The following is a 57671-nucleotide window of genomic DNA, read 5'->3' as shown; positions in this document are numbered from 1 at the left end:
GCCAGTTCGAACGTGGCGGCACCGCCGTGGTTCCTGGCCTCGCCACCAGCTGGGACGTATCCCCGGATGGCCTGACCTACACCTTCCACCTGCGCGAAGGCGTCAAGTTCCACACCACCCCGTACTTCAAGCCGACTCGTGAATTCTCGGCTGACGACGTGCTGTTCACCTTCAACCGGATGATCAATAAAGACGATCCTTTCCGTAAGGCCTACCCCACTGAGTTCCCGTACTTCACGGACATGGGGATGGACACCAACATCAAGAACATCGAGAAAGTCGATGCCCACACCGTCAAGTTCACCCTTGGCACCGTGGACGCCGCTTTCATCCAGAACCTGGCGATGAGCTTCGCGTCGATCCAGTCGGCCGAATATGCCGCCCAGTTGCTGAAAAACGGTACGCCCCAGGACATCAACCAGAAGCCGGTCGGCACTGGCCCGTTCGTGTTCAAGAGCTACCAGAAAGATTCGAACATTCGCTACACCGGCAACAAGGACTACTGGAAACCTGAAGACGTGAAGATCGACAACCTGATCTTCGCCATCACCACCGACCCGTCGGTGCGTATCCAGAAGCTCAAGAAAAATGAATGCCAGATCACCCTGTTCCCTCGTCCGGCCGACCTCAAGGCGCTGGGCGAAGACAAGGACCTGAAACTGCCGAACCAGGCCGGTTTCAACCTGGGTTATGTGGCCTACAACGTCATGGACAAGGTCAAGGGCAGCGACCAGCCCAACCCGCTGGCTGACCTGCGCGTGCGCCAGGCGCTGGACATGTCGGTGAACAAGCAGCAGATCATCGACTCCGTTTACCAGGGCGCCGGCCAACTGGCCGTCAACGCCATGCCGCCGACCCAATGGTCCTACGACACCACCATCAAGGACGCCGCCTACAACCCCGAGAAAGCCAAGGCGCTGCTCAAGGAAGCGGGCGTCAAGGAAGGCACCGAGATCGTGCTGTGGGCCATGCCGGTTCAGCGTCCGTACAACCCGAACGCCAAACTGATGGCTGAGATGCTGCAGAACGACTGGTCCAAGATCGGCCTGAAGGTCAAGATCACCAGCTACGAGTGGGGCGAGTACATCAAGCGTTCCAAAGGCGGCGAGAACCAGGCCATGATCATTGGCTGGAGCGGCGACAATGGTGACCCGGACAACTGGCTGAACGTGCTGTTCGGCTGCGATTCCCTGTCCGGCAACAACTTCTCCAAGTGGTGCGACAAGAAATTCGACGGCGTCGTGAAAGAAGCCAAGGCCACATCGGATGTCGCCAAACGCACCGAGCTGTACAAGCAGGCGCAACATATCCTCAAAGATGCAGTCCCGATGACACCTATCGCGCACTCGACGGTGTATCAACCCATGCGCAACACCGTGCAGGACTTCAAGATCAGCCCGTTTGGCTTGAACTCCTTCTACGGCGTGAGCGTCAGCGGCAAGTAAGGACCATTGACGGCGACGTTTCATAACGTCGCCGTTATTGCATCCGCCTGGCCCTTAGGAAAATGAGCACGTTCGCAGTCGATGCTTCCTACAGCAAAAAACCGCGACACCTGACTCCGTTGCCTACAGGGTCAATCCGATTTGGCGCATTTACTCTGAAGTCCGCGGCTCATAACGTCGTAGGACAGCAGAGGCTCCAACTCGGGAAAGGCACTTGCTGTGTGTGGGATCAGCGTTGTCCCCCAGGCCTTGCGCTTGGGTGATTGTTCGCTGATGACAACTACAAACAAGGATCGGGATCGTCATGCGCCATACCACCGTTCTATCCGCCATTTTTGGCACCAGCCTGCTGGCCATGGCCACCATGGGTCACGCCGCCGACAAGAAGAGCCTGGTGTTCTGCTCCGAAGGCAGCCCGGCAGGTTTTGACACCGCGCAATACACCACCGCCACCGACAACGACGCAGCCGAGCCGCTGTACAACCGACTTGTCGAGTTTGAAAAAGGCGCAACCAACGTAGTGCCTGGCTTGGCCACCAAGTGGGATATTTCCGAAGACGGCCTGACCTACACCTTCCACCTGCGTGAAGGGGTGAAATTCCACAGCAACAAGGAGTTCAAGCCGACACGCGACTTCAACGCCGACGACGTGCTGTTCACCTTCAACCGCATGCTGGACCCTGATCACCCGTTCCGTAAGGCCTACCCCACCGAGTTTCCGTACTTCAACGGGATGAGCCTGAACAAGAACATCGCCAAGGTCGAGAAAACCGACGAACACACCGTAGTGATGACCCTGAACACGGTCGACGCCGCGTTCGTGCAAAACATCGCCATGAGCTTCGCCGCGATCCTGTCGGCCGAATACGCCGAGCAGTTGCTCAAGAGCGGCAAGCCCAGCGACATCAACCAGAAGCCGATCGGCACCGGCCCGTTCGTGTTCCAGCGCTACCAGAAAGACTCGCAGATCCGTTACGTGGGCAACAAACAGTACTGGGACCCGAGCCGCGTTCAGCTCGATCAACTGATCTTCGCCATCAACACCGACGCCTCGGTGCGGGTGCAGAAGCTCAAGGCCGGCGAATGCCAGGTGACCCTGCATCCGCGTCCGGCTGACGTCGATGCGCTCAAGGCCGACCCGAATCTGCAACTGCTGACCAAGCCTGGCTTCAACCTCGGCTACATCGCCTACAACGTGCGCCACAAGCCCTTCGATCAGCTCGAAGTGCGTCAGGCGCTGGACATGGCGGTGAACAAGCAGAGCATCCTGAACGCCGTGTACCAGGGTGCGGGGCAACTGGCGGTCAACGCCATGCCGCCGACCCAATGGTCCTACGACGACACCATCAAGGACGCCGCCTACAACCCGGAAAAAGCCAAGGAACTGCTCAAGGCTGCCGGCGTCAAGGAAGGCACCGAGATCACCCTGTGGGCGATGCCGGTGCAACGGCCGTACAACCCCAACGCCAAGCTGATGGCTGAAATGCTGCAGAGCGATTGGGCCAAGATCGGCCTGAAAGTGAAGATCGTCAGCTACGAATGGGGCGAGTACATCAAGCGCACCAAGAACGGTGAGCACGATATCAGCCTGATCGGCTGGACCGGCGACAACGGTGACCCGGACAACTGGCTGGGCACTCTCTACAGCTGCGACGCCATCGGCGGGAACAACTACTCCATGTGGTGTGACCCGGCGTATGACAAGCTGATCAAGCAAGCCAAGGTCGTCACCGACCGCGAACAACGGACTGTTCTCTACAAACAGGCGCAGCAGTTGCTCAAGCAGCAAGTGCCGATCACGCCTGTCGCCCACTCGACGGTCAACCAGCCGTTAAGCACCAAAGTCGAAGGTTTCAAAGTGAGCCCCTTCGGCCGCAACGTGTTCTCGGGCGTCAGTATTACCCCATAAGAAAATAACCGGATTGCAGGAGAGCGAAGTCAGCTCTCCGGCAAACGTGCAGCCATTTATTGGGAAATTTCCTACGGCAAACGTTTGCAAGTGCCTGAACGAGTTACACACCAATAGTCGGTTCACCTAAAAAGACCGGCATAAAAAAGAGAACCAAAGGAGCTTCACCCATGAAACTGAGCAGCAAAGCGCTTCTGGCCCTGGCCATCAGCAGCATCACGGCTACCGCCTATGCTGAGCCCGTCAGCCAGGACTTCGTTCCGACCACACTGGCCGGCGCCAGCGCCCAAAGCGAGGCCAAAGGTTTTATCGAAGATTTCAGCCTGGGCGGCACCACGCGTAACTGGTACTCCCACGAAAGCAAATACCGTGGCGGCACCTTTTCCTACACAAAACACGGTAAAACTGAAACCGACCGTAACCGCACCAACTGGGTACAAGGCACAATCCTCAACGCCAGCTCGGGTTTCACCCAGGGCACCGTGGGCGTGAAGACCGAAGTGGCGCTGTACAACGCCCTCGTTTTGGATCGTAGCAAGCGTGACATCAAGGGCGGCTCCAACCGCACACTGGCCGACTCGGATGGCAACGCCGTAGACCAGTGGAGCAAACTCGGCCTGGCCAACATGCAGTTCCGCGTGTCCAACACCACCCTGACCGCCGGCCGCCAGAACTTCAGCAGCGGCATCGTCGACACCATCGGCAACCGTGCTTTGCCTTCCAGCTTCCAGGGTGTGAGCTTCAACAGCGAAGAGTTCAGCAACCTGTCGTTCCAGGGCGGTATCTTCGATCGCGTTTCGCCACGGACCGAGCAAAGCCTGACGAAATTCGTCTCCGAATACGGCAATGGCCAGAAAACCGACAAGGTCAAGACCCTGGGCTTCAACTACCAGCCGTTCAAGAGCCTGAAAACCAGCCTGTTCGCGGCTAACGTCGAAGACTTCTGGAACCAGTACTACTTCGGTGCCACCCACGAATTGGGTGACGCACAGACCCTGGCGCTGACCACCGGCCTGAACTACTACAAAACCACCGACACCGGCAGCAAGAAGATGGGCAACATCGACAACGATACCTACTCGTTGTCCCTGGGACTGACTCACCAGGCCCACACCCTGACCTTCGCGTATCAGGAAGTGAACGGTGACGAGTACTTCGACTACCTGCACGAAACCAACGGCATCTACCTGGCCAACTCCCTGACGTCCGACTTCAACAGCCCGAACGAGAAGTCCTTCCAGGTGGCCTATGCCATCAACATGGCCGAATACGGCGTGCCTGGCCTGAAGTTCAATGTCTACTCGGCACGCGGCTGGGGCATCGACGGTACTCACTACAACGGCACCGCCTATGGCGAAGCTGGCAAGTCACGCAGCGACTTGCGCTTGATGGATGGCGAGAAACACCAGGAATACGGTGTAGGCGCGGCTTACGCCGTGCAGAGCGGGCCACTCAAGGCTACCGCGATTCGTGCGACTTACGTCGAACACCGTGGCAGCGCTCAACAGGCTGACGGCAACATCAAAGAGTTCCGCCTGGTCACCACCATTCCATTCAACATTCTTTAACTAGCGCCAGGTAGACGGCGGGCTCAGGACGAGCCCGCCGTCTACGCTTGTCTGGTCCATCGATTGCAGAGGGCTCTGAATGAAAATGCTACCGCTACAAGCCGCCATGGCTGCCGCGCTGTTGAGCGTGGCTGTCGGCATTTCAGCCAAACCGCTGGTGGTCTGCACCGAAGCCAGCCCGGAGGGTTTTGACCCGGTCCTGTACACCACCGCCGTCACCGCCGATGCCGCCGCTGAAACCATGTTCAACCGTTTGGTGGACTTCAAGCCCGGCACCACCGAGATCGTGCCAGCGCTCGCCACTTCCTGGGAAATCAGTGACGACGGCCTGACCTATACATTCCACCTGCGCGACGACGTCAAGTTCCACACCACCGACTACTTCAAACCCACGCGCAACATGAATGCCGACGACGTGCTCTGGAGCTTCCAGCGCCAACTGGACCCAAAACACCCATGGCACAACAAGTCCAACGTGGGCTACCCGTACTTTGAAAGCATGGGTTTCAAGGAACTGCTCAAGAGCGTAGAGAAGACCGATGACCATACCGTGGTCTTCACCCTGACCCGCCCTGAGGCACCGTTCCTGGCCGATGTCGCGATGCCGTTTACCGCCATCCACTCCGCCGAGTACGCCGACAAGCTACTCGCCGCCGGCAAGACCGAAGAGCTCAACAGCAAGCCGATCGGCACCGGCCCGTTCATTTTTACGCGCTACCAGAAGGACGCTCAGGTGCGCTTCAAGGCCAACCCGGAGTACTTCCGCGGCAAGCCTCCGGCCGATCCGTTGATCCTGGCCATTGCAGTCGACAACAACGTGCGCCTGCAGAAGCTCAAGGCCAACGAATGCCAGATCGCGCTGTATCCCAAGCCCGATGACCTGCCCAGCATCAAGAAAGACCCGAACCTGAAGGTCGCCGAACTGGCGGCGATGACCACCGCCTACACCGCCCTGAACACCACCCACAAGTACATGAGCGACGCGCGGGTGCGCCATGCGATCAATATCGCGTTCGACAAGAAAGGCTACAACGAATCCCTGTATGGCAAAGGCAACGCCGTCGATGCCACCGGCCCGTATCCACCGACGCTGCTTGGCTTCAACGACAAGCTGAAAAACCCTGAGCGCGACTTGGAAAAAGCCCGCGCCCTGCTCAAGGAAGCCGGTGTACCGGAAGGCACCGAATTCACCCTGTTCACCCGTAACGGCGGCGGCCCGACCAACCCTAACCCAATGCTCGGCGCCCAGCGCATGCAGGCGGACCTGGCGCAAATCGGCCTGAAAGTGAACATCAAGGTCATGGAATGGGGCGAGATGCTCAAGCGCGCCAAAGCCGGCGAGCACGACATGGTATCTGCCGGCTGGGCCGGTGATAACGGCGACCCGGATAACTTCCTCACGCCGAACCTGAGTTGCGATGCAGCGAAAAACGGCGAAAACTACGCGCGCTGGTGTAACAAAGAGTTTCAGGACTTGATCGATAAGGCCCGCGCCGACGCTGAACCCCAGCAACGGGCCGCACTCTATCAACAAGCACTGGACGTTTTCGATCAGGACCAACCGTGGATTCCCATGGCTTACCCGAAAATGTTCACCGCCATGCGCAAGAACGTCGAGGGTTATACCCAAAGCCCTCTGACGAACAATAACTTCGCCACCACCCAGGTGAAGTAAATAAGAGAAACGCTCGGCACCGCCCACTGGGACGGTGCCGAACCTGCCTAACCGGCTGATTGAGGTACACAACAAGATGTTTAGTTTTATTGCCCGCCGACTGGGGTTATTGATCCCCACGTTTTTCGGCATCACGTTGCTCACGTTTGCGTTGATTCGCATGATCCCTGGCGACCCCGTCGAAGTCATGATGGGCGAGCGGCGCGTCGACCCCGAGATGCACGCACAGGCAATGGAGCGCCTTGGCCTTAACAAGCCGTTGTATGCGCAATACCTGGACTATGTCGGCAAGCTCGCCCAGGGCGACCTTGGCGAATCGCTGCGTACCCGTACCAGCGTGTGGACCGAATTCACCGCCCTTTTCCCGGCGACCCTGGAACTGTCCATGGCCGCCCTTTTGTTCGCCGGTATCCTGGGCCTGTTGGCCGGGGTGATCGCGGCACTCAAGCGAGGATCCCTGTTCGACCACGGGGTGATGGGCATCTCCCTCGCGGGCTATTCGATGCCGATCTTCTGGTGGGGCCTGATCCTGATCATGTTTTTCTCGGTGAGCCTGGGCTGGACCCCGGTTTCCGGGCGCATCGACCTGCTCTACGACATCGAGCCGCGCACCGGCTTCATGCTGATCGATACCCTGCTGGCTGACGAGCCGGATGCATTCTGGGATGCGCTGCACCACTTGATCCTGCCGGCCATCGTGCTCGGCACCATTCCGCTGGCGGTGATCGCACGGATGACCCGTTCATCCATGCTCGAAGTGCTGCGTGAAGACTACATCCGTACTGCCAAGGCCAAAGGCCTGTCGCCGGCGCGCGTGGTATTCGTACATGGCCTGCGTAACGCGCTGATTCCGGTGCTCACGGTGGTCGGCCTGCAAGTCGGCACCCTGCTGGCCGGTGCGGTCCTGACCGAAACCATCTTCTCGTGGCCCGGCATCGGCAAATGGCTGATCGAAGCCATTGGCGCGCGGGACTACCCGGTGGTGCAAAACGGCATCCTGTTGATCGCCTGCCTGGTGATCCTGGTGAACTTCGTGGTGGATATCCTCTACGGCTTCGCCAACCCACGTATCCGTCACCAGCGCTGAGATCATGACCATGACCACACCTACTCAAGTGTCAGCAGTCGATCAAAGCCTGCTGTACCCGTCCCCGTACAAAGAATTCTGGCAAGCCTTCTCCAAGAACAAAGGCGCGGTTGCCGGCCTGCTGTTCATGTTGCTGATCGTGTTCTGCGCGATCTTCGCGCCGTGGGTGGCCCCGCATAACCCGAGCGAGCAATACCGCGACTTCCTGCTCACCCCGCCGGCCTGGCTGGAAGGCGGGCAGATGCAGTTCCTGCTCGGCACCGACGAGTTGGGCCGTGACCTGCTCTCGCGCCTGATCCAGGGCTCGCGCCTGTCGCTGCTGATCGGTTTGTCGTCGGTGGTGATGTCGCTGATCCCGGGCATCCTGTTGGGTCTGTTCGCCGGGTTCTTCCCGCGCCTGCTTGGCCCAACCATCATGCGCCTGATGGACATCATGCTGGCCCTGCCCTCGTTGCTGCTGGCCGTTGCCATCGTCGCAATCCTCGGCCCTGGCCTGATCAACACCGTGATCGCCATCGCTATCGTGTCGTTGCCGTCCTATGTGCGTCTGACCCGCGCGGCGGTGATGGGCGAACTCAACCGTGACTACGTGACTGCCGCCCGCCTCGCCGGCGCCGGCCTGCCACGCCTGATGTTCATCACTGTGCTGCCCAACTGCATGGCGCCGCTGATCGTACAGGCCACCTTGAGTTTCTCTTCGGCGATTCTCGATGCCGCCGCGTTGGGCTTCCTCGGTCTGGGTGTTCAACCGCCAACCCCTGAGTGGGGCACCATGCTGGCTTCGGCCCGTGACTACATCGAACGCGCCTGGTGGGTAGTGAGCTTGCCTGGTTTGACCATTTTGCTCAGCGTGCTGGCAATCAACTTGATGGGTGACGGCCTGCGCGATGCGCTGGACCCGAAACTCAAGAACGCCGCCTGAGGAGATTCCCATGTCACTGTTAGAAATCAAGAATCTCAACGTCCGCTTCGGCGACAAGACCGCCGTGCCGGTGGTCGATGGCCTCGACATTTCGGTCGACAAGGGCGAAGTCCTGGCGATCGTTGGCGAGTCCGGCTCGGGTAAATCCGTGACCATGATGGCGCTGATGGGCCTGATCGAGCACCCCGGCATCGTCACCGCCGACGCCCTGAACTTCGACGGCAAGGACATGCTCAAACTGAGCAACCGCCAGCGCCGCAAGATTGTCGGCAAAGACCTGGCGATGGTGTTCCAGGACCCGATGACCGCACTGAACCCCAGCTACACCGTGGGTTTCCAGATCGAAGAAGTGCTGCGCCTGCACCTGAAAATGTCCGGCAAGCAAGCGCGTAAACGCGCCATCGAACTGCTCGAAAAAGTAGAAATCCCAGGTGCGGCCAGCCGTATGGACGCCTACCCGCACCAACTGTCCGGTGGCATGAGCCAGCGCGTGGCAATCGCCATGGCCATTGCCGGCGAGCCGAAACTGCTGATCGCGGATGAGCCGACCACTGCACTGGACGTGACCATCCAGGCGCAAATCATGGAGCTGCTGCTGGCCCTGCAAAAAGAACAGAACATGGGCCTGGTGCTGATCACCCACGACCTTGCCGTCGTGGCGGAAACCGCCCAGCGCGTGTGCGTGATGTACGCAGGCCAAGCAGTGGAAGTCGGCCAGGTGCCGCAACTGTTCGATATTCCGGCGCACCCTTACAGCGAAGCATTGCTCAAGGCGATCCCGGAACACAGCCTCGGCGCCACGCGCCTGGCCACGCTGCCAGGTATCGTGCCCGGCCGCTATGACCGCCCACAGGGCTGCCTGCTATCGCCGCGTTGCCCGTATGTGCAGGAATCCTGCCGCGCCCAGCGTCCCGGCCTTGATCCGAAAAGCAACAGCCTTGCGCGCTGCTTCTACCCCTTGAACCAGGAGGTGGCGTAATGGCCGTCGTTCTTACCGCCCGCGACCTCACCCGTCACTACGAAGTGTCCCGTGGACTGTTCAAGGGCCACGCCCTGGTGCGCGCGCTCAATGGTGTGTCGTTCGAACTGGAAGCCGGCAAGACCCTCGCCGTTGTGGGCGAGTCGGGTTGCGGCAAATCCACCCTGGCCCGAGCGCTGACACTGATTGAAGAGCCGTCGTCCGGCTCGCTGAAAATCGCCGGCCAGGAAGTCGCCGGCGCCGACAAGGCCCAGCGCAAGCAACTGCGCAAAGACGTGCAGATGGTGTTCCAGAGCCCGTACGCTTCGTTGAACCCACGCCAGAAAGTCGGCGATCAACTTGGCGAGCCGCTGTTGATCAACACCAACCTGTCCGCCGCCGAACGCCGCGAAAAAGTGCAGGCGATGATGAAGCAAGTGGGCCTGCGCCCTGAGCATTATCAGCGCTACCCGCACATGTTCTCCGGTGGTCAGCGCCAGCGCATCGCCCTGGCCCGCGCCATGATGCTGCAACCCAAAGTGCTGGTGGCGGACGAACCGACCTCGGCGCTGGACGTGTCGATCCAGGCGCAGGTGCTGAACCTGTTCATGGATCTGCAGCAGGAATTCAACACGGCCTACGTGTTCATTTCCCACAACCTGGCGGTGGTGCAGCACGTTGCCGATGACGTGATGGTGATGTACCTCGGCCGCCCGGTGGAAGTGGGCCCGAAGGAAGACATCTACGCCCGGCCTTTGCACCCGTACACCCAGGCGCTGCTGTCGGCCACCCCGACCATTCATCCGGATCCGAACAAACCGAAGATCAAAATCGTCGGCGAGTTGCCCAATCCACTGAACCCGCCGTCGGGTTGCGCATTCCACAAGCGCTGCCCGTATGCGACGGCACGCTGCAGCACTGAGGAGCCGCAGTTGCGCGCCTTGGATAACCGGCAGGTGGCGTGCCACTACGCGGAGCAGTTCGTCGCTTGAGTAACCCCCCCCGCGGATCCGCGGGGGCGCCAACGCAGCCTCGCTTGCGCTCGGCAGCTGCTACCGGGGCATTACATTGGAGTAATAACGCGTTCTACAGCCCTTCCCGCCAGGTTGCGCATCAGCCTGGCAGGAGGGGTTTTCTTTTTGGCGACTCAGGTGTCACCGTCGTCGTAGGTGTCGCTGGCTTCGCCCTCGTTGAGGGGGTTTTCCGGATCTTGCTCGTCCGTGGGCTGCGGTTGCGGCTGCCAACTGCCGGAGTTGACCTCGTTCTGTTTTTTCTTGGTGACCGGGCCGGTGTCCTTCCATTGGGGGGAGCCTGAGCCCGCCATTACCGGAAGAGCCGTCAGTCCCAAGGCTACGAGCAACACCAGGGGGATGGCGCGTTGAGCGTTTCGCACGGTGGTCTCCTTCTATAGTCGGTGCGTAAACGCTAGACCCGATGCAGGGTTCTCGCCAATTCCCCAGCCTTATGCAAAAAAAAGTGTGGGAGGGGGCAAGCCCCTCCCACACTTTTTCTGCGACGCTCAGGAATTAATGGTGCTCGCGCGTCGCACGGAATTTCACATCCGGCCAACGTTCTTCCATCAGCGCCAGGTTCACCCGTGTCGGCGCCAGGTAGGTCAGGTGACCGCCGCCGTCGACTGCCAGGTTTTCCACAGCCTTGTTGGAGAACTCTTCCAACTTCTTCTTATCGCTGCAATCGATCCAGCGCGCGGAGTACACGGTGATCGGCTCATACGAGCATTCGACCTTGTATTCCTCTTTCAGGCGGCTGGCCACCACATCGAACTGCAGCACACCGACGGCACCGAGGATGATGTCGTTGCTGCGCTCGGGGAAGAACACCTGGGTGGCGCCCTCTTCCGCCAACTGCTGCAAGCCCTGGCGCAGTTGCTTGGATTTGAGCGGGTCGCGCAGGCGTACGCGGCGGAACAGTTCCGGGGCGAAGTGCGGGATGCCGGTGAAGCCCAGCACTTCGCCTTCGGTGAAGGTGTCGCCGATCTGGATGGTGCCGTGGTTGTGCAGGCCGATGATGTCGCCGGCGTAGGCTTCTTCGAGCTGTTCACGCTCGGAGGAGAAGAACGTCAGGGCGTCGCCGATGCGCACGTCCTTGCCGGTGCGCACGTGGCGCATCTTCATGCCTTTTTCGTATTTGCCGGAGCAGATACGCATGAAGGCGATACGGTCGCGGTGCTTGGGGTCCATGTTCGCCTGGATCTTGAACACGAAACCGGTGAATTTCTCTTCGACCGGCTCAACCGTACGCTCGTTGGCCACACGGGCCAGGGGCTTTGGCGCCCAGTTCACGACGGCATCAAGTACGTGGTCGACACCGAAGTTGCCCAGCGCGGTCCCGAAGAACACCGGGGTCAGTTGGCCGTCGAGGAATTCCTGCTGGTTGAACTCATGGCAGGCGCCCTGCACCAGTTCAAGCTGATCGACAAAACGGTCGTACTCGTCACCCAAGTGGGCGCGGGCTTCGTCCGAGTCGAGCTTCTCGATGATTTTCACGTCGGTGCGTTCGTGACCGTGGCCGGCGGTGTAGACAATGATGTAGTCGTCGGCCAGGTGGTACACGCCCTTGAAATCGCGATAGCAACCAATCGGCCAGGTGATCGGCGCGGCCTTGATCTTCAGGACCGCTTCGATTTCATCCAGCAACTCGATGGGGTCGCGGATGTCACGGTCGAGTTTGTTGATGAAGCTCACGATCGGCGTGTCACGCAGGCGGCACACGTCCATCAGCGCGATGGTCCGTGGCTCGACGCCTTTACCGCCGTCGAGGACCATCAAGGCCGAGTCCACCGCCGTCAGGGTGCGATAGGTGTCTTCGGAGAAGTCTTCGTGGCCCGGGGTGTCGAGCAGGTTGACCATATGGTCGCGATACGGGAACTGCATGACCGACGTGGTAATGGAAATACCCCGTTGCTTTTCCATCTCCATCCAGTCGGATGTGGCATGGCGGTCGGATTTGCGGGATTTCACCGTGCCCGCCACCGCGATTGCCTTGCCCATCAGCAGGAGCTTCTCGGTGATGGTGGTTTTACCGGCATCGGGGTGGGAAATAATGGCGAAAGTGCGGCGTTTCGCGACTTCGGCGGCCTGGTGGGTCATGGGAAATCGCCTGGCAGGTGAGTCAAAAAAGGGCGGCGAGTATAGCGCAAACCCCGGGGGCCGGACCACCGTTCACCCGATTGGGGGTGGCTAAATGCTGCCAAGTATGGAACCTTTTAAAAGGTAGAGACGTCCACTCCCCTGCTACCGCACTCGGAACAGGGGCTGATAAATCAGCAAGTTAGCCTGACGAGGCTGCGCTCATGGCTCGATTTGATACCGCGTTGCCGGTATTGGCGAGCTGCTTTTCGCGACCACATTTGCCGACAGCCAGGAATGGCATTGCCGCTCGGAAATGTGTTCGCCGACAAAAGAAAAAAGGAGTCCGCCTGTGGCTATTCGCTATGGCAAAGGGCTGATAGGAGGCGTGGTTGTCGTCGCGCTCCTGGCCCTGCTGGTCCACTGGATCGGCATCAACACGATCGAACTGTACCGCGACGATTTGTTGTTTTACCTGCAAGCACACCTGATCCTCGTTCTAGTCTCCATGCTGGCGGCCCTCGTTGTGGGCATCCCCGCCGGTATCCTGCTCAGCCGACCAAACATGGTCGGGCGCGCAGAACGCTTCATGCAGATCTTCAACATCGGCAACACCGTCCCGCCCCTGGCCGTACTGGCCATCGCCCTCGGCGTCCTCGGCATCGGCAGCGGCCCGGCCATCTTCGCGCTGTTCCTCGCCTCCCTCCTGCCCATCGTGCGCAACACCTACGAGGGCCTCAAAAACGTTCAAGGCTCACTCAAGGAAGCCGCCACCGGCATCGGCATGACGCCGCGCCAGGTGCTGTTTCGTGTGGAATTGCCCAACGCCGTGCCAATCATCATCGGCGGTGTGCGCGTGGCCCTGGCGATCAACGTGGGTACTGCACCGCTGGCGTTCCTGATCGGCGCCAATAGCCTGGGCAGCCTGATCTTCCCCGGCATCGCCCTGAACAATCAGCCGCAATTGCTGCTCGGCGCCGCGTGCACCGCGTTGCTGGCATTGCTGCTCGACGGTCTGGTGACCATGGCCAGCCGCCTCTGGCTGGAACGCGGGTTGCGTCCGTCTTAAGGCCTGGCAAAGGAATTCACATGAAAAAACTGACATTGATATTGAGCTGCGTCCTGCTGTTCGCAGGTTTTGCGCAAGCCGCCGAGAAACCGGTGATCCGCATCGGCGCCCGAGTGTTCACCGAGCAGACCCTGCTCGCCGAAATCACGTCCCAGTACCTGCGCGCCAAGGGCTACGACACCCAGGTGACCGGCGGCCTGGGCAGCAACCTGGCGCGCAGTGCCCAGGAAAGCGGGCAACTGGATCTGATCTGGGAGTACACCGGCGTGTCCCTGGTGGCTTACAACCATGTGGACGAGAAGCTCGACAGCGAACAGTCCTACGCACGGGTGAAAGAACTCGACGCTAAAAAAGGCCTGGTCTGGCTCTCGCCGTCGCGCTTCAGCAACACCTATGCCCTGGCATTGCCGGAGAAGGTCGCCGAGGAACATCCCGAGATCAACAGCATCAGCGACCTCACCAAAGCCATGGCCCAGGAGACCAAAGAGCATCGCCTGGTCGCCCTGGACACCGAGTTCGCCAACCGCTCCGACGGCCTGGCCGGCATGGTCAAGCTGTACGACATGAACCTCACGCGCAAAAACACTCGGCAGATGGACGCGGGCCTGGTCTACACCGCCTTGCGCAATGGCCAGGTGTTTGCCGGCCTGGTCTACACCACCGACGGTCGCCTCAACGCCTTCAAGCTCAAGCTGCTGGCGGATGACATGCACTACTTCCCGGACTACACCGCAGCACCCGTGGTGCGTCAGGAATACCTCGACAAGCATCCGCAACTGGCTGCCGAACTCAAGCCACTGGCCACGCTGTTCGACGACGAAACCATGCGCCAGCTGAATGCGCGGGTCGACGTCGACCATGAAAGCCCGTCCGCTGTTGCCGCCGATTTCCTGCGCCAACATCCGATCAACTAAAGAAGGAGAAGACATGGAATTCCTGAACGCCTTTTCCCATCTTGATTGGGCACAAGTCCTGCACCTGACCTGGCAGCACATCACCCTGGTTGGCATTGCCGTGATCCTGGCGATTGTCGTGGGCGTGCCCCTCGGCGTGCTGATGACGCGCTTTCCGACCTTGGCCGGCCCGCTGCAAGCCAGCGCCACGGTGCTGCTGACCGTGCCGTCCATCGCCCTGTTCGGCCTGCTGCTGCCGTTCTACTCCAAATTCGGCCAGGGCCTGGGCCCGATGCCGGCGATCACCGCCGTGTTCCTCTACTCCCTGTTGCCGATCATGCGTAACACCTACCTCGCCCTGACCGGCGTTGAACCGGGCATTCGCGAGGCCGCCAAAGGCATCGGTATGACTTTCGGCCAGCGCCTGCGCATGGTCGAACTGCCGATTGCGGTGCCGGTGATCCTCGCCGGTGTGCGCACCGCCGTGGTGATGAACATTGGTGTGATGACCATCGCCGCCACCATCGGTGCCGGTGGCCTGGGTGTACTTATTCTGGCTTCCATCAGCCGCAGCGACATGTCGATGCTGATTGTTGGCGCCGTGCTGGTCAGTCTCCTGGCCATCTTCGCCGACCTGCTTCTGCAATGGCTGCAACGCTCGCTGACTCCAAAAGGATTGCTCAAATGATCGAACTTCAAAACCTGTCCAAGACCTTTCAAAGCAACGGCAAGACCATTACTGCCGTCAACGATGTCAGCCTGACCGTCAATGAAGGCGAGATTTGCGTGTTCCTCGGCCCGTCGGGCTGCGGCAAAAGCACCACCCTGAAGATGATCAACCGCCTGATCAAGCCCTCCTCGGGCAAGATCCTGATCAACGGCGAAGACACCACCGACCTGGATGAAGTGACCCTGCGTCGCAACATCGGCTACGTGATCCAGCAGATCGGCCTGTTCCCCAACATGACCATCGAGGAAAACATCGTGGTCGTGCCCAAGCTGCTGGGCTGGGACAAACAGAAATGCCACGACCGCGCCCGCGAGTTGATGAGCATGATCAAGCTGGAACCCAAGCAGTACCTGCATCGCTACCCCCGTGAGTTGTCCGGTGGCCAGCAGCAGCGGATCGGCGTGATCCGCGCACTGGCGGCCGATGCGCCGTTGCTGCTGATGGATGAGCCGTTCGGCGCGGTCGACCCGATCAACCGCGAGATGATCCAGAACGAGTTCTTCGAGATGCAGCGCGCGCTGAACAAGACCGTGATCATGGTCAGCCACGACATCGACGAAGCCATCAAGCTGGGTGACAAAATCGCGATCTTCCGCGCCGGCAAGCTGCTGCAGATCGACCATCCAGACACGCTTTTGGCGCACCCGGCTGACGAGTTCGTCAGCAACTTCGTGGGCCAGGACAGTACCCTCAAGCGCCTGCTGCTGGTGAAGGCCGAAGACGCGGCAGACAACGCCCCGTCGGTGAGCCCGGAAACCCCGGTGGCCGATGCCCTGGAACTGATGGACGAAACCGACCGTCGCTATGTGGTGGTCACCTGTGCCGAGAACAAGGCACTGGGTTATGTACGACGTCGCGACCTGCACCGTCAGACCGGTACGTGCGGCCAATACCTGCGCGAGTTCAACGCCACGGCGGCGTATGACGAGCATTTGCGCATCCTGTTGTCGCGCATGTACGAATTCAACCGCTCGTGGCTGCCGGTGATGGATGCGGAGCGGGTGTTCCTGGGGGAAGTGACGCAGGAGTCGATTGCCGAATACCTGAGCTCCGGCAAGTCGCGTGGGGGCAAGACCAGTATTGTTTCGCCTGCCGAGACGGCACTGGCCTGATCTTATGTGGGAGGGGGCTTGCCCCCGATGGCGGTGTGTCAGTCACTGAAGTATTGGCTGACACACCGCTATCGGGGGCAAGCCCCCTCCCACATTTGCTCCGTGGTGCGTCAGGTAAATACCGTCGATTTGCCCGATCCGGGGAACATCATTCCGTCACACCTGTCGGTTACATAAGTAGCTGCACGCCATCGTGCGACGAACGCGTGCAAAAACGCGACATTTTTAGTTGATCTCAAGCCCCTCACGCCCTAAAGTTCGCGCCGAACGTCCATGCTGGAAACGATCCATCCGGCTCAAGTACTGACGACGAGACAGCAAGGCCAAGGGAAGCGTCTATTCCCATGGCCTTTTTGCTTTCGGCGACATGCCTTGGGAAGTAGGCGAACCAAAGTGGGGATACGGAGGACGTTCATTTGCACCCATTGCTAATTTCAGTTTGCCCTTAGGAGTCCCCAGCATGTCGATCAACGTCGAAGATTATTTCGCGCGCGCCACTTTTGACAAAATGAAGGCGTTCGCCGACAAGCAAGAAACCCCGTTCGTGGTGATCGACACCGCGATGATCAGCCAGGCCTACGACGACCTGCGCGCCGGTTTCGAATTCGCCAAGGTGTATTACGCCGTCAAGGCCAACCCAGCCGTCGAGATCATCGACCTGTTGAAAGACAAGGGTTCAAGCTTCGACATCGCGTCGATCTACGAGCTGGACAAGGTCATGGACCGTGGCGTCAGCGCCGACCGTATCAGCTACGGCAACACCATCAAGAAATCCAAGGACATCCGCTACTTCTACGAGAAGGGCGTGCGTCTGTTCTCAACCGACTCCGAAGCCGACCTGCGCAACATCGCCAAGGCTGCGCCGGGTTCGAAAGTGTATGTGCGTATCCTCACCGAAGGCTCGACCACGGCTGACTGGCCTTTGTCGCGCAAATTCGGCTGCCAGACCGACATGGCCATGGACCTGCTGATCCTGGCGCGCGACCTGGGCCTGGTGCCTTACGGCATCTCGTTCCACGTGGGTTCGCAGCAGCGCGACATCAGCGTGTGGGACGCGGCGATCGCCAAGGTCAAAGTGATCTTCGAACGCCTGAAAGAAGAGGACAACATCCACCTCAAGCTGATCAACATGGGTGGCGGCTTCCCGGCCAACTACATCACCCGCACCAACAGCCTGGAAACCTACGCTGAAGAAATCATCCGTTTCCTCAAGGAAGACTTCGGCGACGACCTGCCGGAAATCATCCTGGAGCCGGGCCGTTCGTTGATCGCCAACGCCGGTATCCTGGTCAGTGAAGTGGTGTTGGTCGCACGTAAATCCCGTACCGCCGTCGAGCGTTGGGTGTACACGGATGTGGGCAAATTCTCTGGCCTGATCGAAACCATGGACGAAGCCATCAAGTTCCCGATCTGGACCGAAAAGAAAGGCGAGATGGAAGAAGTGGTCATCGCCGGCCCAACCTGCGACAGCGCCGACATCATGTACGAGAACTACAAGTACGGCCTGCCGCTGAACCTGGCCATCGGTGACCGTTTGTACTGGCTGTCGACCGGTGCCTACACCACCAGCTACAGCGCGGTTGAGTTCAATGGCTTCCCGCCGTTGAAGTCGTTTTATGTTTAACAGCAGCCGCAAGTTTTAAGCTGCAAACCGCAAGAAAAACCCATGACGTGTCATGGGTTTTTTTATGCCTCCGGAAGGCTGGCGGCGCGTTGTCGGTAGGCCTCGGCCATCGCGCGAATCGGCGGGTCGTTGGCCGCCGCCAGCGCCTTGTGGGCCACCCGCAAAAACTTCAGATTGCCGCCGGCAAGCGCTTTGTGCAGCCACTCCAGCGCCGTCTCGACCTGGCCTCTATCCGCCAGCACCGCCGCATAACTGAACTGCCCACGGAAATCCCCGCCTTCGGCTGAGCGGCGATACCAGTCCACAGCGGCCTGCGGGTCCCTCGGGCAATACTGACCGTCTTCCAGGTAGCGCCCCAGCAGGTTCATCGACTTGGCGTGGCCCTGCTCCGCCGCCCGACGATAGAAGGACAATGCTTGCGGCTGATCCTCAGCGACACCGCGACCGGTCGCCAGCAGGTTTGCGTAGTTGTATTGCCCCCAATCCAGCCCCGCCTCGGCGGCCAGACGGTATTGCTGCGCCGCCGCGGCCGCATCCGCCGGGCAGCCCCAGCCATGCTCCAGGCAACGCCCGGCCATATTGCGCGCCATCAGATGACCGCCCTGCGCCGCGATGCGGAACCAGCGCAACGCCAGCGCTTCATCGCGGGCAATGCCGCGCCCTTCCAGCAGGATTTGCCCGAGCAGGGCCTGGGCATCCACCACGCCCTCCTTGGCCGCGATCAGGATCGCTTGGGCGGCGCGCACCGGCGCGTCGTCGAGCATGTTCTGCAATTGTTCGACATTGAGCACTTCCTGGCGGCGTAACAAAAAGCCCATCTCAGACCTCGACCCAGCGACGCAACAGGTTGTGGTAAGTGCCGGTGAGCTGGATCAACGCGGGGTGGTCGGGTACATCCGCGGTCAGTTGCCGGATCGCGCCGTCCATCTCGAACAGCAACGTGCGCTGGCTGTCTTCGCGCACCAGGCTTTGGGTCCAGAAGAATGAGGCATAACGCGCGCCACGGGTCACGGCGTTGACTTTGTGCAGGCTGGAGCCGGGGTACAGCACCATGTCGCCGGCGGGCAATTTGACCCGTTGCACGCCAAAGGTGTCCTGGATCTCCAGTTCGCCGCCGTCGTACTCATCCGGATCGCTGAAGAACAGGGTGGACGACAGGTCAGTACGCACCCGTTCGTGGCTGCCTTTGGGCTGGCGCACGGCGTTGTCGATATGGAAGTCGAAACTGCCGCCTGCGGTATAGCAGTTGAGCAACGGCGGGAACACCTTGTGGGGTAACGCCGCTGACATAAACAGCGGGTTCTGCCACAAGCGTTCGAGCATCGCCGCACCGATTTCCTTGGCCAACGGGTGGCCTTCGGGCAATTGCAGATTGTGTTTGGCTTTGGCGGATTGATGCCCGGCGGTGATTTTGCCGTCGGCCCAATCGGCGTCTTCCAGGGCTTGGCGGATGCGCTGCACTTCCTCGCGAGAGAACAGGCCGGGAATGTGCAGCAACATGAGGCAATACCTGTAGGCAAGGAGGCGCTAATGGTATTGATTCTTATCCGACCTGTAAAACGCCGTGACGGACGAGTTCGTAAAAACCGTAAGCAAAAAGTGTAAAGAATGTAAATTCAGTGCAATTAGCAATGTATCGCAATTGATATGAAGTCTTGTTCACCCTATATTCCGCGGCCTCACATCCTTGGGGAAAGGACACGTCATGTCGCGCACCATTATAAAAACATCTGCCAGTTCACCGCGTTTGCTGGCCTCGGCCATCGGCGTGGCCCTCGGTGCCAGCTCCGTCGCCCATCTGGCGCAAGCGGCCGAAGACACCGAACAGAAAGGCCAGCGCGACAGCATCTCCCTGGGTGCCACCAGCATCACTGGGGAAGAACAGGACGCCACGTCCTACCAAGTCGAAAAAGCCTCTTCGCAGAAATACACCGCGCCGCTGGTGGACACGCCGCGCTCGGTCACCGTCGTGCCGCAACAAGTGCTCAAAGACACCGCCGCTACCTCGTTGCAGGATGCCCTGCGCACCGTACCGGGGATTACCTTCGGCGCCGGCGAAGGCGGCAACCCCCAGGGCGACCGACCGTTCATCCGGGGTTTCGACGCCCAGGGCGACACTTACCTGGACGGCGTGCGCGACACTGGCGGCCAGAGTCGTGAGATTTTCGACATCGAGTCCATCGAAGTCAGCAAAGGCCCGAACTCCTCGTTCGGCGGTCGCGGTTCGGCCGGTGGCAGCCTCAACTTGGTGAGCAAGACGCCGCAAGCCCGAGACTTCACCAACGGCGGCTTCACCTACGGTTCCGACCAGACCCGTCGCTACGTGCTCGACGTGAACCGCCAGTTCCTCGACGACAGCGCCGCGTTCCGCCTGAACCTCATGACCCACGAGCAGAACGTGGCCGGCCGTGACGCCGTCAATTACGACCGTTGGGGCGTGGCACCATCGCTGACCTTTGGCCTGGGCACCCCGACCCGCGTCAACCTCAGCTACTACCACATGGAAAGCAACGACCTGCCGGACTCGGGCATTCCCTACGGCTACAGCTCGTCGACCGCCACCACCCACGGGCACGACAAACCCAATGACGGCGGCGACAGCAACAACTTCTACGGCCTTAAAGATCGGGATTTCCGCAAGACCCGCGCCGATATCAGCACCGTATCCATCGAGCACGACCTGAACGACAGCATGACGCTGAAAAACACCCTGCGTCATGGCAGCACCGGACAGGACTACATCCTGACCCAGCCGGATGACAGCAAGCTCAACGTCAACCGTTTCGGCACCGTATGGCGTCGCGCCAACAGCCGCGTCTCCACAACGACGACGACCACCAACCAGACCGATCTGTTTGGCAGTTTCCAGGCACTGGGCTTCAAGCACAGCTACTCCACCGGCCTGGAATTCACGGGTGAAGAAACCCGCGTGAGCAGCTACACCATCAGCCCGAACGCCAACCCCACCGGCGGCTGCACCGTGGCCGGCGGCAGCCAAGGCGGCCAGTGCACCTCGCTGAGCAACCCGAACCCGGATGACGCCTGGAACGGCAGCATCGCGCGCAACTACAACGGCACCAACACCAAGGCCACCAGCCGCGCCGCCTATGTGTTCGACACCATCGAACTGGACCCGAAATGGCTGCTGAACGTCGGCCTGCGCTACGACACCTTTGACACCGAAGCCAACACCAACGCCGTCCCTAGCGCGACCGTGAAGGCGCGGAGCAAGATCAAGGAAGACAGTCAGTTCTTCAACTGGCAGGCCGGCCTGGTCTGGAAGCCGGTGGAAAACGCCAGCGTCTATGCCTCGTACGCCACCTCGGCAACCCCCGCCGGCGGCCTGGTCGGCGAAGGCTCCGATGGCAACCCGCTGTCCGCTGGCGCGGCCAGCAGCGATCTGCAACCGGAAGAAACCGTCAACTACGAACTGGGCACCAAGTGGGATCTGTTCCACGACCGCCTCTCGCTGACCGCTGCAGTGTTCCGTACCGAGAAGAAAAACACGCGCATCCTGGTGGACGCCCTCACCTACCAGAACGCCGGTGAATCCCAAGTAGACGGTATCGAGTTGTCCGCCAGCGGCAAAATCACTGATCAGTGGCAAGTGTTCGCGGGCTACAGCTACCTGGACAGCGAGCTGGTCAAAGCGGGCCGTAACGGGCGCAACGGTGTCATCAGCGCAGGTTCCAACGAAGGCAACCAGATGCCCAACACGCCGAAGAACAGCTTCAGCCTGTGGACCACCTACGCCATCACACCCAAGCTGACCATCGGCGGCGGCGCGTTCTACGTCGATGACGTCTACGGCGATGTGGGTAACACGGTCTACGTGCCGTCCTATACCCGCTACGACGCCATGGCCAGCTACAAGCTGACCAAAAACATCGACCTGCAATTGAACGTGCAAAACCTCACGGACAAGACCTACTACGACAAAGCGTTCTCAACGCACTTCGCCAACCAGGCGGCTGGGCGCACGGCGCTGGTGTCCACCAGCTTCCACTTCTAGACACCGCTTCACGTAGCACAAAGCCCCACGCATCGGATGCGTGGGGCTTTTGCGTGTAAAACAGAATGTTTCTCGAAAAGCCACGGCATAATGCGCGCCGTGCCCTACATACCCAGATAGACGAGGCGGTCAGACGTGTTGAAGAAAACCCTGTTCCAGTTGCACTGGTTCTTCGGCATCACTGCCGGGCTGGTGCTGGCCTTGATGGGGATCACCGGGGCTGCGGTCTCGTTCCAGGATGAACTACTGCGGGCCCTCAACCCCACGGTATTGACCGTCGAAAAACGCGAAGCCGGTGTGCTGCCCCCCGCCGAACTGGTGCGCAAGCTCGAAGCCACCGAAGGCAAGACCGTCGCCATGCTGTTCGTGGAAAACGAAAGCGGCAATGCCGCACGTGTGTTCTTCACCCCGCCGCCGGGTGAGCGACGCGGCCAACTGCGCTACTTCGATCCCTACACCGGCGATTACATGGGCGATGTGGTCGGCCAGGACTTTTTCGGCTTTATCCTGCAACTGCACCGCTTCCTCGCCATGGGCGAAACCGGGCGCAACATCACCGGCGCGTGCACGCTGATCCTGGTGTTTTTCTGCCTCTCCGGTTTGTACCTGCGCTGGCCGCGCCAGGTGGCAAGTTGGCGTGTGTGGCTGACCCTGGACTGGCGCAAAAAGGGCCGCAGTTTCAACTGGGACCTGCACTCGGTGTTTGGCACCTGGTGCCTGCTGGCTTACTTGTTGGCGGCGCTGACCGGGCTGTCCTGGTCATACGACTGGTACAGTCAGGGCTTGACCAAACTGCTGTCCGACGCGCCGCAAAATGAACGCATGCGCAAGCGCGGCCCGCCGCCGGCAGGCCCGGCGCTGGTGGCCAACTATGACGCGATCTGGAGCAGCATCTACAGCAACGCAGGCCCGGGGTTGAGCGCCTACAACATCCGCATGCCGGCCGTCGCCGGGCAACCGGCGACCGTCTACTACCTGTTGAAAGACTCACCCCATGACCGCGCCCTGAACCAGATCAACCTGGACCCGGCCACCGGCGAGGTCAAATCCCATGATCAATACGCGAGCAAAAGCTTCAAGGCGCAGCTACTGACCAGCCTCTACGCGCTGCACACCGGCAGTTACTTCGGCCTCGCCGGGCGGATCATCCTCACCGTCAGCTCATTGCTGATGCCGCTGTTCTTCATCACTGGCTGGTTGCTGTACCTGGACCGTCGCCGCAAAAAACGCCAGGTGCGCGACGCCCGTAAAAGCCTCGGCGCCAACCACAGCAATGCCCCGGCCTGGCTGATCGGCTTTGCCAGCCAGAGCGGTTTTGCCGAGCAACTGGCCTGGCAGACCGCCGGGCAATTGCAGGCGGCCGGCCTGCCGGTGAAGGTGCAGTCCTTGGGTAGCGTCAGCCAGGACGATTTGCTCCAGTCAGAAAATGCGCTGTTTGTGGTCAGCACTTTCGGCGACGGCGAAGCCCCCGACAGCGCCCGTGGCTTTGAACGCGCAGTGCTCGGCCAGGACCTGTCCCTCAAAGGCCTGAATTACTCGGTGCTGGCCCTGGGCGATCGTCAATACGAACACTTCTGCGGCTTTGCCCGGCGCCTGCATTTCTGGCTGACCAACCAGGGCGGCAACCCACTGTTTGCTCCGGTGGAAGTGGACAGCGGCGACACGGCCGCGCTGCTGCATTGGCAACAACAGCTTGGGCAGTTGACCGGTCAGGCACCGGCCGCGGCATGGCCTACCGCCCAGTACGAAACCTGGACGCTCAGCCAGCGCCACCTGCTCAACCGCAACAGCGCGGGCTCGAACGTTTACCTGCTCGGCCTCACCCCGGCTTCGCCACACACCTGGCAAGCCGGCGACTTGGCGGAAGTGTTGCCCCGCAATTGCCCATGGGCCATCGAGCACTTCCTGAGCGGCCTGGGCCTGACCGGCACCGACGGCGTGTTGATCGACGGTTTGGCCACGCCCCTCAACCAAGCCCTGGCGACTCGCCAACTGCCGGAAAACCGCGCCCATCTGGTGGGCATGCATGCCCAGGCATTGGTGGACGCACTGGCGCCCTTGGGCATGCGCGAATACTCCATCGCCTCGGTTGCCAGCGACGGCGTGCTGGAATTGATCGTGCGCCAGGAACGCCACCCCGATGGCAGCCTGGGCCTGGGCTCGGGTTGGCTCACCGAACACGCGGCCTTGGGCGCAGGCATCAGCCTGCGGCTGCGTCGCAACAGCGCCTTCCACCTGCCGCAAGCGCCTGTGCCATTGATCCTGCTGGGCAACGGCACCGGCCTCGCGGGCCTGCGCAGCTTGCTCAAAGCGCGGATTGCCGATGGCCAGCAGCGCAATTGGCTGTTGTTCGGCGAACGCAATATCGCCCACGACTACCTGTGCCAGGACGAGCTGCAAGGTTGGCTCGCCAGCGGTGATCTGGCCTTGCTGGACCTGGCATTTTCGCGGGATCAGGAAGAGAAGATCTACGTGCAGGACCGCCTGCGTGAATCGGCCGATGTGCTGCGTAAATGGCTCGCAGACGGCGCGGCGATTTATGTGTGTGGGAGCTTGCAGGGGATGGCGGCGGGAGTGGATCAGGCGCTGCACGACGTGCTGGGCAGCGAGGCGGTGGAGCGCTTGATCGAACAAGGCCGCTATCGCCGGGATGTCTACTGAGGCGACCTATGTGAGAGAGGGCTTGCCCCCGATGAGCATGGGTCTCAACACAACTCTCAAAGGCTTATACATAACTCTGTGGTGAGCGGGCTTTTGTGGTGAGCGGGCTTGTCCCGCGCTGGGCTGCGAAGCGGCCCCAAAACGTCCACCTCGATTGATTCTGGCACTCTGCGGTGACCTTATTGGGGCTGCTTCGCAGCCCAGCGCGGGGCAAGCCCGCTCACCACAACAGCCCAGTTGCCATACATTCAATACCTATGCCCCGATGAGGGGGTGTCAGCTAATACATCTGTGACTGCCCCACCGCTATCGGGGGCAAGCCCCCCCACACATTTGGACCGCATGCCAAATGATTAGACAGGTTGTAGTTTTTGCTCGAACACCGAGACGCCATCCAGGTCGCGCAATATCACCGTCAACTCTGCCGTTTGCCCATCGATATTCACCTCGCCAAAAAACTGAAACCCGGCAAACGGCGAGGTGTTCTGCGCCGGCGGCGCCTTCTCGAAGACCACCTCTGGCCCAAAGGTTTTATCCAGCGGATTAGGCCCGAAACTCCCCGCATTCAGCGGCCCGGCAACGAACTCCCAGAACGGCTCAAAATCCTGGAACGCCGCCCGATCCGGGTGGTAGTGATGCGCTGCGCAGTAGTGCACATCCGCCGTCAGCCATACGTGGTTACGCACCTTCTGCGCACGCAGGAATGCCAACAGTTCGGCGATTTCCAGCTCGCGCCCTTGCGCCGGGCCGGGGTCGCCATTGGCGATCGCTTCCCAGCGCGGCACGCCGGGGCTGACTTCACCGTCGGGCACACCCAGGCCAATCGGCATGTCGGCGGCGATCACTTTCCATTGCGCCTTCGAGGCCTTGAGTTCGCGCTTGAGCCAGTCCAGTTGCTCACGGCCGAGGAAGGGCTTGGCGCCGCCCAGATTGTCATCGTTGCCGCTGCGATAGCTGCGCATATCCAGCACAAACACATCCAGCAGCGGGCCGTAGCTGAGCTTGCGATAAATCCGCCCGCCGCCGTCTGCGCTTTGGCGGCGCATCGGTGAATATTCGAGCCAGGCCTGGCGCGCACGACCCACCAGCGTGTTGATGTCCTTGGTCTGGTAACGCTCATCGAGCTGCTTGCTGGGCGACCAGTTGTTCACCACCTCGTGGTCGTCCCACTGCCAGATCTGCGGCACTTCGGCATTGAAGCGGCGCACGTTTTCGTCCAGCAGGTTGTAGCGGTAATTGCCGCGATACTCATCGAGGGTTTCGGCGACTTTGCTCTTGGCTTCGGTGATGATATTGCGCCAGATGCGCCCGCCTTCAGTCGCCAGTTGCGCCGGCACCGGGCCGTCAGCGTAGATGGTGTCGCCGCTGTGGATAAAAAAGTCCGGCAGGCGCAGGCGCATGGCCTCGTAGATGCGCATGCCGCCGATGTCCGGGTTGATGCCGAAGCCTTGGCCGACGGTGTCGCCGCTCCACACAAAGCGAATGTCACGACGCTGCTGCGGCACGCTGCGCAGGTGGCCGAACCACGGCTCACTGGCGATGCCGGTCTGGGCGTCTTCGAAGTGCACACGGTAGAAAACCGCCTGGTCGGCGGGCAGCCCGGTGAGTTCGACGCGGGCGGTGAAGTCGCTACGGTTGTCGGCCAAAGGCGAGACGAATCGGCGTGGGTTGCTGAACACGCTGCGGGTGTCCCACTCCACCACCATCCGCGCCGGGCGGTCGCTGCGGCTCCAGATCATGGCGCGATCGCCGAGCAGGTCGCCGGACTGCACGCCGTCGGTGAGTTGCGGCCGGTCCTTGACCGAAGCAATCACCGCCGGCGCCAGGCCCGGCAGCAAAAGGCCGGCGCCGACGACTTGCATCACACGGCGACGGCCCAGATCGAAATGGCTCATGCAGGTGCCCTCTTGAGTATCAAAAGGGCCACTTAAGCACGCGCTTATGACACCGGTGCGACAGCCAGCTCCACGGTTTCGGGACGCTTGATCACGGCATATACCAGACCGGTCAACAGGCTACCGGCGACGATGGCCAACAGGTACAACAGCGCGTGGTTGATCGCACCCGGAATCACCAGCACGAACAGCCCGCCATGGGGCGCGGCGAGTTTGCAGCCGAAGTACATGGACAGGGCGCCCGTCAACGCGCCACCGGCGATAGCGGCCGGGATCACCCGCAGTGGGTCTTTGGCCGCGAACGGGATCGCGCCTTCAGAGATAAAGCACAGGCCGAGGATCATCGCAGCCTTGCCGGCTTCGCGCTCGGTCTGGGCAAATTTGCGCCGCGCCAGGAACGTTGCGATGCCCATGCCAATCGGCGGCACCATGCCGGCGGCCATGGTCGCCGCCATCGGCGCCCCGCTGGACGCAGCCAGCAAACCCACCGAAAACGCATAGGCCGCCTTGTTGATCGGCCCGCCCAGATCCACACACATCATGCCGCCCAGCAGGATGCCCAGCAGCACCGCGTTGGTGGTGCCCATGGTGCTGAGGAAGTCGGTCAGGCTGGTCAGCATGCGCGCGACAGGCGGGCCGACCAGGTAGATCATCGCCAGGCCGGTAATCAGGCTGGCCAGCAACGGGATGATCAGGATCGGCTTGAGCGCCTCCATGCTTTGCGGCAATTGCACGGCACGGGTGATCAGTTTGACGCAGTAGCCCGCCAGGAAACCGGCCAGGATGCCGCCGATAAAACCCGCCCCCAAGGTGCCGGCCAACAGGCCGCCGATCATGCCCGGCGCAATGCCGGGGCGGTCGGCAATCGAGTACGCGATGTAACCTGCCAGCAGCGGCACCATCAACATAAAGGCGCTGTTGCCGACGGTTTTAAGCGCGGCCGCCAAGGTGCCTTCCTGTTCGAACGCGTGAATGCCGAAGGCAAACGACAAAGCAATCAACAACCCGCCCGCCACCACCATCGGCAACATGAACGACACGCCGGTGAGCAGGTGTTTGTAGACGCCGGTTTTTTCTTTCTTGGCCACCGTCGCGGTGCCTGTGCTTTCGACGGCGCCTTCGGCCAAGGCCTTGTTGAGGGTCGCTTCGGATTGCTTGAGGGCAATGCCGGTGCCGCAACGGTAGATCTTCTTGCCGGCGAAGCGCTCGGTGGCGACTTCAATGTCTGCCGCGAGCAACACCACGTCGGCGTTGGCGATGGCCTCCGGGCTCAATGGCGTACGTGCGCCAACTGAACCTTGAGTCTCGACCTGCAAGTCATAACCCAGGCGCTTGGCCGTCTGCTGCAAGGCTTCGGCGGCCATGAAGGTGTGGGCCACGCCCGTGGGGCACGCGGTCACCGCGACGATACGCGGGGCCTGTTTCGACACCGCTGGCGCTTGGCTGGCGATCTGCACCTCGGCCTCTTCAGCGCCACGGCGCAACACCGCTTCGACATCCGCCAGCGCTTGGGCCGGGGTGCTCTGGAACACGCGCTTGCCGACAAAGCGTTGCATATCCACCGGGGTGCTGCTGACCAGCAACACCCATTCGGCGGCGTCGATTGTCGCTTGGGACAGTGCGCGTTCCGGATGCTGCACGTCGACGACTTCGACGCTGGTGCTCCAACCTTGGCGTTGCGCGGCGGCGTCCAGCAAGCGGGCGCACAGCACACTGGTGACCATGCCGTTCGGGCAGGCAGTAACAATGGCTAACTTCATCACAAACCCTCTTATTGTTCTGTCAGCGGGCGCACAACAACGCCGCTTTCGAGGTGCGCCAACTGCGCGTCATCGCTGATGCCAAAACCGATTTGCGTCACCGCCATCGCGGCAATTGCAGTGGCACGGCGCAAGGTCTGCTCGGGCGCTTCGCCGCTGAGCAGACCGTGGAGCATGCCGGCCAGCAGCGAATCGCCGGCGCCGACGGTGCTGGCCACGGTGACCTTGGGCGGCGTCGCATGCAGTGTCACGCCCGAGCTGTACCAACTCACGCCCGCGGCGCCGTCGGAGACCACCACATGTTCCACACCCTGTTGATGCAGTTGGCTGACGGCATCCGTGGCATTCGCCAGGGCGTCGGCCAGCTCTTCGGTGTTGGGTTTGACCAACCACGGGCCCGCCTGCAATCCGGCACGCAACGCTTCGCCGCTGGTGTCCAGGGCGACTTTCAAACCGAGCTTCTTCAGTTGCACCAACAAATCCTGCAACCACTGCGGGCTGACGCCACGGGGCAAGCTGCCAGCGACCACCACCGCGTCATGCCCGGGGGCGATCTGCGCGAGTTGATTGAGGAGCGCCTGTTGCGCCTGTTCACTGACCCACGGCCCCGGCGCGTTGATGTCGGTGACCCGGCCGTCCTGCTCGGCAATCTTGATATTGCTGCGGGTTTCGCCAGGCACGCGGATAAACGCGTCGGCAAAACCACGGCGCACGATCAGCGCCTCAAATGCCTGAGGATTGCCCTCCCCCAGGAATCCGCCAACGGTCACCTGATGCCCAAGATCCGCCAACACCTGCGCCACATTCACGCCCTTGCCGGCGGCATGGGCGAGCATGGCGTCGCTGCGATTGACTTCACCCGGTTCCAGGCGCGCCAGGCGCACCGTAAGGTCCAACGCCGGGTTGAGCGTCAGGCTTAGAATTCTTGCCATTTACACGGCCTCCACTAGGGCACGCACTTCGGCGGGAGACCCCACCGCCAGTGCCTTTTGCGCCAGGCCCTGGGCCTCGCTCAGACTGAATTCACGCACCCGCGCCTTCACTTCGGGAATGCTGCGGGCCGACACGCTCAACTCATCCACACCCAGCCCGATCAGCACCGGCACCGCCAGCGGGTCTGCCGCCAGTTCGCCGCACACGCCGACCCATTTGCCATGGGCGTGGGCCGCACGCACGGTGATGTCGATCAGTTGCAACACTGCCGGGTGCAGGCCATCGGCCTGGGCCGACAAGGTCGGGTGGCCACGGTCGATGGCCAGGGTGTACTGGGTCAGGTCGTTGGTGCCGACGCTGAAGAAGTCGACTTCCTTGGCCAGCACCGGCGCCAACAGCGCAGCCGACGGCACTTCGATCATGATGCCCAGTTGCAGGTCGGCCACCGGGATTTCCAGGCGCAGGCGCTCGGTCATGTCACGGGCGGCGCGCCATTCATCCACACTGCCGACCATGGGAAACATGATGCGCAGCGGACGGTTATCCGCCGAGCGCAACAGGGCGCGCAATTGCGCTTCCATGATCTGCGGGCGTTGCAGGGTGAGGCGAATGCCGCGCACACCGAGGAAAGGGTTTTCTTCCTCGGCAATCGGCCAGTAAGGCAACGGTTTGTCGCCGCCCACGTCGAGGGTGCGCACCACCAGCGGGCGCCCGTCGAGGCCGTCGAGGACGCGGCGGTATTCGGCTTCCTGGGTGGCTTCGTCCGGCGCTTGCGGGTGGGCCATGAAAATCAGCTCGGTACGCAGCAGGCCAATGCCTTCGGCGCCCTGCTCGACCGCTTTGGCGACCCCCGCGCTCTCGCCGATGTTGGCAAACACTTCCACGGCGTGGCCGTCACGGGTGACCGCCGGTTCATGGCGCTGGGCCGAAGCGGCTTGCAGGCGCTGTTCGCGGGTGTCGCGCTCGACGGTGGCGCGTTGCAAGGTGGCGGCGTCGGCGTCCACATGCAGGCGACCGCGCTGGCCATCGAGCAACAATGGCGTGCCGGAGGCCAGCAGCAACACGGCCGGACCGGCACCGACCAACGCGGGGATGCCCAGGGCACGGGCGACGATAGCGCTGTGGGCCGTGGCGCCACCACGGGCGGTGAGGATGCCGGCGACGCGGGCCGGGTCCAGGCGGGCAACATCGGACGGGCCGACTTCATCCATCACCAGAATGTAGGGCTCGCTTGGCTCCTGGGCGGTTTCGACGCCGCACAGTTGGGCCAGCACCCGCCGACCAATGTCTCGCAGGTCGGCGGCGCGCTCGGCGAGCAGAGCATCCTGCAAAGACTCCTGCTGCCTGGCGGCGGCTTCGATCACGCTCATCCACGCGGCTTCGGCGCTTTCGCCTTGCTTGAGGCGGGTGTCGACTTCGTCGGTCAGTTCCGGGTCGTCGAGCATTTCCTGGTGGGTGATGAAAATCTCGCGAATCGCCTTGGCTTGGCTGCGCTCGATAAGGCCCTGGATATCGCGGCGTACTTCACCGAGTGCCTCTTGCAGGCGCTGGCGCTCAATGGCCGAGGATTCACCGCGCAACGGGTAATCGAAGACTTGCTGGATCTGCACATGCGCAGGGCCAATGGCAATGCCCGGCGCGGCGGCGATGGCCTGGACCTGGCTGCCGGCCAGCGGTGCGCTGAGCGCGGGCTCGGCCTCAACGATGGCAGGCTGGGCGCTCGCGGTCGGCAGCGGCTCGACCTCTTCTCCCAGGCCCTCTTGCACCGCCGCCAACAGCGCGGGCAGCGCATCACCGGCAATGCTCGGCTCGGCAACAAACTCCAGCACTTGACCGCGACGGGCGCCCAGGCTCAGCAACTTGCTCAGGCTCTTGACCGACACCGCGCCCACAGGACCGTCGACGATGCGCACACGGATGTCGCCTTCAAAACTCTTTGCCAGTTGCGCGAGGATCTTCGCCGGTCGCGCATGCAGCCCGTGGGCGTTGGCCAGGGTAATACGTGCGCTCGGCCAATCCGGCGGCAGTTCACCGCCCAGCACTTCGAGTACCGCACGGCTGCTGGTGGCACGGCCCAATTCCTGGCCGCGGCCTTCGATCAATAAGGCGCACAGGCGCTCAAGCAACGCCTGATGGGCTTCGCCCAGGCTGGCCAGGCAGAACAGGCCGTTAAGCGGCTGGCCGAGGTAGCGCATGGGTTTATCCGGCGTGACAAACGCCAGGCCGGGACGCTTGACCGTCTGTTCGCTGTGCAACCACCACAGGCCATCGCCCAGCGGGAGCGCGTCGACCTGCTGCAATACAGCGGCGAAACCATTGCTCACACAATCGGCCTGGCGCAGCAGGCGTGCGCCTCGCCAGACCAGCTCTTCAAAGTCATCGGCGGACACGCCCAGGCTGATCATCTGTGCATCCAGCGCCAGCTCCTGCGGCGCGCCTTGCAGCACTTTGAGCAACGCTTCGGCGCTGCCGGCACGGCGCAGTGCCTGGCCCAGGTCGGTTTCACCGAGGGCGCGGGTGAGCAGTTGCAGCAGGCGCAGGTGTTCATCGGATTTGGCGGCAATGCCGATGGCCAGGTACACGATCTGACCGTCGCCCCAGTCCACCCCTTCGGGGAACTGCAACAGGCGCACGCCGGTGGAAAATACCTGGTCGCGGGTTTCGGGAGTGCCGTGGGGGATGGCAATACCCTGGCCGAGAAAGGTCGAGCCTTGGGCTTCACGGGCTTGCAAGCCGCTGAGATACCCTTCGGCGACCAGGCCATCGACCACCAGTTTGTCAGCGAGCAGGTGCAAGGCAGCAGACTTATCCACAGCCACTTGGCCCATGGATATCTGCTCTACGGTGAGCTCAAGCATGCCGTTCTCCTAGTTAGTGCAAGGGGTGCACTAGGTATTGTTTTGAATAATTCAGTGTAAATGTGTTCAGAATTTACTGACTGAGCGGTCAATTGGCAGTAGCCACTCAGTAGCGAACGTCGTAAAAATACGCTGGCTGAAACGTTTAATCTAGAATTTAAGGCAGATTACGCGTTAATTGTGCATCCTTGAAGGACCACTCGGCACTTGAGCCAGGACATGGGTCGTACCCAGGAATCGGTTACGATTGGAAAAAATGTCGGGGCAAGCTCCAAAAAACAAGGAAATCCCGGTTTGAAACTCAGTGATATCGCACGTCTGGCCGGTGTGTCCGTGACCACCGCCAGCTATGTCATCAATGGCAAGGCCGAACAGCAACGCATCAGCAGCGCCACCGTCGAGCGGGTGCGTGCAGTGGTCCAAGCCCATGGCTTTACCCCCAACCCACAGGCCGCCGGGCTACGCAGTCGGCACACGCGCACCTTGGGCTTTATCCTGCCCGACCTGGAAAACCCCAGTTACGCACGAATCGCCAAGCTATTGGAACAGGGCGCCCGTGCGCGCGGTTATCAGTTGCTGATTGCCAGTTCCGACGATGAGGCGGACAGCGAGCGCCAATTGCTGCAACTGTTCCGTGCACGACGTTGCGATGCGTTGTTCGTGGCCAGTTGCCTGCCCGCCAGCGATGACAGTTACCGCGAGCTGCAAGCCAAGGGCTTGCCGGTGATCGCCATCGACCGGGTGATGGAGCCCGAGCAGTTCTGCTCCGTGGTCAGCGACGACCGCCAGGCGTGCCAGCAACTGACCAGCAGCCTGTTGCAGCCGCTGCCCAAGCAGATCGTGCTGATCGGCGCACGGCCCGAGTTGAGCATCAGCCAGGAGCGTGCCGCCGGTTTCCGTGAAGCGCTGCAAGGCTTCACGGGTGAAGTGATCGTCGAACACGGCGAATCCTTCAGCCGTGATTGCGGCCGACAGTTGATGGAGCAACTTCTGCAACAACTGGGGCATTTGCCTGACGCACTGGTGACCACGTCCTACGTGCTGTTGCAGGGTGTGTTTGACGCGCTGCATGACTTCCCGCTCAAGTCGCGCCCGCTACGCCTGGGCACCTTTGGTGACACGCAACTGCTGGATTTCCTGCCGCTGCCGGTCAACGCCATGGCCCAGCAACATCAACTGATTGCCGACACCGCCTTGCGCCTGGCCCTGGCCGCGATTGAAGAAGAACAGTACCAGCCGGGCGTGCACGCCATCGGCCGGACCTTCAAACAGCGAATCCACGAGGCCTGAACGTGGAGCTGATCGACACCCACACCCACCTGGACTTTGCGGACTTCGACAGCGATCGCGCGCAAGTCCTCGCCCACAGCCGCTCACTCGGGGTACGGCGCATGGTGGTGTTGGGGGTCTATCAGCAGAATTGGCAGCGCTTGTGGGATCTGGTACAGACAGATGAAGGTTTGTTCGCGGCCTTCGGCCTGCACCCGGTGTACCTGGATGACCATCGCCCCGCCGACCTCACGGAACTGGGCGACTGGCTGAGCCGCCTGCACGGCCATCGTCAACTGTGCGCGGTGGGCGAGATCGGCCTGGATTACTTCCTCGAACACCTGGACCGCGAACGCCAGCAAAGCCTGTTCGAAGCGCAGCTCAAACTGGCCGTGGACTTCCAGCTGCCGGCCCTGCTGCACGTACGCCGCAGCCACGCCGCCGTGATCGCGACCCTCAAGCGTATCCGCCTGCCACGGGGCGGCATCATCCACGCGTTTGCCGGCAGCAGGGAAGAAGCCCGCGAGTACATCAAGCTGGGCTTCAAACTTGGCCTGGGCGGCGCCGCCACGTGGCCCCAGGCGCTGCGCATGCACAAGGTGCTCACGCAACTGCCGCTGGATGCGGTGGTACTGGAAACCGACGCCCCCGACATGGCACCGGCCATGTACCCCGGCCAGCGCAACAGCCCTGAGCACCTGCCGGCGATCTGCACCGCCCTGGCCGAGCGCATGGGCACCAGCCCGCTATTGCTGGCCGAGGCGAGCACACGCAATGCGTGCGAGCTGTTCAATTGGTAGCACAGGTGTCACCGCTTGCAGATTCAAGGTCATGCGTTGCCGATGCCGGGCGTAGCGCAACACCAGAAAGTGCACCAACAGCACCACCAGTGACACGTTGAGCTGCCCGATCACGCTGATCAGCCCCACCCATTCCGTCACCAACGCCACGATCAGTACCATGCTGGTCAACACCGCCATGCTCGGGCGGACCAGCGACCAGTGGTCCAGCGCCTTGAAGTGGCGCAATTGCCGGGGGCAGTTCAGCTCCAACACCCGCTGACAGTAAGGGCAGTCGAAGGGCTCTTCGATAGCGATGGCGTTGAGCTGCCAAGGCTTGAGTTCAAACGTGATATCGCAATGGGCGCAGTGCCCTTTGATGCCGACGGCAGTGGTCATCGTCATGCCTCCCCTGAATCATGAATGAGTGAAATAAATTCTCACTCATTCCCGCGAGCAAAAAAGGCACCCAGGGAAATCCAGACAGGCACTACATCCACAAGAGACTAATCCTACCCCGCCGCCCTACACACGAAACGCGCCGATCAATTGCTTCAGCTCGATCACCTGCACTGAAAGCTGCCGGCTCGCCGCCTCGGTCTGATGTGCGCCTTGGGCCGCATGTTCGCCGGCCCGGTTGATTTCGACGATGTTCTGGTCGATATCGTGGGCGACGGCGGTCTGCTGCTCCACAGCGGCAGCAATCTGCTGGTTCTGGTCGACGATCATGCCGACGGCACCGAGGATATTTTCCAGCGCCTGCTGGACCTTTTCCGATTCGCCCACGGTGCCGCTGGCCATTTCATGGCTGGTACCCATGGCCTTCACGGCTGCGCCGACACCGGCGTGCAGACGGCTGATCATTTGTTCGATTTCTTCAGTGGAATGCTGGGTCCGCCGGGCCAGGGTGCGTACCTCATCGGCCACCACCGCAAAACCACGCCCCTGCTCACCGGCCCGGGCGGCCTCAATCGCCGCGTTGAGCGCCAGCAGGTTGGTTTGCTCGGCGATGCTTTTGATCACTTCCAACACACTGCTGATGGCCTGGCTGTCGCTGGCCAATTGGTTGATCACCCGCACCGACGCATCGATCTCCGAAGCCAGCCGCGCAATACTGCCCTGCTGGGATTGCACCAGGCCACGGCCATTGACGGTTTCGTCGTTGACGCTGTGGGCACTGCTGACCGCTGCCGCCGCACTGCGCGCCACTTCCTGGGCGGTGGCCGACATCTGGTTCATGGCCGTGGCGACCTGTTCGATTTGCATGCGCTGGCCAGAGACCGCCTCATTGCTGCGGGCCGACACCGTTTCCACTTGGCCGGCCTGGAGTTCGACCTGGCTGACGGTGTGCCCGACGCGTTCGATCAAGTCATGGATTTTCGCCACAGTGCCGTTGAACACCTGGCCGAGATCGCCCAACTCGTCACGGCTCTGGGCGACAAACGTGACGGTCATGTCGCCGGCCGCCACCTTGTCCATCATCGCCCCCAGGCGGCGCAGGGTGGTGCGCGTCGAGGCGTAGAAGCCGGCGTACAGGTAGAAGATCAGCAGAAACACCGCCGTCAGCGCCGAGACCAGTACCACCATGTGCGTACGGTTCTGTGCCAGGCGCTGCTCCAGTTGCTGCCCGAGGAACATCAGGGTGGCGTCATCGAGCTGATAGGTCTGGGCCATCAATTGGCTGACGCTGTCGTAGAAAGCCTGCCAGGGTGCGTCGAGTGTTTCAGCCATCACCACTTGCTCTTCAAACAGCTCGCTGCCTTGCTTGAGGCTGGCGTTACTGGCCTTCGCCAGCCCCTCCAGGGCGGCGTGGGCGGCGGTGCTGGAGCCGAGGGCATCGTGCAATTTCAAGCCGTATTCGGCTTGGAGTTTTTCCAGCTGTTGCAGCAGCTCGTCAAAACGCGTGCTGGAGGAGGAATTGAGGAAGCCCTGGCCCAGGGAATAAGCGCCCATCGCCCGACCTTCTCCCAAGACTTGGGTGACTTGGGGCGTGACACTGGTGATCAGTTCGCTGAGTTGGCGTAAATCGCTCTGAGAGTCGCGGCTCAAGCCGGATTGGCTGGCGATGATCTGGCTGAGTATCTGTGCCTTGTTGAGCAACTTGCCGATCAGCGCACTTTTGCTAAGCAACGAGGTTTCCTGTTGCTGGGTCTTGAAGGCCGCGATCAACTCGTCGCGCTTGCCTTCAAACACGGCGATTTGCTCAGGCTCGGTGGCCATCGGGTTGAGGCCCTGCAGACGGGCGAGCACGCTCTGCTCCAAGCTGCCAATCCTGGCCTCAAGGTCTGCGGCCTTAGCGGACTGACCAAGGGTTGCGTTGATCTGCACTTGGTTATTCAGGGTTTCCAGATCACGGCGCAAGGCCAGGCTACTACCAAGCAGATCGAGGCTTTGCAGTTCGACGCGGGTGCCCTGGAATTCGCGCCAGGAATCACGCACCAGGTAATAGTTGGTCGCCAGCATCGGCAGCAGGAACAACACGCTGATCAGGCTGAACTTCATGCCGAAGCTCAGGCGATTCATCAGCGCGATGGCGGGATAGAGCAAGCTCTTCACAGGTGAACTCCCTTTACTTTTATTTTTATTGAGGCGCAGGGCGGCGGCAGAAAGCCACTATTTGGCGTTCTGTCTGTATAGCTCAATTTGAAAGGGAGTTTTGTAACTTAAGGTTAACGACAGGAGCGAAGGACTCGCTCCTGTCCGGGGGGTCAAGGCAGCACGGTCCAGATGGCGAACCCGGCATACCACAGCACCGCCGCACGCAGCAGCAGCTCCCACAAGCGATCCAGGCTGTTGATGCCGTCTGCACCGACCACCGGCGGTGGGATTTCGGCGGCGACCAGGCCGACTTTCTCCACCAGTTGCGCGGCGCTGATGTCCCAGTTCAGCAACTCGTGAAGCATCACACGGCTGACCGCAACGAAGTTGCCCACCAAGGCAAAGCTGGCCGCCAGCAGACGCACCGGCAACCAGTCAAATGCGTGACGTAACTGCCCAGCGCGCTCGGCCACCAGTGGGTTCTGGCTGTATTCACTGGCCAGGGCCAACAGCCGGTAGGCCAGTGCGGCGACCGGGCCCAACAGGAAGTACCAGAAAATCACTGCGAAAAAACTCTGGTAGGCCTGCCATAACAGATGGCCCTGGACGCGTTCCAGCAGTTGCTCACCGCTGTCGGCGCCGATTTTCAGATCGCGTTCAGCCACATGTTCGGCGGCTTGCAGATCGCCCCGGCGCCACGCATCGCGAAACGGCCCAAGCCCGGCCAACAGGTCACCACGGCCCAGGCTGTAGATCACCACCAGCAGGTGCACCGGCAACGCCAACAAACCATAGGCCACCGGTTCCAGCACCAGCAGCAACAACGCCAGCAACGCCACTGGCAGCAGCACCAGCAGGGCCAGAATCAGCCAAGGTTGTTTGCCCAGGCGCGGGCTCGATTCCAGCTTGGCCAATTCGCGCAACCAGCCGCCATCACGCTGCAATCGCTGGCGCATGGCCGAAAACTTCTCGATCCACACCGCCAGCACCAACACCAGAAAACTCATCGTGCGTGTCCTCCATCCTGCAGAGCGCTGCGAAAGCGCGTCCAATCAAAAGCGGGGCCGGGATCGGTCTTACGCCCCGGGGCGATATCGCTGTGACCACAGATACGCTGCGGTGTAATACCGGGGTAGGCGGTCCGCAACTGAAGTGTCAGGTCGATCAGCGACCTATATTGGGCGTCGGTGAACGGCAGGTCATCCGTGCCTTCCAGCTCTATCCCCAAAGAAAAGTCGTTACAGGTTTCACGCCCCTCGAAACATGAAACCCCGGCGTGCCAGGCCCGGTCGACGCAGGACACAAACTGCGTCACCGCACCGTCGCGCTCAATCAGAAAATGCGCAGACACCCGTAGGTCGGCAATCCCTTCAAAGTAGGGATGTTCCGTGACATCCAGGCGATTCTGGAAAAATTCCTGCACCTTGCCCGTGGCGAACTGCGCCGGTGGCAGGCTGATGTTATGCACCACCAACAGTGAGATTTCGCCTGCGGGGCGCTCGTTGAAGTTGGGGGACGGGCAATGGCGAATGCCCTGGCACCAACCGCTGACGGGGTCCAACTGCATACAGGATCCTTGAACGTGACTAAGTGTGACCAGTATGCCGCGTTCGACCCCGCGGTTGCGATCACTTGCCGCGATTGAGTTGACGCAACTGGCCCACCACCGCCGCCAGTGCCCGTTCGAACAGCGGACCATCGTCCAGGGTGTGCAGCGCGCCACGCTTGAACGCCAGTGCAAGTTGGCCGACGCTTTTGTGCATGATTTTGAGCCCGGTGCGGCCGACGAAAACATAGGTATTGGCCGGCGCCATGATCGCCATCAACTTGCATCGCAGGGCACTGCCCTGATCTGGCTGGAACACGACCCAGCCACCGATACGCAGCTGGTACACCTTGAGCAGGTCCGGATCATCCGCCGGCAGCTCCTGGGCTGAATCGGGCGGCGTTGCACTGAGCACAAAAGGCTCGCGCACTTCGATCAAGCCATCGACACCTTCGGGCGGCTGGACATGCAGGGCCTGCAAGCGAACAAAAAAATCTCGGGTGCTGAAGGGGTCGAAGGCCGCGCTGGTCAACCCGTCGCGCAGGGCCTTGAGCAAGCCCGGCAACTGCACCAGTAAGTGGCCTGCGGCGTCGGTGTCTTGCGGCAGGCTCACACTCCAGATCAACTCATCCATGGTGCGCAGCGCTGCCTGCCACTGCACCGACTGCTCGCCGTGCTTGAGGCTGGCCAGCAACAGCACCTGGCTCCAGGCTTGTTGCAGAAACTGCACCACCGCTCGCGGTAACACCTTGCCCAACAGCCGTCGGTTGAGCACCTCGGCCACCCGTGCACGCGCCGCTTCAGTTCGTACGCGCCCTTCTTCAGCGTCGCGGGTGTGCTGTTCGAGCAACTCGCGGCGCCGACGCTCATCGGCGGTGAACGCGGTGAACTCGGTCAGCAATTGGGAAAAAATCGCCGGGTCCTCGGCAAACTCATTGAGCAAACGCTGAACCACCTGCTCAATGCGCAGGTACAGGCTGTCGTGCGCGTAGTCATCGACCGGGCTCCAGCCCATGGCGGACGCTGCGATTTCATTCAACAGGCGCCGCGCCGGGTGGCCGGAGGGACTGAAAAAACTCTTGTCCAGCACAGCCACTTTCAACAGAGGGATCTGCAGGCGGCCGATCAAGGCCTTGAAGGCGTCCGGCACGGTGCGGTCATTGAGGATAAATTCGAACAGCAGGGCGATCAGGTTGATCACGTCCTCGTCCGCTTCCTCCACAACCCGCGATTTGCCACTCTTGACGCTGACCCGCGTGAGCAATTGCTCAAGCTGGTTACGCAGGTCGAAATCATCCTCGACCTGCGGCTCCGGTACGTACTGTTGCAAATGCGACAGCAGCCGCAACAGGTCGCGGGTGGCGATGGGCTGGGGTTCGGCGCTGGCCTCAAGGGTAGGCGACACGCTACCGCGCACGGCGGTCAACAGCGCCTGCAAGGCAGTGAAGGCTTGCTGGCCATTTTCGTCGACGGGTTGCTCGGCGCTGGGCAGTGCCGCCTCACGCGGGTAATCACGGGTGGCGCGCTCGCCGGGGCGGCGGGACGGCGCGGCCTTGAGGTCCGGCAACACGCCGGTGGCGACCAGCAACTGGTTGGCTTCTCCGTACAGTTGGTCCGCGTCGCTGAGTACGTACTTCTCAAACAGCTTGAGCATGATCAGCTTGACGCGAATCTCCACACCCAGACTGCGCCCCGCACGCAGGAAAAACTCGCACAGCAGCGCCGGGCCCAAGGGGTTTTCACGGTCATCCAGGTGATTGCCCAGCAAGGCACTCAAGCGCGCGGTCAGTTGCCCCAGCGCCAGCCCGTCACGGTGATGCACGCGGCCGAGCATGGTCTCAAGTGCAACGGCTTTTTCCAGCTCATCCTTGGATGAACCTGGCGCCGCGTCATAGGACACCACCGGCACCATCTGCAGCTCGCCGCGTCCCGCCTGGCCCAGGCCGCCAAAGGCTTCGAACAGCCGTTCCATGAACACACGCTCGAAATTCTTGCGTTTGAGGCGCAAGTCGCGCATGGCTTCAAAGAAAATATGATGGTCCACGTTGCTGCGGGCCTTGTCTGCCATCTCGAACAACGTGTCGTCGGCGTTATCGAACAGCTCCTGCAGCCCGTGCTGCAACTGCTGCGCGGCCTTGTCGCGAACCTGCAGCAATACCACCGGCAGGCGCGCGAGCGGCGATGGCGTGGCGTGTGCCCTGTTGATTGGCACCACCTTTCCGTCATTGTGCATCCTGGCCTCCTGAAACGGCGGTATTGGTTGGGAAAGATCGGGTACAGGCCCATGAGGCGCTGTCGAAACCGGTAATCACCAGGACGTCAAAGCTATGACGCCAATTGCAAGGCGCGAGATTATCTTGCAAATGAGCCCCGTTGCGCCAGCAAACTCTGAGATTGCGCGGTAAATCAGCGGTGAGTCTGGGTTCGAGTGCACGCTGCCCCTATAATCGGGGCACTTTGTTTGTGGAGCCTGTTATGCCGAATCTCCGTCTTGCCGACCTCACCGCCGAAATCGAAGCCAACGTGCGCCGTGCACTGCTGGAGGACATCGGCAGCGGCGACATTACCGCGCAGTTGATCCCGACCGAACGCTTGGCCACGGCCACCATCATTACCCGCGACAGCGCGGTCATTGCCGGTACGGCCTGGGTGGACGCCGTGTTCCGCCAACTGGACCCACGGGTCGCCGTACACTGGCAAGTGGCCGACGGCGAACGGGTCAGCCCCAACCAAGCCCTGTTCCACCTCGAAGGCCCGGCGCGCTCGCTGCTCAGCGGCGAACGCTCTGCCCTGAACTTTCTGCAGTTGCTGTCCGGCGTCGCCACGCGCGCGCGGTTCCTCGCAGATTTTGTTGCCAGCACCCAGGTCAAGCTGCTGGACACCCGCAAAACCCTACCCGGCCTGCGCCTGGCGCAGAAATACGCCGTGACCTGCGGCGGCTGCCACAACCACCGCATCGGTTTGTATGACGCATTCCTGATCAAGGAAAACCATATCGCGGCCTGCGGCGGTATCGCCCAATCCATTACTGCCGCGCACAAGATCGCACCCGGCAAGCCGGTGGAAATTGAAGTGGAAAGCCTGGAAGAACTGCGCGAAGCACTGGCGGCGGGCGCCGACATCATCATGCTTGATGAGTTGAGCCTGGAGGATATGCGTGAGGCCGTACGCCTGAACGGCGGCAAGGCGAAGCTGGAAGCCAGCGGCGGGATCAATGAAAGCACCCTGCTGCCCATCGCTGAAACCGGCGTGGATTACATCTCCATCGGGGCGATGACCAAGGATGTGAAGGCGGTGGATTTGTCGATGCGACTCAGCATATGAGGCGCTGAAAGCGATGAGCGTCAAGCTGCAAGAGGCCGTATGACCACTTGCAGCTTGAAACGTACCGCTGTTTTCAAACCACCAGATTATTCATTTCGCAATACTCGTCCCACTCAACACCCAGCACCTCGGCCGCCTCTTTGTGCAAGGCCAGCCGTGCGGCTTCGAACTCTTTCGGTGTCGAGGTGTACTTGAGGGACAACTCCCAAGGCTGGAGACCCTGGCTCTCGGCCTCGTCCTCGAATGCCCACTGGATCTGGTTACGCTGATCATCGGCGCTCAGGTCCTTGATCTCTTCTTTAAGCTGCGGCGTTGCCTCAAGGTACTTATCAAGGGCTGCTTGATGCTGAACTTCCTGGGTCATTTCAGTCGTGGTCATGTCGTTCTCTTAGATCGAGGAATGGGGATGCATCTGGGTCATCAAGGTTGCGCAGATACAAAAGAGCGGGCACGAATGCCGACTCGCCTGGCCTTCAGAACCATTCTGGGATCATCTGAAAACATTGCCTTTGAAACATTGCATCTAAAACAAGCAGTAGTGCCTTTATGCCCGAGACAGGAGTCGAACCTGCGACCTTCGCGTTACGAGTGCGCTGCTCTACCAACTGAGCTACACGGGCGGTGGGCTAAAGCTAGCACCGCATCGGGCGTCCGGCAACTTACGTCCCTTAGCGGGCAATGACGCCTTGAGCCCAGAAGCGCGGTTGCAGGTGATCGCCCTCGGCGCCCAGGTATTGCTGCTGGGCTTGCGCGATGTGAGGCACGTCACGCAGTGCAATCACGATCAACAGACCAACGGCCAGCACACTCAGTCCTTTCCATATCTCCCAGCCCAGTGGCAGTGCAGGCGTTGCCGGGGCACGCCACACATGCAGGGCCATCAGCCAGCCTATTAGCAACGCCAGCCAGACCTGGGAATTAGGCATCACGGTCACACCGTCGACCATGGACTGCACTAACGCGCCGACCAACGCGGCAAACAGGCACAAGCGCATCAGGTCAGCGCGCTCGGCGGACAGAGCCCTCTCACGCAATACGCCAAACGTGGCCCAGCCAGCGCGCCACGCCAAAGCAGCAACGATCAAGGTCGATGGCCCACCCCACTCGCTGGCCCATTGCAAGACAGACTGATGTGGATGGGCGGCGATCTTGTTGGCAATATCGGCAAAATGCATCGGCCCGAACCCCAGCCACGGACGTTCGACGAGCATATGCCACGACTGCCACCAGATCGGACCGCGACCCGACAGCGAGGTGGTGAGGCGATCACCAGCACCACTGGAGAGCACGATTCCCAAGTGATCGGCCAGTACTGTAAACGCCAGCCAGTACAGCAACAGCCCGCCGACAACAGCGGCCAACTGCCATCCGAGCCAGCGTCGCCCCCAAGGCCCCAGCAGTGCCAGCAGCAAACCCGCCGCGCCCATCCCCAGCCATGTGCCGCGCGTCCCCCCGCTGATCGCGATCAGCCACCAGACGCACAACAACGCGAACACTGCGCCTCGCACAGCGCGGGAGACTTGGGGTATCAGCAGGGGAAGCGCCAGTAACGGCAGCGTGAATGTCTGGAATTGACCGTAGAAGCGCTTGTTGGAAAAGCCGGACAGCAACAGGTCTGGGTCCAGCGTCAGCGCTCCGCTGGTCAGCACCAGCGCGCCGGCGTACAGATATTGAATGGATTTGATCAGGCATAGCAGCAGCACAACCAGGATCAGCACACGATCCATCGCGCCCCCACCGTGCCGGCGGAGCAAGGCAAACGCTACGGCGACTGCCGCGCAGCTGACCAGCAACGCCACTTCGGTGAATGCCCAGAGCGGCTGATGGGCCTGTGCCGAAGACAGCAGGCCCAGCGCAATAATCAGCGCCAGGCCCCAGGCCGTGTGCCTGTCCACCAAGGGTTCAAGCGCGGAAACCGACAACCCGTACAGTACCGCGCAGAGCCCAATGGCAATCTGCATTACACGCTGCAGATCATGCCCACCGAACGGTGCGCAAACCCCAATCGTCAGCAAGCACACCACTGCTACCAGGAAAGCCCCGCCTCGCTGCCGTACGGATAACGCCATCGGCCACCTCTAGTCCCTGTGGATGGTTCAGCAGTTATGCACCGCCAGCGCTGCAACCCTTGCTGGCATATTTCTCTTCAGCGGTTGTAGTGCACTTCCAACCGGTGGCGCTGCGCGTCAGGCTGATGGTCTTGCCCAGTACCGGCGCTGGCGCGTCGAGTATTTCGCAACTGATGGAGCCCGCGCCCGTAGCAACGTCGCCTGCCACATCGATTTTGCAGTTGGCGGTGGGGCTGGTGCCACCGATCAACGCCAGGGTGGGTACGGTGCCCTGGTTGATAGTGTCCTCATAACCGGCCTTCAACGCGGTAATTTCAGCCAGGCCGGCAGTGAACTTGGCCTTGGCCTGGTGTGTGGTGTACATCGGCAGGCCGATGGTGGCCAAAATGCCGATGATTGCCACGACGATCAACAACTCGATCAAGGTAAAGCCTTTCTGACTCATCACATTCACTCTCCAGAATAAAACTCATGACAAGGCGCGTCCTGCACCCCGTTTTTTTCAGCGGCGCCAGTGTACTCACCCGCAAGCGGTCAATCGCGCACAAGACGCACATTCTGACATTTTATCCGGCGCCATCGGCATGCCCGGATCCGTCACCTGACTACGCTATAAATCTTCGATGACTTGTATGCGGAACCGCGACATGAACAACCCTTCAACGATCTACGCTTGGGAAGGCATCAACCGCAAAGGACGCAGGGTGTCCGGGCAGACCAAAGGGCACAACCCTGCCCTGGTCAAGGCACAACTGCGCCTGCAAGGGATCAGCCCAGGTCGGGTGCGCAAGCAATCCCCGATGCTGCCAGGCCTGGCCCAGTCGGCCAAGGCGGCTGACATCACCCTGCTCACTCGCCAACTGGCCACGTTACTGAACGCCGGAATCCCCCTGCTGCAAGCCTTCGACATCATCAACGAAGGCTTCGACAACCGCGCCGTGCGTGAGCTGGTGCAGGCGCTGAAACAGCAGGTCGCAGCTGGCGCCAGCCTGGCCGACGCACTGCGCAAACAGCCGCGCTACTTCGATGAGCTGTACTGCAACCTGGTAGCCGCCGGCGAGCAGGCCGGCGCATTGGAGACCCTGCTGGAGCGTGTGGCGATCCATCGCGAAAAGAATGAGCAACTCAAGGCCAAGGTCAAAAAGGCCATGACATACCCCATTGCGGTGCTGGTGGTTGCCAGCCTGGTCACCGGCGTACTGCTGGTCCACGTTGTGCCGCAGTTCCAGACGCTGTTCGCCGGGGTCGGCGGCAAACTGCCAGCGTTTACCTTGCAGGTGATCGCCCTGTCGGCATTCATGCAGCAAGCCTGGTGGATGCTGGTCTTGGGCATTGCCTTCGCAGCCATGGGGCTGCGTAAGGCCTATCGGTCATCGCCGGGTTTCAGCTATTGGCTGGACACCGGTTTGTTGAAAGCGCCCCTGGCAGGCAAACTGCTGACAAAATCCGCCGTGGCCCGCTACGCCCGCACGCTTTCCACCACCTTTGCCGCCGGTGTTCCACTGGTACAGGCATTGGACTCCGTCGCCGGCGCCGTGGGCAATGCTCCGTTCAAACAGGCAATCGAACATATGCGTCACGATGTATCCACTGGCATGCAGTTGAATCAATCCATGGCCAACAGCGGTCTGTTTCCCGGCATGGCGATCCAGATGACGGCAATCGGCGAAGAATCGGGCATGCTGGAACAGATGCTGGAAAGAGTCGCCAACCACTATGAGACCGACGTGGACAACCAGGTCGATAGCCTCACCAGCCTGATGGAACCGCTGATCATGGTGGTTCTGGGAGGCATCGTCGCAGCACTGGTCATCGCCATGTACCTGCCGGTCTTCCAACTGGGGAGCGCATTTTGAACCTGCTGTTGAGTGAGTCCCCCTGGGCATTTGTGGCGATAGCATCGGTACTGGGGCTGATCGTCGGCAGTTTTCTCAATGTGCTGGTGTGGCGCCTGCCAAAAATGCTCGAACGGGAATGGCGCGCCCAGGCCCATGAAGTGCTCGGTTTGCCTGCCGAGCCTGCAGGGCCGACCTACAACCTGATGCGCCCAAATTCCTGCTGCCCGCACTGTGATCACCCAATCCGGCCCTGGGAAAATATCCCCGTGTTCAGCTACCTGATACTCCGGGGACGCTGTGCTCATTGCCACGGCGCCATCAGCGCCCGCTACCCGTTAACCGAACTTGCGTGCGCGCTGATCTCGGCCTGGGTCGCCTGGCATTTCGGCTTTGGCTGGCAAGCGGCAGCAGTACTGCTGTTGAGCTGGGGGCTACTGGCGATGAGTTTGATCGACGCAGACCACCAGTTGCTCCCGGATGTGCTGGTGCTACCGTTGCTGTGGCTGGGGTTGATCGTCAACAGTTTTGAATTATTGACCACATTGCCCGATGCCCTTTGGGGCGCGGTGATCGGCTATCTGAGCCTGTGGAGCGTGTTCTGGCTGTTCAAGCTGGTCACTGGAAAGGACGGCATGGGCCACGGTGACTTCAAGTTACTGGCCTTGCTAGGCGCCTGGGGTGGCTGGCAGATTTTGCCGATGACGCTGTTTATGTCGTCGCTGGTAGGCGTGTTTAGCGGGCTGATCCTGATGCGCGTACGCAAGACCCAGGCGTCGGCACCGATGCCATTTGGTCCGTATCTGGCAATTGCCGGCTGGATTGCATTGCTCTGGGGTGGTCAAATAACCGACTTCTATTTGCAGTCTGTCGGTTTCAGATGACCACTTCTGTTGCAACACCCTTGATTCTCGGCCTCACCGGCGGCATCGGCAGCGGTAAAAGCGCGGCGGCCCAGCACTTTATCGACCTGGGCATCGACCTGGTCGACGCCGACCACGCCGCCCGCTGGGTAGTCGAGCCTGGCCGGCCGGCGCTGGCCCGCATCGTCGAACACTTTGGCGGCGGCGTGCTGCAGCACGACGGCCAGTTGGACCGCGCCGCGTTGCGCAAGCTGATCTTTGAAGTACCCGAAGAGCGCCTATGGCTGGAAGGCTTGCTGCACCCGCTGATCGGCGAGGAGATTCGCAGCCACCTGGCGCGCGCGCGCTCGCCTTACGCGATCCTGGTGTCGCCGCTGCTGATCGAATCCGGCCAATACAGCATGACCCAGCGCATCCTGGTGATCGACGTGCCGCAATCGCTGCAGATTCAGCGTACCCTGCAGCGCGACGGCATCAGCGAGCAACAGGTGCAGGCGATCCTCAAGGCTCAGTCCAGCCGTGAAGACCGCCTGAACCATGCCGATGACGTGCTGGTCAATGACCGGGACCTCGCCTGGCTGCACAGCGAGGTCGAGCGACTGCACCACTTTTACCTTACTTTGCGTGGAGGCCGATCATGAGCCAACCCTTGACCGTCGACTGCCCAACCTGCGGCGCACCCGTGGAATGGAAAACCGACAACCTCAACCGGCCGTTCTGCTCGGACCGCTGCAAACTCATCGACCTGGGCGCCTGGGCCGCTGAAGAGCACAAGATTCCCGTGGCCCCGGATGCCGAAGACGAGCTGTTTTCCGAAGACCTGTCGCCGCGCCATTAAGGCCGCATAAAGGCGTATTCCTGCTGGTCGTCGAGGTTCTCTGCAAGGTATTGCAGCTCGTCGGCCAGGTCTTCAAAACTGCGCACGCCCTTGCTCTGCTGCACCACCGCACTGAGCATGGCGCGCAGGGTCAAGCCTGGGTCAAAACCGATTTCCTGCGCCGAATCCTGGCTTTTGCGCAACTCCTGCCGTGCCCACTCATACACACCCATGATCCGTGCTCCCGCCTTACTCACCTAAAATTTGGCTGAGCATGGGCCTGCTTGCTCGTACTGGATTTGATCTGGATCAACGCTGCGATTCGTCATCCTTCCAGGGCGCAGAGAGGTAGCGGGTGCGGTTGAAGGTCTCCAGCCATTCTGGACAGAACACCACCAGAGCGCTGACGACCATGCCGTTGATAAATGCCTCGGGGAAGATGATGAGCCACAGGTAGCCGACAAAATCTTCCAGCCATTCGGGCATTGCAAAACGTCCGTCAAACCACAGTAAACCCAGCCCCAGCAGAAGACAGAACAAGGCCGACAGCGCGGCGGCAAAAAAACCCGAACAGAAGATATACACAAAAGGATTACGCGGTTGCGCACGCTCGACCAGCACCGCGCAACCTTCGGTGACCAGCACCGGCAGCACGATCAGCAGCAGGCCGTTGATACCAAGGGCTGCCAGATCCTGACGCCCCAGCAGCATCAAACCGAACTGGGCGGCAAAGCCCCCTACGATTGCCAGGGGCCAATCCAACAGCAGGGTCACGGCGGTCATGCCGATAAAGTGGTAAGACACACCGGTATCGAAATCGCGCCGCACCAGCCACAACATGAACAACGCGAACACCGTACCGAACAGCAGATGCTGGCGCCGCCGGTCGGCGAACAATTCAACCCATGGCGAACGCACAGCGGCCCACAGCAGTACCGGCGCGTACAGCAGCCAACCGATGCCGAGGGTTGCAGGCGCCAACACTGCGGCACTGATCATGGGTGAACTACCAAGGCAAAAAAGCTCACCGCACACCTCTTTGCAGGAGTTGAAGTCGAGTCGTCAGTCTACACCGCCCTTTTGCAGCGAGACTTCCTGCAGTCATCATTTGGACGCTAAGCTGCAAGCATGGATGACTCAGATTATTTGCGCCTGCTCACCGTAGCAGCCGAACAAGCCAACGCATTCCTGTCCAATGCCCGCAAATGGGAGCGTGAGCGTTGGGTCTGCCAGCGCCTGCTACAAGGCTTGAACGTGCCCTACCGCGCCGAAGAGTTTCACGCTGCAGGGCAAGAGCCGCCGGATGTATTGTTTCGTGATGCCAGTTTCGAGGTGTTTTTTGTACTGGATGAAGGGCGGCGACTCAACGACGAATGGCGCGATGAATTGCTACGCCGACGCAGTGCCTTTTCCCTCAGCCAACTGGTTCGGCGCGAAGCCAAGCCGCGACGCATTCCCGCCCATGAATTCCTGCTGCGCCTGGGGCCCACACTGCGCAAAAAAGCGCACAACTATAAAGAGCGCGGGATGGATCTGGGCGAGCTGGATATCGTCGCCTTCACCAGCCTCAAGCGCGAAGTGCTGGACCTCAACAGCCACTTTCCACCGCCCACCGAGTATCTGCGCCAGGGGTGGCGCTCGCTGTCTCTGGTCGGGCCGACGTTTGCACGGGTGCTGTTCGCTCACCCGGACGCGCCGGATTTCTTGCGCAACAACCTGGGGCGCAGCATAGTGTTCGACGTGGGCATCAGCCTCTGATCCCACCCCGACTGTAACGTGGCGCCCTTTTGCAACGTCTACCTGACGAGGCCTTCTATGACCAGCCGCCTGAACCCCGACGACCAACAGCATGTCGAAGAGTACCTGCAACTCTCCCAGAACCGAGTCGAGCGCAAGCCTTTCCGGCCGTGGCTGCTCCTTGGTGTGGTGCTGGTAGTGGTGATCGGGCTCGGTCTGCTGAGCCGCCTTTTGAGTTACCTGACGCTATGAGCTGCCTGGCGCTCGCGGGGGTAACTGCTCCGATTTCTTTTAGCCTTGCGAGATATCCCCATGACCCATCGTATTATTATCGTCGGCGGCGGCGCCGGCGGCCTGGAGTTGGCTACCCGCCTGGGTAAGACTCTGGGCAAGCGCGGCACCGCCAGCGTCACGCTGGTGGACACCAACCTGACCCATATCTGGAAGCCGCTGCTGCATGAAGTGGCTGCCGGCTCGCTTAACTCTTCGGAAGACGAACTCAATTACGTCGCCCAGGCCAAATGGAACCACTTCGAGTTCCAACTGGGGCGTATGAGCGGGCTCGACCGTGAGCAGAAGAAAATCCAACTGGCCGCCACCCTCGACGAAGAGGGCCGCGAACTGGTGCCTGCGCGCGTGCTGGGCTATGACAGCCTGGTGATTGCGGTCGGCAGTACCACCAACGATTTCGGCACCGAAGGCGCAGCGCAGCACTGCCTGTTCCTCGATACCCGCAAACAGGCCGAGCGCTTTCACCAGCAACTGCTCAACCACTACCTGCGCGCCCATGCCGGGCAGACCGATGCCGTTGAACAGATCAGCGTCGCCATCGTCGGCGCTGGCGCCACCGGCGTCGAGCTGGCCGCCGAGCTGCACAATGCCGCCCATGAACTGGCAGCCTATGGGCTGGACCGGATCAAGCCGGAAAACATGCATATCACCTTGATTGAAGCCGGTCCACGGGTGCTGCCTGCCCTGCCGGAGCGTATCGGCGGGCCCGTGCATAAAACCCTGGAGAAGCTCGGCGTGACCGTGCTGACCAACTCGGCTGTCAGCGAAGTCACCGCCGATGCACTGATTACCAGCAGCGGCCAGGTGATTCCGGCCAGCCTTAAGGTGTGGGCTGCCGGGATTCGCGCACCAGGCTTCCTCAAGGACATTGATGGCCTGGAAACCAACCGTATCAATCAGCTGCAAGTACTGCCGACGCTGCAAACCACCCGCGACGAAAATATCTTTGCCTTCGGCGACTGCGCCGCCTGCCCGCAACCGGGCACCGACCGCAACGTGCCGCCACGGGCCCAGGCGGCTCACCAGCAGGCGTCGTTGCTGGCCAAGTCGTTGAAGCTGCGCATCGAGGGCAAGGAGCTGCCGTCGTACAAGTACACCGACTATGGCTCGCTGATCTCGCTGTCGCGCTTTTCCGCTGTGGGTAACCTGATGGGCAACTTGACCGGCAGCGTGATGCTGGAGGGTTGGCTGGCGCGGATGTTCTATGTGTCGCTGTATCGCATGCACCAGATGGCGCTGTATGGCTTCTTCCGCACCGCGATGTTGATGCTGGGCAGCAAGATTGGACGCGGGACTGAGCCGCGCCTGAAGCTTCACTAACACCATAAAACCATGTGGGAGGGACTTGCTCCCGATAGCGGTGGGTCAGCCAAGTATTTGGTAACTGAACCACTGCATCGGGAGCAAGCTCCCTCCCACATCAGCTTTTCAGGGCACTTGAGTTTTGCGCACGCAAAAAAAATCCCCGTATCTTTCGATACGAGGATTTTTAATATGGTCGGGGTAGGGGGATTCGAACTCCCGACATCCTGCTCCCAAAGCAGGCGCGCTACCGGACTGCGCTATACCCCGGTAAAAAAAAGGCGACCTTTCAGTCGCCTTCTTCGATCAGCGCTTTTGGCCTCTGATCTTAAGATTCGATTCCAGCGTTAACTGGTCTCAAAAATGGTGGGTCGTGTGGGATTCGAACCTACGACCAATTGGTTAAAAGCCAACTGCTCTACCAACTGAGCTAACGACCCAAATATGGTCGGGGTAGGGGGATTCGAACTCCCGACATCCTGCTCCCAAAGCAGGCGCGCTACCGGACTGCGCTATACCCCGGTTTGAAATTGGCTCCGTGACCAGGACTCGAACCTGGGACCCAATGATTAACAGTCATTTGCTCTACCGACTGAGCTATCACGGAACTACATATTTCAAAGTACAACTTTTACTGCTCTGTAACCTTCCTCTTCGACCCTGTCCGTATCGCTACGTTAGCGTCTCTGAGGCGCGCTATTCTACAATCTTAAAAACCCCTGTCAACCCTTTAAATTGCTTTTAAGACAATGATTTGCGCTTCTTTCTGATTTCTTCTTGGGGAGAAGAAACCCGTGGGCTGACGTTGCTGCGGGGCGCACTTTACAAGCCTTTTCCTTACAGTTCAACGCCCTAACGAAAAAAAAGGCCCCGCGATGCGGGGCCTTCTCTTATTTGCCTGCTGTTCAGGCTCAGTGGAAGACGATTTCGTCGTTTTCCACAGTGGCTTCGACGCTGGTACCCGGCATAAAACTGCCCGAAAGGATCAACTGCGCCAGCGGGTTCTCGATCCAGCGCTGAATCGCACGCTTCAAAGGCCGTGCGCCATACACCGGGTCGTAACCAACCGCGATGAGCTTATCCAACGCCTCGCGGCTCAGCTGCAGCGACAGTTCGCGCTCAGCCAGACGACTGCGCAGGCGCCCCAACTGGATCTCGGTAATGCCCGCAATCTGATCCCGCGCCAAGGGCTCGAAGATCACCACTTCGTCGACCCGGTTGATGAATTCCGGGCGGAAGTGCGAGGTCAACGCGTCCATGACAGCAGCGCGCTGAGCCTCACGGTCCCCTACCAGCTCCTGGATCTGCGACGAGCCCAGGTTGGAGGTCATCACGATTACCGTGTTGCGAAAGTCCACCGTACGCCCGTGGCTGTCCGTCAACCGACCATCTTCCAGCACTTGCAGCAGGATGTTGAACACATCCGGATGCGCCTTCTCGACCTCATCCAGCAGGATCACCGAGTAAGGCTTGCGTCGCACGGCTTCGGTCAGGTAACCGCCCTCCTCGTAGCCCACATAGCCTGGTGGTGCGCCGATCAGACGGGCCACCGAGTGTTTCTCCATGAACTCGGACATATCGATCCGCACCATGGCCTCTTCAGTATCAAAGAGGAATTCGGCCAGCGCCTTGCACAGCTCGGTTTTACCCACGCCGGTCGGGCCGAGGAACATGAACGAGCCGCTCGGACGATTCGGGTCGGACAACCCGGCGCGCGAACGTCGTACCGCGTTGGACACTGCCACAACCGCCTCTTCCTGGCCGATCACGCGCTGGTGCAACAGATGCTCCATCTTCAACAGCTTGTCGCGCTCGCCTTCGAGCATTTTCGACACCGGAATGCCGGTCCACTTGGAGACGACTTCGGCGATTTCTTCCTCGGTCACCTTGCTGCGCAGCAACTGGTTTTCAGACTTGCCGTGCTGGTCGACCATTTGCAGGCTGCGCTCCAGGTCCGGGATGACCCCGTACTGCAACTCGGCCATGCGGTTCAGGTCGCCCTTGCGGCGAGCGGCTTCCAGTTCCTGGCGGGACTGCTCGATCTTTTGCTGGATCTGCGCAGAGCCCTGCACCTCGGCTTTTTCCGAGGTCCAGATTTCTTCAAGGTCCGAGTACTCGCGTTCCAGGCGCACGATTTCTTCCTGGAGTTTTTCCAGACGTTTCTTCGCCGCGTCGTCCTCTTCTTTCTTGAGGGCCTGGGATTCGACTTTCAGTTGAATCAGGCGCCGATCAAGGCGGTCGAGCACTTCCGGTTTGGAATCGATTTCCATACGAATGCGGCTGGCCGCTTCGTCGATCAAATCGATGGCCTTGTCCGGTAACTGACGGTCGGTGATATAGCGATGACTCAATTTGGCCGCCGCAATGATCGCACCATCAGTAATCGCCACCTTATGGTGGACCTCATAGCGCTCTTTCAGGCCACGCAGGATCGCGATGGTGTCTTCTTCACTAGGCTCTTCTACCAGCACTTTCTGGAAGCGCCGCTCAAGAGCCGCGTCCTTCTCTATATATTGGCGGTACTCGTTGAGCGTCGTTGCACCGACGCAATGCAACTCGCCCCGCGCCAAGGCGGGCTTGAGCATGTTGCCAGCGTCCATGGAGCCCTCGCCTTTACCGGCGCCGACCATGGTATGCAGTTCGTCGATGAACAGAATGATCTGCCCGTCCTGCTTCGACAGTTCATTGAGCAGGGATTTGAGGCGTTCTTCGAACTCGCCACGGAACTTGGCACCGGCGATCAACGCGCCCATATCCAGGGACAACAGGCGCTTGCCTTTAAGGCCGTCCGGCACTTCACCATTGATGATGCGTTGGGCCAGGCCTTCAGCAATCGCGGTTTTACCCACGCCAGGCTCACCGATCAACACCGGGTTGTTCTTGGTGCGACGCTGCAGGACCTGGATAGTGCGACGAATTTCATCGTCACGGCCGATCACCGGGTCAAGCTTGCCTTCTTCGGCGCGTTTGGTCAGGTCGACGGTGTACTTGTCCAGGGCCTGGCGCGACTCCTCGTGGTTAGGGTCGTTTACTGCGTCGCCGCCACGCAGGTTGTTGATGGCGTTCTCCAGGGCTTTCTTGCTCACGCCCTGGCCCAACAACAATTTGCCGAGCTTGCTGTTCTCGTCCATGGCGGCGAGCAGTACCAGTTCGCTGGAGATGAACTGGTCACCCTTCTGCTGGGCCAGGCGGTCGGCCTGGTTGAGCAGGCGCGCCAAGTCCTGCGACATGTTCACGTCGCCGGTCGGGTTTTGGATTTTTGGCAGTTGATCGAGCTCCTTGCTCAATTCCTTGCGCAGGCTGCTGACATCAAAGCCCACCTGCATCAGCAAGGGCTTGATAGAACCACCTTGCTGCTCCAGGAGTGCCTGCATCAAGTGCGCAGGCTCGATGGCCGGGTGGTCGAGACCTACCGCCAACGATTGGGAGTCCGATAAGGCCAACTGTAATTTGCTGGTTAAACGATCAATACGCATTAGTCACCTTCCTTTTGAGCAGGCCGGAGCTATAAAACATTCCTGAATGAAGAAACCTGCCAGATACCCTTATAGATGGGGTGGATTCTGGAAGATTCAAGCCACGGACAGTTGACGTAAGTCAGGAGAGTCTAGCGTTCGAGCCAGATAAGGGAGGCAAATCGACCGGTGCGCGGGCTGCGCCGGTAAGAGAAGAAGCGCGGATCGGTCACCGTGCACAAACCGCCACCGTAGACAGCCGTGACACCCCGCGCGGCAAGGCGCAGGCGGGCCAGTTGATAGATGTCGGCCATGAACTTGCCAGGGTTATGGCTCGGCACAAAAGCTTCGGCCGTGATCGGCAGTTGCTGCATGAACGCTTCACGCACTTCCGGGCCGACTTCAAAGGCTTGCGGACCGATTGCCGGACCCAGCCAGACCAATACGTCGGCAGGTTCAGTCTCCAGGCTTTCGAAAGCAGCCTCCAACACACCGGCCGCCAACCCACGCCAACCGGCATGGGCCGCTGCGACGCGAGTCCCGGCACGGTTGCAGAACAACGCGGGCAGGCAATCGGCAGTCATAGCGGTACAGGCGATGCCAGGGGTGCTGGTCCAACTGCCATCAGCTTCAGCCGTGTGGCCAGGATCGGCCTCGACCACGCTCACCCCATGGACTTGGCGCAGCCAGGCCGGCTGAATAGCGAAGGCGTCGCTGAGACGACGGCGGTTTTCAAGGACCGCCTCCAGGCTGTCCTCGACATGATCGCCCAGGTTGAGGCTGTCGAATGGCGCCAGGCTGACGCCACCCGCACGGGTGGTGACACAAGCCTTTACCCGAGCCGGCGCGGGCCAGTCAGGTATCAGCCAGTCACTCATCCGACAAACGCCTCGCGGTCCTGTTTGAGCAGCGACAGCAACCAGACAAAATCGTCCGGCAGTGGCGATTCCCAACTCATGCGCTTACCGCTCGTCGGATGATCCAGCTCCAGGAAACGTGCATGCAGTGCCTGGCGCGGGAACGTCTTGAGCGATTCGACCATGGTCTGGCTGGCCGCAGGCGGAATGCGGAAGCGGCCACCGTAGGCAGGATCGCCGACCAACGGGAAGTTGATGTGGGCCATGTGCACGCGGATCTGGTGAGTACGACCGGTTTCCAGCTTGACCCGCACGTGAGTGTGGGAACGGAAACGCTCCAGCACACGGTAGTGGCTCACGGCTTGCTTGCCGCCTTCCATTACCGCCATGCGCTGGCGCTGCTGGCCGTGGCGACCGATGGGGGCGTTGATCTTGCCACCCGCGACGACCACGCCGATCACGATGCACTCATAGATCCGGCTGACGCTACGGCTCTGCAACTGCGTAACCAGCTGCGTCTGCGCCTGAATGGTCTTGGCGACCACCATCAGGCCGGTGGTGTCCTTGTCCAGACGGTGCACGATCCCGCAGCGCGGCACGTTGATGATGTCGGGGATATGGTGCAACAGGGCATTGAGCAAGGTGCCATCAGCGTGCCCGGCCGCCGGGTGAACCACCAGGCCTGCGGGTTTGTTGATGACCAGGATGTCGTCGTCTTCATAGACGATATCCAGCTCGATGTCCTGGGCGACCCATTCTCCCTGGGCTTCCTGCTCGGCAGTCAGCTCAAGAATCGCACCGCCATGAACTATGTCTCGCGGGCGGATAACCGCTCCATCCACAGTCAGGCGGCCGTCTTTGATCCAGGCGGAAAGGCGCGAGCGCGAGTGCTCAGCGAATAATTGTGCGGCGACTTGATCGAGGCGTTGGCCGCCCAATTCGGACGGCACCTCTGCGCGAAGTTCAATTTTATCGGACATGCTCAGACTAGGCGTGGCACAGCCTTTGGTTTCGGCTGCGCGCTTGTGGTTAAATACGGCGTCTTTTGCCCCGAGGCTTTCAACGGGGCGCTCATCATAACAGGACGGCCCCGCCCAAGACAGCGGCCGTCATAGGGACGCAAGCCGCCATGCAAGTGAAACACCTGCTGCTGATCGCCATCCTCGCCATGACTGCTGCTTGCTCGTCAACAAAGGACGTCGTCGACGAAAACCTGAGCGAAGTCGAGCTGTACCAACTGGCACAGAAAGACTTGGACAATAATAGCTACACCAGCGCCACAGCGAAGCTGAAGGCACTGGAGTCGCGTTATCCGTTCGGGCGCTACGCCGACCAGGCTCAGCTTGAGCTGATCTACGCCAACTACAAGAACGCCGAGCCGGAAGCTGCCAAGTCCGCCGCCGAGCGCTTCATCCGCTTGCACCCGCAACACCCGAACGTGGACTACGCCTACTACCTCAAGGGCCTGACCTCGTTCGACCAGGACGTTGGCCTGCTGGCGCGCTTCCTGCCGCTGGACATGACCAAGCGTGACCCAGGTGCTGCCCGCGACTCCTACAACGAGTTCGCCCAGTTGACCAGCCGCTATCCGAACAGCCGCTACGCGCCGGACGCCAAGCAGCGCATGATCTACCTGCGCAACCTGCTGGCGTCCTACGAAATCCACGTAGCTCACTACTACCTGACCCGTCAGGCGTACGTGGCTGCCGCCAACCGTGGCCGCTATGTCGTAGAGAACTTCCAGGAAACCCCTTCCGTGGGTGACGGCCTGGCAGTGATGACCGAGGCTTACCAGCGGCTGCACCTGGACGACCTGGCCAACACCAGCCTGGAGACCCTCAAGCTCAACTACCCGGATCACCCTAGCCTGAAAGACGGCCAGTTCGTGCCTCAGGTTGCCGAAGCTGACAACCGTTCGTGGCTGAGCAAGTACACCCTGGGCCTGATCGAGTCGCGCCCTCCGTTGCCGCCGGGCGAAACCCGCGCCAATCAGGACGTGATCAAACAATACCAGGACGCCAAGGAAGCCATTCCGTCGGAGCTCAAGCCGCACGACGAGAACGGCGACGTGATCGAAGAAGAAGAGCCAGAGGCTCTGGGCAACAACCAGGACCGCTCGTGGTTCAGCTACATGACCTTCGGTGTGTTCGACTGATCTGTCGATGCAACGCAAAAAAGGAGCCCCTCGGGGCTCCTTTTTTATGGGCAGTATTATTGCGCTGTGCGTCTGCCACGTCCTTGGCTAAACTGGCGCATTCCTTATCGAGAAACCGCCCATCATGCTTCGTCTTCTGTTCTGGATTGCCGTTATTGCTGCCGCGGTATGGTTCTGGCGCAAATTCAAAAACCCGGCCGCCAAGCAGCAACGCAACAACGAACCTGACGCTGCGTTGATGGTGCGTTGCGCCCACTGCGGCGTGCACCTGCCACAGGATCGCGCCCTAAGGTTGCGCCAGGAGTGGTATTGCACTCAGGCGCATCTGGAGCAGGGACCGAAGTCTATACAGCGCTGATGCGACCTTCAGGCAAGTAAGGCGCAGGATCGATGATCGGCGCATGCCCCAGCAGCAAGTCTGCAAACAACTGACAGGACGCCGGCGCCAGTACCAGGCCGTTGCGGTAATGCCCGCAATTGAGCCACAGCCCTTTAAAGCCGGGAACCTGGCCGATATAGGGAATACCTTCCGGTGAGCCTGGGCGCAAACCGGCCCAATGCCCCACTACTTCGGCGTCTGCCAGGGCGGGAATCAGCTCCACAGCCGAGGCTTTGAGACTTTCCAGCGCAGTAT

General features: G+C 60.9%; 49 protein-coding genes and 5 tRNA genes (2 of these 54 cut by a window edge). 27 read left to right on the top strand and 27 right to left on the bottom strand.

Going from position 1 to position 57671, the window contains the following annotated elements; genetic code table 11:
* The 8 genes from NDJ82_RS14285 to NDJ82_RS14250 all read left to right on the top strand — a co-directional run.
* On the top strand, positions 1–1445 hold the 3' portion of the coding sequence (locus NDJ82_RS14285; RefSeq protein WP_099587077.1) for an ABC transporter substrate-binding protein. 184 nt of this gene lie to the left of the window's left edge; 1445 of the gene's 1629 nt are visible here — the last part of the coding sequence; the start codon falls outside the window, past its left edge; it ends in the stop codon at positions 1443–1445.
* A 355-nt stretch (positions 1446–1800) separates the two neighbouring features.
* Complete coding sequence (locus NDJ82_RS14280) at positions 1801–3354, top strand: ABC transporter substrate-binding protein (protein WP_371926558.1); 1554 nt, start codon at positions 1801–1803, stop codon at positions 3352–3354.
* A gap of 170 nt (positions 3355–3524) precedes the next feature.
* On the top strand, positions 3525–4922 hold the full coding sequence (locus NDJ82_RS14275; RefSeq protein ID WP_112193445.1) for an OprD family outer membrane porin: 1398 nt from the start codon (positions 3525–3527) through the stop codon (positions 4920–4922).
* A gap of 79 nt (positions 4923–5001) precedes the next feature.
* Positions 5002–6597, top strand: coding sequence for an ABC transporter substrate-binding protein (locus NDJ82_RS14270; RefSeq protein ID WP_250925740.1), 1596 nt, complete (start codon positions 5002–5004; stop codon positions 6595–6597).
* A 76-nt stretch (positions 6598–6673) separates the two neighbouring features.
* Positions 6674–7684, top strand: a complete 1011-nt coding sequence (locus NDJ82_RS14265; RefSeq protein ID WP_003171721.1) for an ABC transporter permease subunit — start codon at positions 6674–6676, stop codon at positions 7682–7684.
* Between the two features lie 10 nt (positions 7685–7694).
* On the top strand, positions 7695–8606 hold the full coding sequence (locus tag NDJ82_RS14260; RefSeq protein ID WP_003188486.1) for an ABC transporter permease subunit: 912 nt from the start codon (positions 7695–7697) through the stop codon (positions 8604–8606).
* Positions 8607–8616: 10 nt separating this feature from the next.
* Positions 8617–9585 carry an ABC transporter ATP-binding protein gene (locus NDJ82_RS14255; RefSeq protein WP_099587073.1) on the top strand — a complete coding sequence of 323 codons (969 nt, stop codon included), beginning with the start codon at positions 8617–8619 and terminating at the stop codon, positions 9583–9585.
* Positions 9585–10556: a peptide ABC transporter ATP-binding protein gene (locus tag NDJ82_RS14250; RefSeq protein ID WP_017530136.1), complete on the top strand. Its 972-nt coding sequence runs from the start codon at positions 9585–9587 to the stop codon at positions 10554–10556. Before NDJ82_RS14255 ends, NDJ82_RS14250 begins: the two co-directional genes overlap by 1 nt.
* A gap of 155 nt (positions 10557–10711) precedes the next feature.
* Here NDJ82_RS14250 and NDJ82_RS14245 read toward each other — a convergent pair whose 3' ends face one another.
* Positions 10712–10957, bottom strand: a complete 246-nt coding sequence (locus NDJ82_RS14245; RefSeq protein WP_099587072.1) for a hypothetical protein — start codon at positions 10955–10957, stop codon at positions 10712–10714.
* Between the two features lie 133 nt (positions 10958–11090).
* Positions 11091–12674, bottom strand: a complete 1584-nt coding sequence (locus tag NDJ82_RS14240) for a peptide chain release factor 3 (RefSeq protein WP_197625220.1) — start codon at positions 12672–12674, stop codon at positions 11091–11093.
* A gap of 331 nt (positions 12675–13005) precedes the next feature.
* Here NDJ82_RS14240 and NDJ82_RS14235 point away from each other — a divergent pair, with 331 nt between their 5' ends.
* From NDJ82_RS14235 to NDJ82_RS14215, 5 genes are all read left to right on the top strand, one after another.
* On the top strand, positions 13006–13722 hold the full coding sequence (locus tag NDJ82_RS14235) for an ABC transporter permease (RefSeq protein ID WP_027604862.1): 717 nt from the start codon (positions 13006–13008) through the stop codon (positions 13720–13722).
* Between the two features lie 20 nt (positions 13723–13742).
* Positions 13743–14636 (top strand): glycine betaine ABC transporter substrate-binding protein, encoded by an 894-nt coding sequence (locus tag NDJ82_RS14230; RefSeq protein ID WP_158878394.1) that lies wholly within the window; start codon positions 13743–13745, stop codon positions 14634–14636.
* A gap of 13 nt (positions 14637–14649) precedes the next feature.
* On the top strand, positions 14650–15303 hold the full coding sequence (locus NDJ82_RS14225; RefSeq protein ID WP_027604864.1) for an ABC transporter permease: 654 nt from the start codon (positions 14650–14652) through the stop codon (positions 15301–15303).
* A complete protein-coding gene (locus tag NDJ82_RS14220; RefSeq protein WP_099587069.1) occupies positions 15300–16457 on the top strand; it encodes an osmoprotectant ABC transporter ATP-binding protein OsmV in 1158 nt (385 codons plus the stop codon). Before NDJ82_RS14225 ends, NDJ82_RS14220 begins: the two co-directional genes overlap by 4 nt.
* A gap of 460 nt (positions 16458–16917) precedes the next feature.
* Positions 16918–18081 (top strand): type III PLP-dependent enzyme, encoded by a 1164-nt coding sequence (locus tag NDJ82_RS14215; protein WP_032886216.1) that lies wholly within the window; start codon positions 16918–16920, stop codon positions 18079–18081.
* A 62-nt stretch (positions 18082–18143) separates the two neighbouring features.
* On the opposite strand, the gene NDJ82_RS14210 is transcribed toward NDJ82_RS14215, so the two are convergent.
* Both NDJ82_RS14210 and NDJ82_RS14205 read right to left on the bottom strand, forming a co-directional pair.
* A complete protein-coding gene (locus tag NDJ82_RS14210; RefSeq protein ID WP_099587067.1) occupies positions 18144–18899 on the bottom strand; it encodes a tetratricopeptide repeat protein in 756 nt (251 codons plus the stop codon).
* Position 18900: 1 nt separating this feature from the next.
* Positions 18901–19581 (bottom strand): Fe2+-dependent dioxygenase, encoded by a 681-nt coding sequence (locus NDJ82_RS14205; protein ID WP_099587066.1) that lies wholly within the window; start codon positions 19579–19581, stop codon positions 18901–18903.
* A 205-nt stretch (positions 19582–19786) separates the two neighbouring features.
* Between NDJ82_RS14205 and NDJ82_RS14200 the strand changes: the two genes are divergently transcribed.
* Together NDJ82_RS14200 and NDJ82_RS14195 are read left to right on the top strand one after the other, a co-directional pair.
* A complete protein-coding gene (locus tag NDJ82_RS14200; protein WP_112193433.1) occupies positions 19787–22093 on the top strand; it encodes a TonB-dependent receptor in 2307 nt (768 codons plus the stop codon).
* 135 nt (positions 22094–22228) lie between these two features.
* The gene (locus NDJ82_RS14195) at positions 22229–24754 is read left to right on the top strand and encodes a PepSY domain-containing protein (RefSeq protein WP_250925739.1); all 2526 of its coding nucleotides are present in this window, start codon (positions 22229–22231) and stop codon (positions 24752–24754) included.
* Between the two features lie 353 nt (positions 24755–25107).
* Here NDJ82_RS14195 and NDJ82_RS14190 read toward each other — a convergent pair whose 3' ends face one another.
* The 4 genes from NDJ82_RS14190 to ptsP are packed head-to-tail and all read right to left on the bottom strand — an operon-like array spanning position 25108 to position 32200.
* The gene (locus tag NDJ82_RS14190) at positions 25108–26649 is read right to left on the bottom strand and encodes an alkaline phosphatase D family protein (RefSeq protein WP_250925738.1); all 1542 of its coding nucleotides are present in this window, start codon (positions 26647–26649) and stop codon (positions 25108–25110) included.
* A gap of 44 nt (positions 26650–26693) precedes the next feature.
* Positions 26694–28409, bottom strand: a complete 1716-nt coding sequence (locus NDJ82_RS14185) for a PTS fructose-like transporter subunit IIB (protein WP_250925737.1) — start codon at positions 28407–28409, stop codon at positions 26694–26696.
* An 11-nt stretch (positions 28410–28420) separates the two neighbouring features.
* Positions 28421–29341 carry a 1-phosphofructokinase gene (gene pfkB, locus NDJ82_RS14180; RefSeq protein ID WP_250925736.1) on the bottom strand — a complete coding sequence of 307 codons (921 nt, stop codon included), beginning with the start codon at positions 29339–29341 and terminating at the stop codon, positions 28421–28423.
* Positions 29342–32200, bottom strand: coding sequence for a phosphoenolpyruvate--protein phosphotransferase (gene ptsP / locus NDJ82_RS14175; protein ID WP_250925735.1), 2859 nt, complete (start codon positions 32198–32200; stop codon positions 29342–29344).
* A 294-nt stretch (positions 32201–32494) separates the two neighbouring features.
* Between ptsP and cra the strand changes: the two genes are divergently transcribed.
* Together cra and NDJ82_RS14165 are read left to right on the top strand one after the other, a co-directional pair.
* Positions 32495–33490: a catabolite repressor/activator gene (cra, locus tag NDJ82_RS14170; RefSeq protein ID WP_099587059.1), complete on the top strand. Its 996-nt coding sequence runs from the start codon at positions 32495–32497 to the stop codon at positions 33488–33490.
* Between the two features lie 2 nt (positions 33491–33492).
* A complete protein-coding gene (locus tag NDJ82_RS14165) occupies positions 33493–34269 on the top strand; it encodes a TatD family hydrolase (RefSeq protein ID WP_250925734.1) in 777 nt (258 codons plus the stop codon).
* Here NDJ82_RS14165 and NDJ82_RS14160 read toward each other — a convergent pair.
* From NDJ82_RS14160 to NDJ82_RS14140, 5 genes are all read right to left on the bottom strand, one after another.
* Positions 34216–34647, bottom strand: coding sequence for a hypothetical protein (locus NDJ82_RS14160; RefSeq protein WP_099587152.1), 432 nt, complete (start codon positions 34645–34647; stop codon positions 34216–34218). The genes NDJ82_RS14165 and NDJ82_RS14160 overlap by 54 nt on opposite strands.
* A gap of 126 nt (positions 34648–34773) precedes the next feature.
* Positions 34774–36804, bottom strand: coding sequence for a methyl-accepting chemotaxis protein (locus NDJ82_RS14155; protein ID WP_250925733.1), 2031 nt, complete (start codon positions 36802–36804; stop codon positions 34774–34776).
* A 152-nt stretch (positions 36805–36956) separates the two neighbouring features.
* Entirely contained in the window at positions 36957–37793 is an 837-nt protein-coding gene (gene ampE, locus NDJ82_RS14150; protein ID WP_112193420.1) for a regulatory signaling modulator protein AmpE, read from the bottom strand.
* The gene (gene ampD, locus NDJ82_RS14145; protein ID WP_158878383.1) at positions 37790–38353 is read right to left on the bottom strand and encodes a 1,6-anhydro-N-acetylmuramyl-L-alanine amidase AmpD; all 564 of its coding nucleotides are present in this window, start codon (positions 38351–38353) and stop codon (positions 37790–37792) included. Before ampD ends, ampE begins: the two co-directional genes overlap by 4 nt.
* Positions 38354–38414: 61 nt before the next feature.
* Positions 38415–40565 carry a DUF1631 domain-containing protein gene (locus NDJ82_RS14140; protein WP_250925732.1) on the bottom strand — a complete coding sequence of 717 codons (2151 nt, stop codon included), beginning with the start codon at positions 40563–40565 and terminating at the stop codon, positions 38415–38417.
* A gap of 242 nt (positions 40566–40807) precedes the next feature.
* Here NDJ82_RS14140 and nadC point away from each other — a divergent pair, with 242 nt between their 5' ends.
* Complete coding sequence (gene nadC / locus NDJ82_RS14135; protein ID WP_250925731.1) at positions 40808–41656, top strand: carboxylating nicotinate-nucleotide diphosphorylase; 849 nt, start codon at positions 40808–40810, stop codon at positions 41654–41656.
* A gap of 73 nt (positions 41657–41729) precedes the next feature.
* Here the strand turns inward: nadC and NDJ82_RS14130 are convergent, their stop codons facing one another.
* The 4 genes from NDJ82_RS14130 to NDJ82_RS14115 form a co-directional block, all read right to left on the bottom strand.
* The gene (locus NDJ82_RS14130; protein ID WP_250925730.1) at positions 41730–42035 is read right to left on the bottom strand and encodes a DUF6388 family protein; all 306 of its coding nucleotides are present in this window, start codon (positions 42033–42035) and stop codon (positions 41730–41732) included.
* 168 nt (positions 42036–42203) lie between these two features.
* Positions 42204–42276 (bottom strand) — tRNA-Thr (locus NDJ82_RS14125).
* A gap of 48 nt (positions 42277–42324) precedes the next feature.
* Positions 42325–43725, bottom strand: coding sequence for an O-antigen ligase family protein (locus NDJ82_RS14120; RefSeq protein WP_250925729.1), 1401 nt, complete (start codon positions 43723–43725; stop codon positions 42325–42327).
* A 34-nt stretch (positions 43726–43759) separates the two neighbouring features.
* Entirely contained in the window at positions 43760–44170 is a 411-nt protein-coding gene (locus NDJ82_RS14115; RefSeq protein ID WP_284738604.1) for a pilin, read from the bottom strand.
* Positions 44171–44372: 202 nt separating this feature from the next.
* Between NDJ82_RS14115 and NDJ82_RS14110 the strand changes: the two genes are divergently transcribed.
* The 4 genes from NDJ82_RS14110 to yacG are packed head-to-tail and all read left to right on the top strand — an operon-like array spanning position 44373 to position 47261.
* A complete protein-coding gene (locus tag NDJ82_RS14110) occupies positions 44373–45581 on the top strand; it encodes a type II secretion system F family protein (protein WP_250925727.1) in 1209 nt (402 codons plus the stop codon).
* Positions 45578–46444 (top strand): prepilin peptidase, encoded by an 867-nt coding sequence (locus tag NDJ82_RS14105; protein ID WP_250925726.1) that lies wholly within the window; start codon positions 45578–45580, stop codon positions 46442–46444. Before NDJ82_RS14110 ends, NDJ82_RS14105 begins: the two co-directional genes overlap by 4 nt.
* Positions 46441–47064 carry a dephospho-CoA kinase gene (gene coaE / locus NDJ82_RS14100; protein ID WP_250925725.1) on the top strand — a complete coding sequence of 208 codons (624 nt, stop codon included), beginning with the start codon at positions 46441–46443 and terminating at the stop codon, positions 47062–47064. The genes NDJ82_RS14105 and coaE overlap by 4 nt, the downstream gene beginning before the upstream one ends.
* The gene (gene yacG, locus NDJ82_RS14095; RefSeq protein WP_099587046.1) at positions 47061–47261 is read left to right on the top strand and encodes a DNA gyrase inhibitor YacG; all 201 of its coding nucleotides are present in this window, start codon (positions 47061–47063) and stop codon (positions 47259–47261) included. The genes coaE and yacG overlap by 4 nt, the downstream gene beginning before the upstream one ends.
* Here the strand turns inward: yacG and NDJ82_RS14090 are convergent.
* Together NDJ82_RS14090 and NDJ82_RS14085 are read right to left on the bottom strand one after the other, a co-directional pair.
* Positions 47258–47473 (bottom strand): hypothetical protein, encoded by a 216-nt coding sequence (locus NDJ82_RS14090; protein WP_099587045.1) that lies wholly within the window; start codon positions 47471–47473, stop codon positions 47258–47260. The genes yacG and NDJ82_RS14090 overlap by 4 nt on opposite strands.
* Before the next feature lie 76 nt (positions 47474–47549).
* Positions 47550–48239 (bottom strand): energy-coupling factor ABC transporter permease, encoded by a 690-nt coding sequence (locus NDJ82_RS14085; RefSeq protein ID WP_250925724.1) that lies wholly within the window; start codon positions 48237–48239, stop codon positions 47550–47552.
* A 129-nt stretch (positions 48240–48368) separates the two neighbouring features.
* Between NDJ82_RS14085 and NDJ82_RS14080 the strand changes: the two genes are divergently transcribed.
* Genes NDJ82_RS14080 through NDJ82_RS14070 form a run of 3 tightly spaced genes read left to right on the top strand, consistent with a single transcriptional unit; the run spans position 48369 to position 50588 of the window.
* The gene (locus tag NDJ82_RS14080; RefSeq protein ID WP_099587043.1) at positions 48369–48998 is read left to right on the top strand and encodes a DUF1780 domain-containing protein; all 630 of its coding nucleotides are present in this window, start codon (positions 48369–48371) and stop codon (positions 48996–48998) included.
* A gap of 57 nt (positions 48999–49055) precedes the next feature.
* A complete protein-coding gene (locus tag NDJ82_RS14075; RefSeq protein ID WP_016976295.1) occupies positions 49056–49229 on the top strand; it encodes a DUF3094 family protein in 174 nt (57 codons plus the stop codon).
* Between the two features lie 60 nt (positions 49230–49289).
* Positions 49290–50588: an NAD(P)/FAD-dependent oxidoreductase gene (locus NDJ82_RS14070; RefSeq protein WP_112193401.1), complete on the top strand. Its 1299-nt coding sequence runs from the start codon at positions 49290–49292 to the stop codon at positions 50586–50588.
* Positions 50589–50763: 175 nt separating this feature from the next.
* Here the strand turns inward: NDJ82_RS14070 and NDJ82_RS14065 are convergent.
* The 7 genes from NDJ82_RS14065 to rluD form a co-directional block, all read right to left on the bottom strand.
* Positions 50764–50840, bottom strand: a tRNA-Pro gene (locus NDJ82_RS14065).
* Between the two features lie 94 nt (positions 50841–50934).
* Positions 50935–51010: transfer RNA gene (locus NDJ82_RS14060), tRNA-Lys, on the bottom strand.
* 5 nt (positions 51011–51015) lie between these two features.
* A tRNA-Pro gene (locus NDJ82_RS14055) sits at positions 51016–51092 on the bottom strand.
* Between the two features lie 9 nt (positions 51093–51101).
* Positions 51102–51177 (bottom strand) — tRNA-Asn (locus NDJ82_RS14050).
* Between the two features lie 304 nt (positions 51178–51481).
* Entirely contained in the window at positions 51482–54046 is a 2565-nt protein-coding gene (gene clpB, locus NDJ82_RS14045) for an ATP-dependent chaperone ClpB (protein WP_099583991.1), read from the bottom strand.
* A gap of 131 nt (positions 54047–54177) precedes the next feature.
* Positions 54178–54903: a peptidoglycan editing factor PgeF gene (gene pgeF, locus NDJ82_RS14040; protein ID WP_250925723.1), complete on the bottom strand. Its 726-nt coding sequence runs from the start codon at positions 54901–54903 to the stop codon at positions 54178–54180.
* Complete coding sequence (gene rluD / locus NDJ82_RS14035; RefSeq protein WP_032886184.1) at positions 54900–55862, bottom strand: 23S rRNA pseudouridine(1911/1915/1917) synthase RluD; 963 nt, start codon at positions 55860–55862, stop codon at positions 54900–54902. The genes pgeF and rluD overlap by 4 nt, the downstream gene beginning before the upstream one ends.
* A 149-nt stretch (positions 55863–56011) precedes the next feature.
* Here rluD and NDJ82_RS14030 point away from each other — a divergent pair, with 149 nt between their 5' ends.
* Positions 56012–57037 carry an outer membrane protein assembly factor BamD gene (locus NDJ82_RS14030; protein ID WP_099583989.1) on the top strand — a complete coding sequence of 342 codons (1026 nt, stop codon included), beginning with the start codon at positions 56012–56014 and terminating at the stop codon, positions 57035–57037.
* Between the two features lie 124 nt (positions 57038–57161).
* A complete protein-coding gene (locus NDJ82_RS14025) occupies positions 57162–57395 on the top strand; it encodes a PP0621 family protein (RefSeq protein ID WP_250925722.1) in 234 nt (77 codons plus the stop codon).
* Here NDJ82_RS14025 and thiO read toward each other — a convergent pair.
* A protein-coding gene (gene thiO / locus NDJ82_RS14020; RefSeq protein ID WP_250925721.1) for a glycine oxidase ThiO crosses the window boundary here: on the bottom strand, positions 57382–57671 show its 3' portion. It continues 820 nt past the right edge of the window; the window shows 290 of its 1110 coding nt (coding positions 821–1110); its start codon lies off the right edge, out of view; its stop codon occupies positions 57382–57384. The genes NDJ82_RS14025 and thiO overlap by 14 nt on opposite strands.

Source organism: Pseudomonas sp. SR18, from assembly GCF_023701505.1.
Lineage (GTDB): Bacteria > Pseudomonadota > Gammaproteobacteria > Pseudomonadales > Pseudomonadaceae > Aquipseudomonas > Aquipseudomonas cyclaminis.
Note: the sequence above shows the minus strand (reverse complement) of the source record. Positions and strands in the feature narration are given on the sequence as shown.

Bases quoted from the DNA above. Each gene is read 5' to 3' on its own strand.
- NDJ82_RS14260 (WP_003188486.1), top strand. From the start codon at position 7,695: ATGACCACACCTACTCAAGTGTCAGCAGTCGATCAAAGCCTGCTGTAC.
- pgeF (WP_250925723.1), bottom strand. From the start codon at position 54,903: ATGAGTGACTGGCTGATACCTGACTGGCCCGCGCCGGCTCGGGTAAAG.
- rluD (WP_032886184.1), bottom strand. From the start codon at position 55,862: ATGTCCGATAAAATTGAACTTCGCGCAGAGGTGCCGTCCGAATTGGGC.
- ampE (WP_112193420.1), bottom strand. From the start codon at position 37,793: ATGAGTTTTCTGGTGTTGGTGCTGGCGGTGTGGATCGAGAAGTTTTCG.
- ampD (WP_158878383.1), bottom strand. From the start codon at position 38,353: ATGCAGTTGGACCCCGTCAGCGGTTGGTGCCAGGGCATTCGCCATTGC.
- NDJ82_RS14225 (WP_027604864.1), top strand. From the start codon at position 14,650: ATGGAATTCCTGAACGCCTTTTCCCATCTTGATTGGGCACAAGTCCTG.
- NDJ82_RS14070 (WP_112193401.1), top strand. From the start codon at position 49,290: ATGACCCATCGTATTATTATCGTCGGCGGCGGCGCCGGCGGCCTGGAG.
- nadC (WP_250925731.1), top strand. From the start codon at position 40,808: ATGCCGAATCTCCGTCTTGCCGACCTCACCGCCGAAATCGAAGCCAAC.
- NDJ82_RS14250 (WP_017530136.1), top strand. From the start codon at position 9,585: ATGGCCGTCGTTCTTACCGCCCGCGACCTCACCCGTCACTACGAAGTG.
- clpB (WP_099583991.1), bottom strand. From the start codon at position 54,046: ATGCGTATTGATCGTTTAACCAGCAAATTACAGTTGGCCTTATCGGAC.
- NDJ82_RS14265 (WP_003171721.1), top strand. From the start codon at position 6,674: ATGTTTAGTTTTATTGCCCGCCGACTGGGGTTATTGATCCCCACGTTT.
- yacG (WP_099587046.1), top strand. From the start codon at position 47,061: ATGAGCCAACCCTTGACCGTCGACTGCCCAACCTGCGGCGCACCCGTG.
- NDJ82_RS14230 (WP_158878394.1), top strand. From the start codon at position 13,743: ATGAAAAAACTGACATTGATATTGAGCTGCGTCCTGCTGTTCGCAGGT.
- NDJ82_RS14140 (WP_250925732.1), bottom strand. From the start codon at position 40,565: ATGCACAATGACGGAAAGGTGGTGCCAATCAACAGGGCACACGCCACG.
- NDJ82_RS14210 (WP_099587067.1), bottom strand. From the start codon at position 18,899: ATGGGCTTTTTGTTACGCCGCCAGGAAGTGCTCAATGTCGAACAATTG.
- NDJ82_RS14270 (WP_250925740.1), top strand. From the start codon at position 5,002: ATGAAAATGCTACCGCTACAAGCCGCCATGGCTGCCGCGCTGTTGAGC.
- NDJ82_RS14085 (WP_250925724.1), bottom strand. From the start codon at position 48,239: ATGATCAGTGCCGCAGTGTTGGCGCCTGCAACCCTCGGCATCGGTTGG.
- NDJ82_RS14115 (WP_284738604.1), bottom strand. From the start codon at position 44,170: ATGAGTCAGAAAGGCTTTACCTTGATCGAGTTGTTGATCGTCGTGGCA.
- NDJ82_RS14275 (WP_112193445.1), top strand. From the start codon at position 3,525: ATGAAACTGAGCAGCAAAGCGCTTCTGGCCCTGGCCATCAGCAGCATC.
- NDJ82_RS14240 (WP_197625220.1), bottom strand. From the start codon at position 12,674: ATGACCCACCAGGCCGCCGAAGTCGCGAAACGCCGCACTTTCGCCATT.
- NDJ82_RS14255 (WP_099587073.1), top strand. From the start codon at position 8,617: ATGTCACTGTTAGAAATCAAGAATCTCAACGTCCGCTTCGGCGACAAG.
- NDJ82_RS14160 (WP_099587152.1), bottom strand. From the start codon at position 34,647: ATGACCACTGCCGTCGGCATCAAAGGGCACTGCGCCCATTGCGATATC.
- pfkB (WP_250925736.1), bottom strand. From the start codon at position 29,341: ATGGCAAGAATTCTAAGCCTGACGCTCAACCCGGCGTTGGACCTTACG.
- NDJ82_RS14090 (WP_099587045.1), bottom strand. From the start codon at position 47,473: ATGGGTGTGTATGAGTGGGCACGGCAGGAGTTGCGCAAAAGCCAGGAT.
- NDJ82_RS14280 (WP_371926558.1), top strand. From the start codon at position 1,801: ATGGCCACCATGGGTCACGCCGCCGACAAGAAGAGCCTGGTGTTCTGC.
- NDJ82_RS14205 (WP_099587066.1), bottom strand. From the start codon at position 19,581: ATGTTGCTGCACATTCCCGGCCTGTTCTCTCGCGAGGAAGTGCAGCGC.
- NDJ82_RS14075 (WP_016976295.1), top strand. From the start codon at position 49,056: ATGACCAGCCGCCTGAACCCCGACGACCAACAGCATGTCGAAGAGTAC.
- NDJ82_RS14025 (WP_250925722.1), top strand. From the start codon at position 57,162: ATGCTTCGTCTTCTGTTCTGGATTGCCGTTATTGCTGCCGCGGTATGG.
- NDJ82_RS14130 (WP_250925730.1), bottom strand. From the start codon at position 42,035: ATGACCACGACTGAAATGACCCAGGAAGTTCAGCATCAAGCAGCCCTT.
- NDJ82_RS14215 (WP_032886216.1), top strand. From the start codon at position 16,918: ATGTCGATCAACGTCGAAGATTATTTCGCGCGCGCCACTTTTGACAAA.
- ptsP (WP_250925735.1), bottom strand. From the start codon at position 32,200: ATGCTTGAGCTCACCGTAGAGCAGATATCCATGGGCCAAGTGGCTGTG.
- NDJ82_RS14120 (WP_250925729.1), bottom strand. From the start codon at position 43,725: ATGGCGTTATCCGTACGGCAGCGAGGCGGGGCTTTCCTGGTAGCAGTG.
- NDJ82_RS14190 (WP_250925738.1), bottom strand. From the start codon at position 26,649: ATGAGCCATTTCGATCTGGGCCGTCGCCGTGTGATGCAAGTCGTCGGC.
- NDJ82_RS14220 (WP_099587069.1), top strand. From the start codon at position 15,300: ATGATCGAACTTCAAAACCTGTCCAAGACCTTTCAAAGCAACGGCAAG.
- NDJ82_RS14185 (WP_250925737.1), bottom strand. From the start codon at position 28,409: ATGAAGTTAGCCATTGTTACTGCCTGCCCGAACGGCATGGTCACCAGT.
- NDJ82_RS14080 (WP_099587043.1), top strand. From the start codon at position 48,369: ATGGATGACTCAGATTATTTGCGCCTGCTCACCGTAGCAGCCGAACAA.
- coaE (WP_250925725.1), top strand. From the start codon at position 46,441: ATGACCACTTCTGTTGCAACACCCTTGATTCTCGGCCTCACCGGCGGC.
- NDJ82_RS14030 (WP_099583989.1), top strand. From the start codon at position 56,012: ATGCAAGTGAAACACCTGCTGCTGATCGCCATCCTCGCCATGACTGCT.
- NDJ82_RS14200 (WP_112193433.1), top strand. From the start codon at position 19,787: ATGTCGCGCACCATTATAAAAACATCTGCCAGTTCACCGCGTTTGCTG.
- NDJ82_RS14110 (WP_250925727.1), top strand. From the start codon at position 44,373: ATGAACAACCCTTCAACGATCTACGCTTGGGAAGGCATCAACCGCAAA.